Raw genomic sequence first — 57080 nt, forward strand, 5'->3', positions numbered from 1 at the left:
CGAGGAGGAGCGCGACGTGCGGCGCGTCTCCGACGGATGGGACTGCTCGGGGCTGCTGCGCATCGACGAGGTCTCCCGGGCGACCGGATACGACGCCCCGGAGGGCGAGTACGAGACGCTGGGCGGCCTCGTCCTGACCAAGCTCGGCCGCATCCCGGTGACGGGCGACGAAGTGGTGCTGCCGAATCCCCGTTCGCAGCAGTGGTCGATGACCGACAGCCACGACGAGGGCGGCTGGATCGCCCGAGTGGAGCGCATGGACGGACGGCGCATCGACCGGGTGCGGCTGATCCCGGTCGACGCAGACGCCCTCGCGACCAAGGAGCACAGCCATGGGTGATGTGTTCGGCGTACTGCTCACCATCGTGCTGCTGGCAGGCAACGCCTTCTTCGTCGCCGCCGAGTTCGCGCTCATCTCCGCCCGCCGCGACCGGCTCGAAGCGCTGGCCGCACAAGGCAAACGCAACGCGAACACCGTCATCCGGGCGGGTGAGAACCTCTCGATCATGCTCGCGGCCGCGCAACTGGGCATCACCATCTGCTCGATCCTGCTCGGCCGCGTCGGCGAACCCGCCGTCGCCCACCTGCTGGAGGGGCCGTTCGAGCTGATCGGCCTGCCCGATCAGCTGCTGCACCCGGTGGCGTTCGCCATCGCGCTGACCATCATCGTCATCCTGCACATCTTGTTCGGCGAGATGATCCCGAAGAACATCGCGCTGGCCGGGCCCGAACGCAGCGCGCTGCTGCTGGTGCCGCTGCACCTGATGTGGCTGCGGCTGGCCCGCCCGCTCATCGCGCTCTACAACCTGGCCGCCAACTTGTCGCTGCGCCTGCTGCGAATCGAGCCGAAGGACGAGCTGGAGGCCACCGTCTCGACGGTCGAGCTGGCCGAAATGATCGGCGAGTCCCGCTCCGAGGGGCTGCTCGACGAGGAAGAGCACCGCCGCCTCACGCAGGCCCTCGGCACCAGCGAGCGGGTGGTGGCCGACGTGATGGTGCCGCTGGACGCGACCCGATCGATCCCGCTGCGCGGCAACGGCACCACGCTCGGCGACATCGAGTTCGCCGTCGCCGAAACCGGGTTCTCGCGCTTCCCCGTACGGGCGAGCGACGGCTCACTGGTCGGCTACCTGCACGTCAAGGACGTCCTGGACAAGGTCGCCGACGAGAGCGCCGGTCCCACAACGCCGATCCCGCGCACCGATATCCGCCCTCTGCCGACAGTGGGCATGGGCACCGCCCTCTACGAGGCGCTGGCGCGATTGCGCCGCACCAACAGCCATCTCGGCCGCGTGGTCGACGCCCGGGGCAACACGACCGGCATCGTCGCCCTGGAGGACTTGGTGGAGGAGTTCGTCGGCACCGTCCGAGACGGGACGCACCGGGTGGGCGAATGACGACCTCGGCACTGCGAGGGGTGGGGTGATGCGGGTGTTGCCCGGCGCGCTGTGGCGAGCATCCGCCGCCGCGCATCGGGCCCGGCTGGACGAGCTGGTCGGGCCTTATCTCGAGCGGCGGGCGCAAGGTTCGTCGCACCCGGTGATCGACTTCTTGTTCACCTACTACGGACACAAACCCGCCCAGTTGCGGCGCTGGCATCCGGGATACGGCATCGGCCTGGCGGATGCGGCCGAATACGACGGCGCTCGGGGATATCATCGCGTCGTCACCGGCAATCCCGCTGCGGACGACGTTTTCACGGCCGACCCCGCTTACCTGGACAAACGCCGCGACACCCTCGCGTTCGTCGCCGACCTGTTACGCGCCACCGCATCCCGGCCCGCGCAGCTGTCCTGCTTCGGCCTGCACGAATGGGCGATGGTGTATCGCACCGATGACATCCGCCACCAGAAGGTGCCGCTGCGACTCGGGCGAGCGGGAACCGACGCCGTGGTCGAATCGATGTCGCTGCGGTGCACCCATTTCGACGCCTACCGCTTCTTCACGCCGGACGCCGTCGGCCGCAACGCCGAACCGCTCACCCGCGCCGACCAGCTCCGCCGCGAACAGCCGGGCTGCCTGCACGCGAACATGGACTTGTACAAGTGGGGCTTCAAGCTGGTCCCGCTGATCTCCTCGGCACTGGTGCTGGACTGTTTCGAGCTGGCCTGCGCCGCTCGCGAACTCGACATGCGCGCCAGCCCTTACGACCTCGCCGAGTTCGGCTACGAACCGGTTCGCATCGAGACCGCGGCGGGACGGGCGGAGTACGTCCGGGCTCAGTCCGCGTTGGCGCAGCGCGCAACCGGATTGCGCCGGACGTTCCTGAGTGTCTGCGACGAACTTCTGGCGTCGGACGTCGATTCCGCCGCGGTCGAGGGCGCCGGATCAGCTCAACCGCGCTGACAGCGGAAAACTTCGCGAATCCGAACCGGAATCGGCGAAACCCACACCGGAGTTGTTGAGCATCACTACCATTCAGTCAGCTCAGCGGCGACTGTCCCAGTCACTCTGGGTAGTCAACTCGAAAGACGAAGTTGGGGGTCGCGATGATGCGCCCATTGGCCAGTCTGTGCCGTGCCAAACCCTTGGCCCTGCTCACGATCGGCATGGTCACGGCCATGCTGCTGCCCGTGAGCGCCTCGGCGGATCCGCACTCGGAAATCCAGAACACACTGCGGGAATTTCTCGATGTCGGGCGCACCTCGGTGCCCCGCGCCGACTGCGGACCGGGCGCCGCACCCGAGAACGGCCTGCAAGGCGACGTCACCGCCGCGGACCGCGACAGTGGGCGCAGTACCCAGGGCTACCGGTGCAATATCTCCCTCGTCGGCGGCTACGCGGGGCGCGGCGCAGGCATCACTTCCACCAGCTTCGAGCACTGCGCCTACCTGGGCTCGTTCTTTCCCGGCGCCCTGATCAGCGAAGGACGCGGCGTCCAAGTGCTCGACGTGTCCGACCCGGCGACCCCGCGCCCGACGGCCACGCTGACCGAACCCGCCATGCTCGCGGGCACCTGGGAGAGCCTCAAGGTCAATACCAAACGGAAGCTGCTGGTCGGGACCGGTGTTCCGCTGCTCGCGGGCGTGGGCTACCTGTCGGTCTACGACGTCTCCGACTGCGCACATCCGAGGCTGCTCAATCCCGGCCCCGGCACGAATCCGGCGATGCCGCTGCCGATCATCACGCACGAGGGCGGCTTCTCGCCGGACGGCAACACCTACTGGGCCTCGGGGATCGCGCCCGGTTTCGTCAGCGCGGTCGACCTGTCCGACCCCGCCGACCCGCGCGTGGTGTGGCAGGGAGTGACCGGCATCGAGGCGCACGGGTTCGGCATCAGCCCCGACGGCAACCGGATGTATCTCTCCGCCCTCGGCGGGTTCACCGTCCTCGACATCAGCGCGGTGCAACGCCGCGATCCGAACCCGCAGGTGCACCACCTCGGCCGGGTGTTCTGGACCGACGGCTGGGCGACGCAGCACAGTGTTCCGGTCAGCTACGACGGCAAGCCCTACCTCTACACCGTCGACGAAGGCGGCTCCGGGGGCGTCAAACTCGTCGACATCTCCGACGACACCGCGCCCAAGGTAGTCAACAAGATCAAGCTCGAGATCAACCTGCCCCAGCACATCGACAGCAATATCGGCTCCGCCATGGGGGGTTCCGCCTTCGCCTACGAAGCGCACTACTGCGCCGCGGACCGGCAGGAGAACCCGACCGCCCTGGCATGCGGATGGGTGTCCTCCGGCATCCGGGTATTCGACGTCCGCGACCCCTACGCCATCCGCGAGATCGCCTACTACAACCCGCCCGCCCGCACCGGGCAGAACCTGAGCCTGTGGAACTCGCCGCACGCGCTCGCCTCCCTCATCGGCGTTCCGCTGATGAGCGCGCCTCCCGCCGTGCGCGCCGCACTGGAAGGACAATTCCACCCGCTGGACGCCACGACCCCGCGCACCGGTCGTCTCGCCTTCGGCGACGTGTCCACCGACTGGTGTTTCTCGCCGCCGGAATGGCGCGGTTCGCAGCTCTACGTCGCGTGCTCGGACAACGGATTCATGGTGCTGCAACTGGACAACGACGTGTATTCGCCTCCGGCGGACCAGCGGTCGATCGTCGGGTCGTAGTGATGCGGCACTGGGCGCGAACCGCGGCCCTGGCTTCGGCGGCCTTCGCGCTGCTCGTGCTCGGCGCCGGGCTGCGGCCACTGATGTTTCCGGAGCATCCCGCCGCGACACCGCTTCTCGACGAGATCGAGATCGGCTTCGTCCAGGATATGACCGTCCATCACCAGCAGGCGCTGCTCATGGCGCAGCGGCTCGACCGCTCGGTCGATCCGGCGATCGCCCGGTTGGCCGAGCAGCTCGACCGCACCCAGCGCATGGAGATCGGCACCATGCTCGGCTGGCTGCGCCTGGCGGACGCGGCCCCGAGCTCCGCGCACCCGATGGCGTGGATGCACACCGCAGCCGCGCATCGGCACCCGGCAGCGGTCGCACCGACCGCCCCCGCACCGGTCATGCCCGGGATGGCGAGTACCGCGGAGCTGGATGCGTTGGCCACCGCACGAGGCCGCGACGCGGAAGTCCTCTTCCTCCAGTTGATGTTTCGTCACCACCGAGGCGGAATCGCGATGGCCGAGGCCGCCGACGATCGTCTCCACTCCGGACCGGTCAAGGAGATCGCGCGTTCCATGATCCACGGGCAAGGCCAGGAAGCGGGGATGATGGGGCTGATGCTCACCCAGCGCGGGGCGGCCCCACTGCCCTGACCGCCGGGTCACGACGCCACATGCAGCCCGAATCCGGTCGCGCCTCGCCTCTCGCGCCCAGGCTCGAGACGCAAACTCCGGTCGTAGTCGCCCCCGCTCTGCGGGCGGTAGCGGATCGGCTCCAGCTCCGCCAGATCCGTCATCCGCTGCCGAAGGTCGTGGGCGACCTCGTCGAAGCGCGCGGAGCCGAGCCTGATCGTGCCGTGCACCAGAAACGGCGGCAGCACGTCCATGCCGGTGTAGTAGAGAATGCCGTGGTGGATGGGGAACAGCAGATCATCGACCGGGCCGTTGATTCCGCGATCGGAGTACGACGGCTGCTTGCCCCCGACCGAGACCACGAGCATCGCACGCCTGCCCGCCAGTACGCCCGCCCCGTATCTGGGCAGCGCCTTGCCTCCGGCGCCATAAGCGAAATCGCAGGTGAGGACGCGGTCCACCCACCCCTTCATGATCGCGGGCATGCCGAACCACCACAGCGGGAAATGCAGGACGACGGCGTCGGCCCACAGCAGCTTCTCCTGCTCGACGCGGATGTCGGGACTCAGCGTCCCGCCGCGGTAGGCCACGCCCGAGGCCAGCATGAAGTTGGGCTCCTCGACCCCGCCGAAATCGTCGGTGTCGGCGGCGGCCTTCCAGCCCATCGCGTAGAGGTCGGTGCTCCGCACCTCGTGTCCGTCCGCCCGCAACTGGCCCACGGCAACGTCTTTCAGCGAGCCGGTGAGTGAGTCCGGCTTCGGGTGGGCGTACACGACCAGTACGTTCATTCCGGCTTTCGTCACGTCTCGGCGCAACAGCATCGAGCGCGCGGGAATTCCGGCCTGCCGCTGACCTGCGCGGACATGACGCGACTCGGCGTGGCCGCGTCGCCTGGCCGGTCGCCCGGCAACAAACCGTTCGTTCCGCGCGGGTATCGTCGGCGCAACGGCCGCAGAGATTGGGCGAGAGATGATTCGGACCGATGCGTTCACGGTGCCCGCGCATGTGCGCGGCTATCCGGGGGTGGCCTTCGGCGGGTACGTGGCAGGGCTGCTGGCCGCGGCGAGTGGCGCCGCGGAGGTGCGCGTCGACTTCCGGCGCAGAATCGCCGTGGACACCCCCGTAATGCTGGCCGCCGACGACTCCGGCGGCGCGAGCCTCACCGACCCGGACGGCGAAGTCCTCGCTGAAGCGTCCGTGTCGACGCTTGCGGTCACGCCGCGGCCCGCGCCTTCCTGGACGCAAGCCCGAGCCGCAGGAGCGACCGCCGATGCGCTGCGCAAGATGAGCCGCTGCTACGGCTGCGGCGCCGCCTGCGCGCCGGGCCGTGGCCTGCGCCTGTCGCCCTGGGCGATGTCCACGCACGACATGGTCGTCGCCGCCTGGACACCCGATCCCGCTCTCGGCGGCCCCGATGGCCTCCTTTCCACCGAGAACGTCTGGGCCGCTCTGGATTGTCCCGGCGGCTGGGCAGCGATGGCTCTGCGTGACATGCAGCCGGGAGCGGTCACCGCCGCCCTCACCGCCACGCAGCTCGAGCCCGTCCGCACCGGCGACCCCTACCTCTCCTACGGCTGGCCCATCTCCGAGAACGGCCGAAAACACACGGTCGGCGTAGCACTGGCCCGAGCCGACGGCACCCTCTGCGCGCTCGCCGAAGCCCTCTGGATCGAACCGCGCCAACCGCTGCCCTTCGAATGGTGACCCACCTCATCCGAACCTGTCGGTGGCTATCGGTACCGTCCCCGCCATGCCCTCGTCGGTACACGAAGTCCTCATCGAATTGGTCCGGCGCAGACCGACTTTGGTCGCCGAACTCCTGATCTCCACACTCGGGCTATCCCTTCCCGAGTTCGATCACGCACGGGTCGATTCGGGCGACCTACCGGACATCGAACCGACCGAGTATCGCGCGGACCTGGTGGTCACGCTCACCGAGGCCGAGGTCCCTGTCCTCGGCATCGTCGTCGAGGTGCAACTGCAACGCGACGACGACAAAGCGTGGAGCTGGCCGGTCTACCTGACGACTCTGCGAGCTCGCCTGCGCTGCCTGGTCCTGCTCGTCGTCGTGTGCCCGAACGGCGCGCCGCAGGCCACTGCCGCCGTCCGATCACTGTCGCGCCCGGATTCACCCTGTCGCCGATGGTTCTCAGCCCGGCCAACGTGCCCGTCGTCAGCGATACCTCCACCGCGCTCGCGCGCCCCGACCTGGCCGCCCTGTCCGCCATTGCCCACCGCAACGACCCGGAACGCGATTCGATTCTCACCGCCCTCGCCGCGACAGCGCACGACTCCGCGGACGGCAAAAGGTACATTGACCTGGTACTGGCCGCACTGCCCAAAGCAGCGGCCCGGCACTTCCTGGAGATGCTGATGACGACAGACACGTCCCCGTACTACAGCCAGTACTTCAAGCAGCTGTACGCCGACGGCATAACCGAAGGAATCGCCCAGGGTAAAGCCGAAGGTAAAGCCGAAGGAGAGGCCAAAGCACTGCTGACCGTCCTCGCGGCCCGCGGATTCGACGTCCCCGCAGCGCTGGCCTCCGACATCAACGCCTGCACCGATGACGCCCGCCTCACCGCCTGGATCACCCGCGCCGCCACGGCCCACACGCTCGAGGAGGTTTTCGGCGATCGGGATCAGTGAGTGTCGACGAACCGGTACCACTGGCCGTCGAAGGCGGCGTATTCGATGCCGTTGGTGGCCGGTGGACCGAGATGGGGCGGGGTGGCCGGGTCGCGGAAGTAGGCGAAGCCTTCCGAATTCGAGTCTCCCGCTTGGGTGTAGAACAGGCAGCCGCCGTCGCGGGGCGTGATGAAGGTGATGGTGTAGACGCCCAGACGGCCGCGGTGGCCGGGGTGGGCGCAGTCGAGGGCCTGGTCTTCGAGGATGCCGCGCGACAGCCGCCAGCCGGTGTCCTCCGGGACGTCGTAGAGCGTCAGCGCCACGAGTACGCCGATGAGCACGGGCGAGGCGAGACTGTGGAACAGCGCGCGGTAGCGCAGCAGGCCGAGCAGTCCGAACAGGACGGCGATCCCGCCGAGCACACCGAGGACCACCCACAGCACGACGAGGGTCGGAAACGTGCCCTCGGCGGCGAGTTGCCAGAACAGCGCCGCGCAGCAGAGCGCGACCAAGGCGGTCAGCAGCCCCATCCACAAGACGAACCAACGAGGAATACGTGACCGTGTGCGCGACGACCCTGCGGAGTTCACGTGTTCAAGATACGAGGGGTCGCGGTTTCGCGCGCGGGATCGGTGACGAAAGCGCCCGGCCCGTGGCCGGTCACGGCGACGCGGCGGTCAGGACAGCGGCGACGAAAGCCGCGGGACCGGTATACGTCCAATTCCGAAGCAGCGCGCCCGAGTTCGTGTGGTCGGCACCGCGCTGCCTGTTGAATTCACGGCGAGCCGATGAGAACTTGCTGTCACGGCACAGTTGGGCCGGTCAGTGTGAAAACAAACATTCCGGAACGTTTGGGCGAATCCGGCCGAAATCGCCGAAATCCCCCGGCCAGTGTGCCTGGCCAGGGGATTCGCTACTACTCGAAGTCGATCGTGCGCCGCACGCTCACAGTGGCGGGAAGCCCGACGATCCGGTGGCCATCCAATTCCAGAACATCGCCGCGCGATTGGCGAGCAATGCCACGATGTCGAGCACAACGCTTCCCATAAATCTTCCTCACAAATCGACGATCTCGTGCGGCACCCAGGGTAACGGACCGATAAACGGGAGTCGAAACTCCTGATCAGCGGGGAATGCGCGAATCCCCCGGCCGACGGACCGGGGGATTCGCGATGCGCGGTGGCTAGACGCAGGCCAGCGCCTTCGCCTCACGGCGACGGCGGTGCAGGATCGGCTCGGTGTAGCCGTTGGGCTGCTTGGTGCCCTCCAAGATCAGCTCCTTGGCCGCCTGGAAGGCGATGCTGCCTGCGAAGTCCGGGGCCATCGCCCGGTAGTTCGGGTCACCGGCATTCTGCCGGTCCACGACCGGGGCCATCCGCTCCAAGCTGGCGACCACCTCGTCGGCGGAGACGATGCCGTGGCGCAGCCAGTTGGCCATCAGCTGGCTGGAGATGCGCAGGGTCGCCCGGTCTTCCATGAGCGCGACGTCTTTGATGTCGGGCACCTTGGAGCAGCCCACGCCCTGGTCGATCCAGCGCACCACGTAGCCGAGGATGGACTGCGAGTTGTTGTCCAGCTCCTGGCGCTTCTCCTCGTCGGTCCAGTTCGGCGCGGCGGCCAGCGGGATCTCGAGGATCTCGTCGACGGTGGCGCGCCGGCCGCCCTTGGCGATCTCCTGCTGCCGCTTGAACACGTCGACCAGGTGGTAGTGCGTCGCGTGCAGGGTGGCGGCGGTCGGCGAGGGGACCCACGCGGTGTTGGCGCCCGCGCGCGGGTGGCCGATCTTCTGGGTGAGCATGTCTGCCATCAGGTCCGGCATGGCCCACATGCCCTTGCCGATCTGCGCCTTGCCGGGCAGACCCGCCGCCAGGCCGGTGTCGACGTTCCAGTCCTCGTAGGACAGGATCCACTGCTGGGACTTCATGTCGGCCTTGCGGACCATCGGCCCGGCCTCCATGGAGGTGTGGATCTCGTCGCCGGTGCGGTCCAGGAAGCCGGTGTTGATGAACACCACGCGCTCGGCGGCGGCCTGGATGCAGGCCTTCAGGTTCACCGTGGTCCGGCGCTCCTCGTCCATGATGCCGACCTTGAGGGTGTTGCGCCCGAGCCCGAGCACGTCCTCGATCCGGCCGAACAGCTCGCTTGTGAACGCGACCTCGTCGGGCCCGTGCATCTTCGGCTTCACGATGTAGACCGAGCCGGTGCGGCTGTTCTTCAGCTTCACCTCCTCGGCAAGGCTGTGCTTGGCGATCAGCGAGGTGATCAGCCCGTCCATGATGCCCTCGGGCACCTCGTTGCCCTCGGCGTCGAGGATCGCGTCGGAGGTCATCAGGTGGCCGACATTACGCACGAACAGCAGCGAGCGGCCGTGCAGCACCAGTTCGCTACCGTCCAGCGCGGTGTACACGCGGTCGGGGTTCATGGTGCGGGTGAAGGTCTTCTCGCCCTTGGTGACCTTCTCCGCGAGTTCGCCCTTCATCAGGCCGAGCCAGTTGTGGTAGCACAGCACCTTGTCCTCGGCGTCGACCGCGGCGACCGAGTCCTCGAAGTCCATGATCGTGGTGACCGCGGACTCGAGCACGACGTCCTTCACGCCGGCGGTGTCGGTGCTGCCGATCGGGGACTGCGGGTCGATCTGGATCTCGATGTGCAGGCCGTTGTGCTTCAGCAGCACCGAGCTCGGCGACTCGGGGTCACCGAGGTAGCCGACCAGCTGGGAAGCGTCGGCCAGACCGATGCTGGTGCCATCCTCCAAACCGACCTCCAGCTCGCCGTCGACGATCTTGTAGGACGTCGAGCCGATGTGCGAGCCGGTGATCAGGGTGACCGAGTCGTCGAGGAAGTTGCGCGCCCACTCGATGACCTTGTCGCCGCGCACCTTGTTGTAGCCGGTGCCCTTCTCCGCGCCGTTGTCCTCGGGGATCGCGTCGGTGCCGTAGAGCGCGTCGTACAGCGAGCCCCAGCGCGCGTTGGCGGCGTTGATCGCGAAGCGGGCGTTCATGACCGGCACGACGAGCTGCGGGCCCGCGGTGACGGCGATCTCGTCGTCCACGTTCTGGGTGGCGATCCGGAAATCGGCGGGCTCGGGGCGCAGGTAGCCGATCTCGGTCAAGAAGTGTTTGTAGGCGGCTTTGTCGTAGTTCGCGCCGGGGTGCTCGGCGTGCCAGGCGTCGACCTTGCCCTGGATCTCGTCGCGTTCGGCCAGCAGAGCGCGGTTGCGCGGAGCGAGATCGTTGATGACCTGCTCGGCGCCGGCCCAGAACGCGGCGGAATCGACGCCGGAACCGGGGAGCGCCTCGTTCTCGACGAACTCGTGGAGAACGCGTGCCACCTGGAGCCCGCCGACCTGAATCCGCTCTGTCATCTACTGCCTCACTTCCGAAAAAGCCGAGTGGGAAAACAGTGCCATGTTACCCGTGGGTAGTGGTGCTACCGCGCGCCGGGTCGTCCGGCCGTCTGCCCATATCCGTCCGCCGCACCGAGGTGAGCTGGTCCTTCACCCGTCGGGTCGTCGAGCCGTCGGCGGTCGGCCGGACCAGCCGCTTGATCGTAACGCCCGCCCGATTTAATGTACTGATCGGAACATTAAAAGACAGGCAGGAGTTCAGGTGCCACTCACCGACAAGGTCGCCGTCGTCACCGGGGGGAGCCGGGGTCTGGGCAAGCAGATGGTTCTCGCGTTCGCCGAGGCGGGCGCGGATGTGGTGATCGCCAGCCGCAAACTGGACGGGTGCGCCGCGCTCGCCGAGGAGGTGACGCGGCGGTTCGGCCACCGCGCGCTGCCGGTGGCCTGCAACGTCAGCGACTGGTCGCAGTGCGACGCCTTGGTGGAGACCGTCTACGACGCGTTCGGCCGGGTCGACGTGCTGGTCAACAACGCGGGCCTCTCGCCGCTGTACCCGAGCTTGGACCAGGTCACCGAGTCGTTGTTCGACAAGGTCATCGGGGTGAACCTCAAGGGCCCGTTCCGGCTGTCGGCCCTGATCGGCAGCCGCATGGCGGCTGACGGCGGCGGCTCGATCATCAACATCTCCTCGATCGAGGCGACCAGGCCGGAGCCGTTCGCGGTCCCCTACTCCGCGGCGAAGGCGGGTCTCAACGCGCTCACCGGCGGGCTTGCCCAGACGTTCGCACCCACCGTGCGGGTCAACACCATCCAGTGCGGCCCATTCGCCACCGACATCGCCACGGCGTGGCCCGACGAACTGCGCGCGGAACTCGCCGAGCACAACGCGTTGCGCCGCGTCGGCGAACCGGAGGAGGTCGTCGGGGCGGCGCTGTTCTTCGCCACCGACGCCTCGGCGTTCTGCACCGGCGCCACCCTCGCGGTCGACGGAGGTTGGCGATGAAGGCGCTGACTTACGAAGGTCCGCAGCATATTTCTTACAGCGATCGACCGGAACCCGCTCTGCCCGGCCCCGACGGCGCGATCGTCCGGGTCACCGCGGCGGGCATCTGCGGCAGCGATCTGCACATCTACGGCGGACACGGATTCGTCGCGGGCGCCGGGTACGGCGTGGGGCACGAAGCGGTCGGCGAGATCGTCGAACTCGGGCCGCACACCCGCGGGTTATCGGTAGGCGACCGCGTGCTGGTCGCGGCCTCGGCAGGCTGCGACAGCTGCCCGCAGTGCCGCGCCGGGAAGGTCACCGCCTGCGCTCGCCACCCGCTGCCGGTCGACGCCTGCTACGGGCTCGGCGGCGCGCTGGCGGGGTGTCAGGCCCAGTCGCTAGCCGTCCCGCACGCCGCGGGCAATCTGGCGAAACTGCCCGACGAGGTGAGCGACACCGCCGCCGTAGTGCTCACCGACAACGCGCCCACCGCGTGGTACGGAGCCCGCCGAGCCCGGATCGCGCCGGGCGACACCGTGGTGGTGATCGGGCTCGGGCCGGTCGGTCTCATGGCGGTCCAGTCGGCCTTCGCGATGGGCGCGGCGCGGGTGCTCGGGGTCGACCTGCTGGCCGAACGCCGCGAGCGCGCCGCCGGCCTGGGCGCCGAGCCGGTCGAGTCGGACGACCCGAAACTCGCGATCCGCGAAACACTGCGCGGCGGAGCGGATGTCGCGATCGAGGCGGTCGGGGCGGACGAGACCATCAAGCTGGCGATCAGCGCGGTCGGACACGGCGGCCGGGTCAGCGTGATCGGCGTGAGCCACAATCGCGCCTATCCGTTCCATCTGATGGCGGCGCAGGTGAAGGACCTCGAGTTCCACATCGGATTGTGTTCGATCCAGTACGAACTGCCCGCGCTGCTGAAACTCACCGCGGGCGGCAGGTTGCGGCCGGAAGCCGTGGTCACTCACCACCTCCCGATGTCCGAAGGGCCCGCCGCGTACCGGATGTTCGCCGAGCGCGCCGACGGGGTGGGCAAAATCGTTCTGGATCCGTCGCGATGACCGCTCCGTCGCGCAGGCGCGGCCGCCCGCCCGCCGCCGAATCGACGGCGAGCGATACCAGGGAGCGGATCGTGGGAGCGGCGATCGACCTGTTCGCCGAACAGGGTTTCCACGGCACCGGCGTAGCCGAGATCGGCGAACGTGCCGACGTGCAACGCGGCGCGCTGTACTACCACATCGGTTCCAAAGAGGAACTGCTGTGGCAGATCCTGCGCGACTATATCCAGTTGATGCTGGCCGATGCCGAACAGATCGCCGACGGGCCCGGCGATCCGGTCACCAAGCTGCGCGAGCTGATCCACAGTCACGTGCGGCTGATCATCCGTCATCAGCGTGAGGTGGCCATCCAGGTGCGCGACGTCGGCGCGCTCACCGGCGAGCGCGCCGCGCAACTGCAGGACCTGCGCGACCGGGTGCAGCACTGCTGGCAGCGGGTCGTCGACGCCGGTCACGCGGCGGGGCTGCTGCGCACCGACGACCACGTGGTCACCAACAGCGTGCTCGGCATGCTGAACATGGTGTCGTTCTGGTACCGCCCGCACGGTGACCGCTCGCCCGGCGAGATCGCCGACATCCTCGCGACCACTTTGCTCGACGGCGTGGTGACCGGCACCGCGCGGGACACGAAAGGCTGACCATGGCTTGGGATTTCGAGACCGACCCGCAGTACCAGCGCAAGCTGGACTGGGCGGCGGAGTTCGTCCGCACCGAGGTGGAGCCGATGGATCTGCTCTACCTCAATCCGTACGACCGCACCGACACCGAGGCCATGGCGCTGCTGCGGCCGCTGCAGGAGCGGGTCAAGGAGCAGGGCCTGTGGGCCTGCCACCTCGGACCGGAACTGGGCGGCCCCGGCTACGGGCAGATGAAGCTCGCACTGCTCAACGAGGTGCTCGGCACCTCGGTGTGGGCGCCGTCGGTATTCGGCTGCCAGGCACCGGATTCCGGCAACGCGGAGATCCTCGCCCACTACGGCACACCGGAGCAGAAGAAGACCTATCTCGAGCCGCTGCTGGCCGGGGAGATCGGCTCCTGCTACGTCATGACCGAGCCGACCGGCGGCTCGGACCCGACACTGTTCCGTACCCGCGCGGTGCGCGACGGCGACGACTGGGTGATCAACGGCGAGAAGTGGTTCAACTCCAACGCCCAATTCGCCGCCTTCCACATCGTCATGGTGGTGACCGACCCGGACGTCGGTCCGTACCAGGGCATGTCGATGTTCATCGTGCCCGCCGACACCCCCGGTCTGGAGATCGTGAAGAACTTCCACGTCGCCGGGTTCAGCGAGCACGAGGGCCATCTGCGGTTCACCGACGTCCGCGTTCCCGCCGACCACCTGCTAGGTGCCGAGGGCCAGGGCTTCGTCGTCGCGCAGACGCGACTGGGCGGCGGCCGCGTGCATCACGCGATGCGCACGGTCGCCATGGTCGGTAAGGCGTTCGACATGATGGCCGAGCGGGCGGTGTCGCGCCCGATGCGCGGCGGCACGCTCGCCGGACTGCAGATGACCCAGGAACGCATTGCCGACAGCTGGATCGAGATGGAGCAGTTCCGGCTGCTGGTGCTGCGCACGGCGTGGCGCATCGACAAGGAGCAGGACTACAAGAAGGTGCGCAAGGACATCGCCGCCATCAAGGTCGCCATGCCCAAGGTCATGCACGACATCGCCCAGCGGGCGCTGCACCTGCACGGCGCGCTCGGCGTCAGCCAAGACCTGCCGTTCGTGGACATGCTCACCTACGCCGAGGTGATGGCGCTGGCCGACGGCCCCACCGAGGTGCACAAGGTCACCCTCGCGAAAGAGGTCCTGAAGGACTACGCCCCCTGCGACCCGGTGTACCCGAGCGGCTACCGGCCCGCGCTGCGCGAAAAGGCGCGCGAACTGGTCGCCCGGCGTCTGGAGCACGTCGTCGGCAACCTCTGAGCGCAGGGAGGCGTGTTTCCGCTCGGGCACTCCCCGATCGGATGACATCGTTCCGATTCGTCGACGCCGCCACCGCTGGCCCCCATAATGCGATGGAGGGCGAAAACACTCTGCACAGTGACCTGCACCGGTCGCGCGACCACGCTGCGAGGAGAAGTCATGGTATCCGCACGCAGGATCGCTCGATCGCCGATCACCTGGGCCGTGGCGGTGCTGCTGGTGGCGGGGCTCGGCGTGGGGCTTGCCGCATTCCAGCCGTGGCGGCTGTTCACCGACACCACCGTCCACGAGGCCGCGCCGTCCGCCGCGCCGGCGCGCCCGGGCGATGCGCCGCCGCAGCCGCGGGTCATCGCGCGGGGCGCGTTCGTCTCCCACGAGCACGCCACCTCGGGTTCGGTCGTGGTGCTGCGGCTGCCCGATGGCGGCACGGTGCTGCGGCTGGAGAATCTCGACACCTCCGATGGCCCTGACCTGCACGTCTGGCTCACCGACGCGCCGGTGCGTGAGGGTCGCGACGGGTGGTTCGTCTTCGACGACGGCGCGCATACCGACCTGGGCGAGCTCAAAGGCAACCAGGGCGACCAGAACTACACCGTTCCCGCCGACGCCGACCTGACACAGCTGACCAGCGTCGCGATCTGGTGCGACCGGTTCGACGTCTCCTTCGGCGCGGCCGAACTGCGACCGGTCTGATCGCGGCGCGGCCGCCCGGCGGCCCCGGCCGCACCGCCGAAAAATGACCCGACAACGGCGGGTGCGCTGTGCCACCATGTGTTTCGACAACGACCACCGCCTCGAGGTGGTCGCCGAGCAGTGGAGAGGAGGGGCGGCAGTGATTCCGGATACGACGAAGCGAATGGATGCCGAGACGGCGCGACCGTCGGCCGTGGGCTACGCGTTCGGCGAACCGATGCGGGCACCGCACGGCAAACCGGGCGACAGCCGCCTCCAGGCCCTCGGCTGATCGCCGCATTCCTCTCCTCCTTCGCTCCATTCCGCACGAAACATGGTGATTCCCATGACGTTCCGCCGTGCCGCCGATCAGGCGGCGATAACCGCCGACAACTGGATACACACCGGGGTCCTCGTCCTGAACGCCTCCTACGAGGCGCTCGACGAGATCAAGGCCGATCGGGCCGTGGTGCTGCTGGTCGCGGGAGCCGCGGAGTCGGTCGCCGACCGCGAGCCGCACTTCCCCATCCGGTCGCGGCACGTGGAACTCGTACTGCCACAGACGATTCGGCTGCTGCGCTACGTGTATCTGGAGCACACCGTGCTGGTACACGACGAGAGCAGGGCCACGCTGGCGGGCGTTCTGCGCCGCGACAGGAACCGCTGCGGTTACTGCGCGGGGTGGGCGCGCACCGTGGACCACATCCGGCCGCGGTCGCGAGGCGGCCCGAACACCTGGAGCAACCTGGTGGCCTGCTGCGCGCCGTGCAACGCGGCCAAGGCGGACCGCACCCCGGAGGAGGCGGGCATGCGCCTGCTCTGGGAGCCGAAGGCCCCCACCCATCAGGTCCGGCAGCAGCGCCGGATCTGGAAGCAACTCGCCGCGACCTGACCACGACCCGAGAAAGGAGAAGATCGCGATGACGCGCACCGAGACCACCGCCGTCGCGGAGCTGACCTTGGCCGACCTGCTCCCGCTCTCGGATTCCCGAGGGTGGCACCGGGCGGCCTGCCGCGGCGACCCCAACCACGAAGCCTGGTTCCCGTACCCCTCGCAGGACTTCGATTACGCGCGGGAGGTCTGCGCGCGCTGCCCCATCCGGGACGCGTGCGGTGACTTCGCCGCGCGCACCGGGCAGTCGGGTGTCTGGGGCGGGCACGAGTTCGACCGCGGACGAGTGATCCGCCACTGAGGTTCCGTCGTCGCGCAGCTTCCGGTGCGACGGCGGGCCGGTGCTGCCAACCGGCTCGCTCCCGGTCAGGGGAGCCTTGCCGAGTTCGTCGGGAGCCGGTGACCATACACTGAGGCGCGTGGGCACTCATCGCAGCGGAACCAGGTCCCGGGGCGTCAGCAAAGGTCCGGTTATCGTGATGGTCGCCGTTGCGTTACTGGCCGCGATCGTCGTCGGCTGGTTTCAGTTGCGCGATCGCGCGGCGAGCCAGGACAGCGCGGCGGCGGCCGAATGCGTAGAGGGGCCCGCGACCCTCTATGTGACGGCCGATCCGAGCATCGCGGCGCAGGTGCGGGCCGTCGCGGACAGCTACAACGCCACCCAACCCAAAGTGCGCGACCACTGCGCTCGGGTCACCGTGACGGCGCAGCCCTCCGAGGCGATCGTCGCCGCGTTCACCAGCGGCAAACCGTGGGATCAGGCGCTCGGGCCGCAACCGGCGCTGTGGATCGCCGATTCGACCCGTTCGATCGAATCCATGCGCGTCCCGGGCCTGATCGAGGGCGCGCCGGTATCGATCGCCGCCAGTCCGATCGTGCTGGCGGTGCCGGAGGAACTGCACCGCGCACTGGAGCAGGCGGAGGCCTCCTGGGCGGATCTGCCCCGGTTGCAACAGGGTTCGCTCGGCGAGATCGGGCTGAGCGGATGGGGCGGGCTGCGGCTGGGCCTGCCCGCGGGTGACGCCACGCTGGCCGCGGCCGCGGCGGTCGGGTCCGCGGTGTCGGGCGCCGAGCCGCTCAGCGAGCAGGCGGCGCAGTCCGGTCAGGTCGTCGCCGCTGTCTCGGGGCTCGCCGCAGACGCACCGCAGGTCTCGGACACCGCCGCCGCGCTGACCGAGATCACGACGCAGGACGCGCCGATGCACGCGATTGTGGCTACCGAACAGCAACTCAGAGGCCTGCCCGGCGTCGTCGCATTCCGCCCCGCCGGATCGGCGCCGGTAGCGGATTATCCGGCCGCCTTGATGTCCGGCGCCTGGGTGGACAAGACGCAGAACCTCATCGCCGGGCGATTCACCGACTACCTGCGCAGGCCCGAGCAGGCCCAGGCCTTCGTCACCGCGGGTTTCGGCGGTGCGCCGCAGACCACGGCCGCCGTCCCGACCCGCGCCGCACTCGACAAGGTACGCGCCACCCTGGCGAATCCCGTTCTCGGCGTGCGGTCCACGGTCCTGGTCGACGTGTCGGCGTCGATGGGGACCGCCGAGGGCGCGACGACGCGACTGGCGAACGTCCTGGCCGCCCTGAACTCGACCATGACGGTCATGCCACCCGATTTCGGCCTCGGGGTATGGACCTTCGGCAAGAACCTCGACGGCAACAACCCGTACCGGGTGGCGGCCGCCACCGCCTCGCTCAGCCCCGACCAGCGGACGAAGATCAGTACCGCGCTGAGCGCAGTGCGGCCCGGTGAGAGCAAATCCGACCAGGCGTACCCGTCCCTGATCGCGGCGTACAAGAGCGCGGCCACCGGGTACACGCCGGGCCGCACCAATTCGGTGCTGCTGATCACCGACGGGCCCGACGACGATTCCACGGTCACCGGCGCCCAGCTGGCCGCCGACATCGCCGCGGCGACCGACCGTGCCCGACCGGTGCGCGTCGACGTCATCGTGCTCGGCGGCAGCGGCACCCAGACACTCCAGGCTGTGGCGCAGCAGACCGGTGGGAGTTACACCCGGCTGGCGAGTACCGACGATATCGCCTTCGGTTCCGCCGTCGTCGAGGCGCTCACCACACCGTAGCCGCCTCCGAGTACCCCGGAGGCACGGCCGGTGCGGACATCAATTCGCGTACGCCTCCAACGGCGGACAAGCGCACACCAGGTTTCGGTCGCCATAGGCGCCGTCGATCCGGCGCACCGGCGGCCACACTTTCGCCCTGGCATGCCCGAGACCGCGGGGATAGACGGCCACTTCCCGGCTGTAGGGATGCTCCCAGTCCCCCACCAGCGACGCCGCGGTGTGCGGCGCACCGCGCAGCGGGTTGTCGGTCGCCGGCCACACGCCCGCGGCGACCTGGTCGATCTCCGCGCGGATCGCGATCATCGCCTCGATGAAATCATCCAGCTCGGCGAGGTTTTCGCTCTCGGTGGGCTCTACCATCAACGTGCCCGCCACCGGGAAGCTCATGGTGGGCGCGTGGAAACCGTAGTCCGCCAGGCGTTTTGCCACATCGTCGACGGTGACGCCGGTCTGTTTGGTGATCTCGCGCAGGTCGAGGATGCACTCGTGCGCCACCATGCCGTGCTCGCCGGTGTAGAGCACCGGGAAGTACTCGTCCAGCCGCCGCGCAATGTAGTTCGCCGAGGCGATCGCCGACAGCGTGGCCCGGCGCAGTCCGTCGGCGCCCATCATGCGGATGTAGGCCCAAGTGATAGGCAGGATCGACGCCGAGCCGTACTTCGCCGCCGACACCGCGTGCGATCCCGATTCCAGCGGGTCGCCGGGCAGGTACCGCGCCAGGTGCGCGCGCACGGCGACCGGGCCGACGCCGGGACCGCCGCCGCCGTGCGGGATGCAGAACGTCTTGTGCAGGTTCAAGTGGCTCACGTCGCCGCCGAACCGGCCCGGCCTGGCGAGGCCGACCAGCGCGTTCAGATTCGCGCCGTCCACGTACACCTGGCCGCCCGCGTCGTGCACCAACGCGCACAATTCGGCGACCTCGTGCTCGTAGACGCCGTGCGTGGAGGGGTAGGTGATCATGATGCAGGCCAGCCGGTCGGCATGGTCGGCGATCTTGGCCCGCAGGTCGTCGAGGTCGACGTCGCCGTTGGCGCGGCACTTCACCACCTCCACGCGCAGCCCTGCCATGGCCGCCGACGCCGCGTTGGTCCCGTGCGCGCTGGACGGGATCAGGCAGGTGTCGCGGTGGGTGTCACCGCGGTCGAGGTGGTAGCGGCGGATCGCCAGCAGCCCGGCGTACTCACCCTGGCTGCCCGCGTTGGGTTGCAGGCTCACCGAGTCGTAGCCGGTGATGTCGGACAACCAGCGTTCCAGGTCCGCGATCACCTTCAGCAGACCTGGGGCGTCTTCGACCGGCGCGTAGGGGTGCACGCGCGCGAAGCCGGGCCAGGTGATGGCCTCCATCTCCGCGGTGGCGTTGAGCTTCATGGTGCAGGAGCCGAGCGGGATCATGCTGCGGTCCAGCGCGATGTCTTTGTCGGACAGCGTGCGCAGGTACCGCAGCATCGCCGTCTCGGTGTGGTACTTCGTGAACGCGGGGTGGGCCAGGAACTCCGAGGTGCGGTTCTCGATCGCCGCGACGGGCGCGGGCGCCCCCGGGTCCGGCGACACCGCGGTGCCGAAGGACTCGAGCACGGCCGCGACATGCGCGTCGGTGGTCGCCTCGTCGCAGGCGATGCCGACGTGGTCGGCGTCGACCAGCCGGAGATTGATGCCGCGCGACTTCGCTTTCGCGACAACGGCTTCCGCGCCACCGGGCACGTGCGCGAGCACCGTGTCGAAGAAGCTGTCGTGCACGACCGCGCCGTCCAGACCGGCCGCGATCGCCGCCGCGTGCCCGTGCACCCTGCGGGCGATGGCCCGCAGACCGTCGGCGCCGTGGTAGGAGGCGTACATCGCGGCCACGACGGCCAGCAGCACCTGCGCGGTACAGATGTTGGAGGTCGCTTTCTCCCGCCGGATGTGCTGCTCGCGGGTCTGCAAGGCGAGGCGGTAGGCGACCGCGCCGTCGGCGTCCACCGAGACGCCGACCAGGCGGCCGGGCAGTTGCCGGACCTGCGCCTGCCGCACCGCGAGGTATCCGGCGTGCGGGCCGCCGAAGCCGAGCGGGACGCCGAAGCGCTGGGTGGTGCCGAAGCAGACGTCGGCGCCCTGCTCACCGGGCGGGGTGATCAGCGTCATCGCCAGCAGGTCGGCGCCGATCGCCACCAGCGCGCCGCGATCGTGCGCCGCCGCGATGAGGCCGGTCCGGTCGAGAATCCGGCCGGAGGCCCCCGGCGTCTGTGCCAGGACACCGAAGAACTCCCCGTCGGGCAGTTCGCCCGTGGACAGATCCGCCTCGACGATCTCCAGGCCCAGCGGCTCGGCCCTGGTGTAGAGCACTGTTCTGGTCTGCGGGAACAGGTCGGTGTCGATCAGTAGCCGGGCGGAAGAGGACCGGCCCGCGCGACGCAGCAGCGTCATCGCCTCGGCGGCGGCGGTGGCCTCGTCCAGCATGGACGCGTTGGCGACGTCCATGCCCGTCAGCTCCGACACCATGGTCTGGAAGTTGAGCAGGGCCTCGAGCCTGCCCTGGCTGATTTCGGGTTGGTAGGGGGTGTAGGCGGTGTACCAGGCCGGGTTCTCCAGGAGGTTGCGCACCAGCACCGGCGGGGTCAGCGTGTCGTAGTAGCCCAGGCCGATCATCGAGGTGGCCACGGTGTTCGACGTCGCGAGCGCCGCGAGTTCGGCGAGCACCTCGTGCTCGGAGCCCGCCGCGGGCAGTCCGGCAAGGCCGTCGCTGTCCAGGATGCTCGCCGGGAGCGCCTCGACGGCCAGCTCGTCGAGCGACGGCACGCCGACGACGTCCAGGATCCGGGCTAGTTCGTCCCGGTCGGGTCCGATATGGCGGTCGGCGAATGAGCGAGTCACAACAGCTCCCAAGGTCGGGCGGGTCGACCGGGCGGTCGACGGGTACCTGCCCTCCCCCTCTGTCGTGGCGCCTGAGAGATTCGGGTGCCGCGACCGGTGGCCGAGCCCCTTTCCCCATGGGCGGGCGGCTCGAAGCCACCGCTTTCCAGAGGCGCCGAAGCCCGCACGGTCCCTGTTGCCTGAGAGATTGACGGGGAGGTGCTGCTCCTTCGGCGCTCGGACTCGTTTCGAGACCGAGACTCTCCCGCACGGCGGCGACGCACCGTCAGTTTATGCCGCCGCCACGCCGGGGCGCGCCACCGGACCCCGCCTGGGCCGTGTCGTCCTGGTCACTCGCCAGACCGAGGGAGAATGACCGTCAGACGGCCAGGCCCGCGCGCAACCTCGTCGCGGCGAGCACGATCGACTCCGCTTGGATGCCCACCAGACGAGCCAGCGGTACCGCGACACCTGGCGCGTTCTGCTCCACGTCGGCGCACCACTGGTCGAATATCGCGGCGAACCGGTCGCGCTCGGCGGCCAGCACCGGTGCGGCGTCGCGAGCGTATTCGTCCTCGAGCAGACGCAGCAGCATGCCGCCCAGCCGCAGGCGCAGCATCGCGGTCCAGTCGTAGCGCCCGACGAATATCTCGCCCCTGGTCGCGATGCGGTTGCGTTCCGGTGCGGCCTGTCTGCTCACCGCGAGACCGGGCAGCCCCGCGACCAGCGCACGGACCGACCGCTCGAACGGGCTACGGCCGCTCAACCGGCCGTCGACGCGGGCGAGCACCTCGGAGGCCACCTCGGCCATGGCCCGGTAGTCGGCGGCGGTGGCGTCGAGCAACTCGCCCAGTACGCGGTCGCCCGCCGAGGCGTCGCCGATGCGCGCGTCGACCCAGAGCGGCAATTCGCACACCAGGATCGCCGTGCCGTAACGCGCCGCGTAGTCGCGGCAGCCACCCCCGCCCAGCGCGGCGACCGAGTCCAAACCCTGCGCGGCGAGCAGGTCGGCCATCGCCGCGAAGGATGGCAGTTCGAAGACTCCGGGGGCCAGCGTGCGGGCGCCGGGTGAGTCGGGTTCGCCGTGGTAGATCGGCACGTCGGCGGCGGCGAGGCGAGCGGTCAGCGCCGACCAGTACTCCGGGTCGCCGCCGGATGTGTAGAAGAACCCGCCGCCGAATTCGGCGTTGTGCAGCGAGGCGATCAGTACGGGCCGCGTGCGGTCGATCAGCGACATCATCGCTCTCGTCTCCGGGAGCGGGATGCCCACGCGGCGGCCACGCCACACGGTCGGGAAGCACCATTCCGGTTGCTCGGCCGCGGGTGGGCGGTAGAAGCCGCGTGCGACGCCGGTCCTGGTGTGCGGACCGGCGAACCACCCTTCGTTCAACCGGGTTCCGTCCGGGTCGACGCACAGCACGAAATGCCACGTCGCGCCCACGGTCGCCGTCTCGTCCACGACCATCCGGCCGAGCAGGTGGCGGATCGTGGCCATGCCGATGGGCTCGTTCGGATGCGGATTGCCGAAGACCAAGATGTGCCGGTCACCCGATCCGACCGTCACCTCGCGGATCGGGTCGCCCCCGCGGGAGCGTCCGAGTTCGGTGATGGAGATCCGGTCGGGATGGCCGGCGGCCAGTGCGTCGGCGAATCCGTTCAGTTCGTCGACGGTCGGGAACGCGTCGATCCGGCCGATCGGCCCGACGAGCCCGGTGATGTCGCCCAGTCGCACGGCGGCCCCCCTCTCGCTGCCGCCACGGCCCGGTCACCCCGCCGGACGGCGCTCTCACACACGCACGGCCGGGAGGCTGCCCCGCTCTACCCGGCCGTGTGTGCGCATCACCTGTTTCTTTCCGCGCCGAACGGCGCGGGGTCTAGCCGGTCTTGCGGTTCATCCGCGCCTTGCGGCGGAACGACAGCTCGTCCTCGGGACGTTCGGTGATCGCCGACGCGCGCTCCGCGGGGAAATTCGCGATGGCGCCGGTCAGTTCGCGCATGGCGCCGCTGACGGCTATCCCGAAGACCCCCTGCCCGCCCTGCAGTAAATCGACGACCTCTTCGGCCGAGGTGCACTCGTAGACCGAGGTGCCGTCGGAGAAAAGCGTGATCCCCGCCAGGTCCTGCACGCCACGGCTACGCAGATGATCCACGGCTATCCGGATGTTCTGCAGCGAGATGCCCGCGTCGAGCAACCGCTTGACGATCTTCAGGACCAGAATGTCCTTGAACGAGTACAGCCGCTGACTTCCCGACCCCGCCGCGCTCCGGATGGAAGGCACCACCAGACCGGTGCGCGCCCAGTAGTCGAGCTGCCGGTAGGTGATTCCGGCCACCTGGCATGCACTGGGAACGCGATAGCCGACCAGATCGTCAGGTACCGAGTCGTCGGGGAACAGGCCTGGCTGTACCACATCCTGCGATTGCTCTGCCACTGACCACTCCCTTGCCTCGCCGACGCATTCCCAGCCTCATCAATGACCCGGCTCCGTCACCGACCGAATCGGTGCGGATTCGGCCGAAACGGTCGTGGCCCAACTGTCGAGATTACTCCCCACGATTGTCCAGGGAGCGACGTCATCGAGCCAAACGCGACGCGCGGTAAAAGTCTCGACCTCTACTTCAGCTGTCGGTCGCCTTGAAGTCGTCGGGGGACACCGACTCGAGGAACTCCTTGAACTTCTCCACCTCGTCCTCACGCTCGTCCGGCATCACCAGCCCGGCCTCCTCCAGAACCGACTCCTCGGCATGGATCGGGCAACCCACCCGCAAGGCGATCGCAACCGAATCCGACGGCCGCGCCGAGATCCGCAGATCGTTCTCGAAGACCAGATCCGCGTAGAAGGTGCCCTCCTGCAGATCCACGATCCTGACCTCCTTGAGGGTGTGCCCCAGTTCGGTGATCAGGATCTTGATCAAGTCGTGCGTCAGCGGGCGGATCGGCGTCACCCCCTCCTGCTCGAGGACGATCGCAGTCGCCTCGGCTTGCCCGATCCAGATCGGCAGATACCGGTCGCCCGCCACTTCGCGGAGCAACAGCACGGGCTGGTTCTGTGGCTGCTCGACACGGATGCCGATCACGCGCATTTCGCTCATCGCACTGCCTCCCATACTCGCCGCCGGCCCGGCATGACCGCTGCAGAGCTCGCCGTACCACGAGTCTAGGCGAACCCGCACCGGTCCAGCGATCCGTCTGCACAGCCGAAATCACAGTGCCGGTCCGGCGAAACCTCCGAGCCCGGGGCGCGCCGGGGATCAGCCCCCGAGCGACCCCCGGACCGAGGACTTCACCAGACAGGTGTGCAGGGTCAGCGACAGCGCGGCCAGTTCGCGCACCGTCTCCTCCGCGCGGGCGCGCGCACCCGCGTCACGGCTCTTCGCGATCGGGGCGACGATCTGCGCCACGAGCGCGGCTTCGCGGTCGGCGGCGAGTTTGAAGGCACGCAGATGCCGTGCCTCCAAACCGAATTCGGCCATCGCCCGCGCGGTCTTGGCAAGCGTGACCGCATCGGCGTCGAAGTAACCCGCCGGACCGGGCGTGATCAGGTTCGCCCGGATGAGATCGATGAGGAACCTCTCATCGATCCCGGCCTGGTCGAGCAGATCAGCCCGGGTCACCCGGATTTCGTGATCGAACCGCAGATCTTCCGGGGAGACCTCGCTCGGCACGACGCCGAGCCGCCGAGGCGGGGGCACCGGGCGCCCGCCACGGTCGGAACCCGGTACGGCCTGTTCGGCATCGGGTGCGCCGGGTCCGGGCTCCGGCGCCCCGGACCGGACGGAGTGCGCTCGGGCGCGGGCTTCCCGCACGCCGAGCGTCGCCGCACCGCTGTCGATGGCCTCGAGCTGTTCCTTGATCACCTTCAACGGCAGGTACTGATCGCGTTGCGCGGTCAGCACGAACCGGAGCCGTTCGACATCCGCCACGGAGAATCTGCGGTAGCCCGAAGGCGTCCGCTCCGGCCGGATCAAGCCCTCCGCTTCCAGGAAGCGGATCTTGGAGATGGTGACGTCGGGAAAGTCGGGGCGCAGCAGGTCGAGCACGGAGCCGATCGACATCCCTCCGCGTGCCCACTGCGCCGCACCGGTCACAGCGCCAGGTCCTTCATGATCACGAGCCTTTCATGAGGTATACGACCCAGCGCCGACGTTGTCATAGACTCCCCGCGCCCGCCGACGAGTCGGTCACCTGGGCGCGCGGTCCGGTGAGGAACACCAGCCGGAACTTGCCGATCTGCACCTCGTCACCGTTCTGCAGTTCCGAGGAGTCCACCGGCTCCCGGTTCACGTACGTGCCGTTCAGGCTGCCCACGTCGACGACCTGGAACGAGTCGTCGTCCTGACGGAACTCGGCGTGCCGACGGCTGACGGTGACGTCGTCGAGAAAGATGTCACTGTCGGGGTGACGGCCGGCCGACGTGGTCGGCTGATCCAGCAGGAACCGCGAGCCCGCGTTCGGGCCGCGCTTGACGACCAGGAGGGCCGCGCCAACGGGCAGACCCTCGACCCCTTGGACCGGCTGCTCGCCGGTCTGCTCTCCGGAGCGCGACGCGTCGACCTCGTTCAGGAAATCCGCGCGGAAGACCGACGTCGTCTCGGCCGCGGTCTCCCCGTAACCCGGGTCTTTGTTCTCGCTCACCGTTTCTCTCCTCCTCGAACCTGATTATCCCATGCAAGCAGGTGATACCTCTGGCACCACGACCTGCCGTCGAGTCTCTCGGATTCCCGGCGGGGGCGCCGGGGCATCTGTTGGCATTGACCGTACCCTGCCGGGCCGCACCCGTGCAGGTAGAACTGGGAAGGCTGCTTCAGCCCCCGATAACTCCTTGATAACCTGCGGCATCCAGCAGTTCACCGAGTGTCGCGTCGAGGCTCGCCGCATCGCGAACCTCCAACTCGAACAACCACCCCTCACCGTAGGGGTCGGCGTTCAACGTCTCCGGCTCCGAGGTCAGCTTGTCGTTCACCGCAACGACTTTCGCGCTCAGAGGGGCGTAGATGTCCGACACGCTCTTGGTCGACTCCACCTCCGCGATGCTGTCCGCGGCGGCCACGTCCGCGTCCGTCTCGGGCAGCTGCACGAACACAACGTCACCGAGTTGAGACTGGGCGTAGTCGGTGATGCCCACCCGCACCCGGGTCGGGGCGATCCGGCGTACCCACTCGTGCTCCTCGGTGTAGAGCAGATCCTCGGGGGTCTGGGTCACGGGCCGTCCTTTCTTTTGAACGTTGCACGCAAACTCTATCGGCTACGCCGTTCGGTGCCCCACAGCCGGTATCGCTCTTGCGACCGCGATGGCTCTAGCGGTGTAGAGCACGCCGGTCCACACATAGACCGCCGTGCCCCAGATCAACAGCGCCCCGCCGAAGGCGCGCCCGAAACCGGCGGCCGCCCAGTCCATCTGCCCGGCCAGCAGCCAGGGCAGGGCGGACATCAGCGCGAAGGTGGCCGCCTTGCCCAGGTAGATCACCTCCGGCGGAGGCAGGTCGCGGCGTTTGTACACCGGCAGCGTCGCGGTGAGTACGAGGTCGCGCCCCACCAGGATCGCCGCCACCCACCACGGCATCAGACCGCGGATCACGAAGGCCGCCAGCGTGGTGACCAGATAGAGCCGGTCGACGAACGGGTCCAGCAGCTCCCCCAGCCGCGAGGACTGGTCCAGCAGCCGGGCCAGCTTGCCGTCCAGGAAGTCGGTCAGGCCGCTGGCGACCAACAACGCGAACGCCCAGCCATCGGCCCGCTCGATCAGCAGCAACCACAGGAACAGTGGCACGCCCAGCAGGCGCAGCACGCTCAGCGCGTTCGGCACGGTCAGGATGCGGTCGGCGAAGACGCCCCGCACTCCGCCGGCGCGTTCCTCCGGTTGCGCTGTGCCCGATTCGGTTGTCACGACCCGTGCATACCCCATCGACCCGGTTCCCCGCCATCTCCACGCGCCGAATTTCCGGCTATCGGCGCGCCGGGCCCGTGCGAGGATGGTTTCCGCCACAACGCGGCGGTGACAGAATGATCGGAAAATTTTCTCATCGTGCGGGCCGCTGTGTGGCGCCCGCAACTCGCTGACCTCGTTCCGCAGGCGTGGGCGGCTGCGCACCAGGCAGGGCACCGGCCAGCCGAACCCCTACCTGGATCCCGCTGGCCCACGACATCGGCCGCCGGTTCGAGGCGAAGGTCGACGGCGACACCCACGGATTGATCATGGACGTGTTCGACATCCCGGCCACCGCGCACTACATCGGTGGATGCGTGATCGGCGACAGCCCGCAGACCGGCGTGGTCGACCCGTACCAGCGGGTCTACGGTCATCCCGGCCTGCATGCGGCGGACGGGTCGGCGGTGACCGCCGACCTCGGCGTGAACCCGTCGTTGACGATCACCGCGCAGGCCGAGCGCGCGATGGCGTTCTGGCCCAACCGTGACGAGCCCGAGACCAGGCCGGAGCTGGGGTCGCCCTACCGGCGCATCGCCGGCGTCCCCCGCGCGTCCCGCGGTCCCCGCGTCGGGACCGGGCCGCGCTGCGGCTGCCGATCGAGCCCGTGCCGCCCCGCGCGCCGGTGCGGTGCGGCGACACCACGCGGCGGTGGCGGTCCGCACCGGCTAGCGTGATCCGTTGTGTCAGACAGTGGTATCGACCTGCGCTCCTACGTGCCCGCCGAGGAGGTCCACGCGCGGGGCCGCGCGCTGCGTCAGCGGGTTCCGGTCATCGCCAGGGACAGGGAGGCGACCAGCGTGCGGCGGCCGGGCGTGCTCGACTTCGTCGAGGCGAGCAACGCCGGGCGGCTGCCGCACCTGATACCGCTGCGCATCGGGCGGATGATCAGCTCGCCGTTCACCTTCTACCGGGGCGCGGCGGGTTTGATGGCGGCCGATCTGGCGGGTGGCCCGGACAGTGGGCTCCCGGCCCAGCTGTGCGGTGACGCGCACGCGGCGAACTTCGGCCTGTACGGCACGGCGCGCGGCGAGATCATCATGGACATCAACGACTTCGACGAGACCGTCGAAGGACCCTGGGAATGGGATCTGGAGCGCCTCGCGGCCAGCCTGGTACTGGCCGGGCGCGAGGCGGGCGCCGACGAGGACGAGTGCCGCACCGCGGCGCGCGATGCCGCCCGCTCCTACCGCCTGGCCGTGGACGAGCTGGCCGCGATGCCGTTCATGACGTCCTGGTGCGCGCTTCCGGACGAGTCGGTGATCACCCAGGCCAAGGCCGACGCGCTGCTCGACGATTTCCAGAAGGCCGCCAAGAAGGCGCGCAAGAACACCAGCGCCAAAGTGGTGGCCAAGTGGACCGCGCACCTGGAAGATCACCAGACCGGCATCCGCAAGCACCGCTTCGTCAGCGATCCCCCGATTCTCACCAGGGTGGACGAGCGCGTCGCCGAGGCGGTGATCGGCGGGCTGGAGCGCTACGCCGACACCCTGCCCGAGTCGCGGCGCAACCTGCTGGCTCGATTCGCCGTGTCCGACATCGCTTTCCGGATCGTCGGGACCGGAAGCGTCGGCCTGCGCACCTATCTCGCGCTGCTGCACGGCAACGACGGCGAAGCGCTTGTCCTGCAGGTGAAGCAGGCCCCTTCCGCGGCACTCGCCCCGTTCCTGCCGACGCCCCCGGTGCGGCACGAGGGTGAGCGAATCGTGCGGGGAGCCAGGCTGGTTCAGTCCGAATCGGACATCCTGCTCGGATGGACGTCTCTCGATCCGGACGGAGGCGGCGCCGAAATGCCGTTTATCGTACGGCAATTCCGCAATCTCAAGGGCAGCATCGATCCCGCCGAGCTGCCCGCGAGCGACCTCGACGACTACGGACGGCTGGCGGGCGCGTTGCTGGCCAGGGCTCACTCCCGCTCGCTGGATCCGCGTCTGCTGTCGGGATATCTGGACGGCGACGAGCGCTTCGACGACGCGGTGGCCGCCTTCGCCGTGCGCTATGCCGACCGCACCGAAGCCGATCACGCCGAGTTGCTCGCGGCCGTGCGGGCGGGCCGGATCCCGGCCGAAGAACCGGCGTAGAGCCCGCGCGACGGGAGCGGCGCCGACAGCCGACACGCCATGCGTCGGCGTGCGCGCGGCGAACCCGTTGCGCCACCTCGTATCCTGTCCTCTGTCGAGTGTCGACGTGAAGGGCGGTCGCCAATGCTCGTGCGAGTCCAGAACGCCGCAGGCACCAATGCCGAGCGCGCGCTGATCGATTGGTTGCGCACCTGGAAGGACCCCGACAGTCCGCATGGTGTCGCGACGATCACCTGCAGCCTGTTCCACAAGAATCGGCTGCACCAGTTCGACGCTGTGATCTGGACGCCGACCAGCTGCGTGGTGATCGAGGCCGACGCGCTCGTCTCCCGCCAGGACGGTGTGCTGGAGGTCCCGCTGAACGGGCCGTGGTCGATCGACGGCGAGCCGGTCGCGACGGAGAGCCGCGATCGCCGCACACCGGTGGACAAGTCCCGCGAGCACACCTTCGCGTTGCAGGAGTGGCTGGCCGCCCGTGGTCTCGGGCAGCGCGTCGTCCACGGCGTCGCGCTGTTGGTCACGATGCCGGGCGCTCAGCTCCAGCTCGAACAGCGATGGGCCGATCCGAGCTTCGACGTGATCCTCGGCGACGATCCCGGCCGCTTGCGGCACTACTTCGAAGCCCTCGCCGCGCAGGAGAAGCACCTCTGGACGGCCAACGACGTCGCCGTCGCGTTCCGCGGACTCGGCATCCTGCCCTATCTCCCCGCCCCGCAGGACCTGCTCAACGAGGGCTTCCTCGGCCCGATCGACATCACGCTCTGGCACGGCGGTCCCAACCAGGCGCAGGCCGAGGCGTACGCGGAGGAGCTCGCGCAGGCCGAACGGGAGGCGCAGGCGTCCGCCTTCGCCATCCGGGCGCCGTGGTACAGCCCGTGGAAGCTGTATCCCCGAGAGGCCGGTGACCTCGACTTCGGCCGGGCGGTGATGCGTACTGTCCTGGCGATCGGGATGGTGGTCGGCTTCGTCTGGATCGTGTGGTTCGTGGTCACCGCGATCACCGCGTACGGTCCGGGCTGACCGGCCGCGGTGTAGCGCGGACGGCCTGGCCTGCGCGGGCGCAACCTGACCAGTGCCCGCGGCAGAAGCCCGCGGTCCCCGACCAGGGCGTCTGTTACGAGGGCGCCGAGATCGGCTGGTTCCGGTCGAAGACGCTCGCGTCGTCGAGCATGGCGGCGCGCAGCATCGACTCCGGCACACCCATGGCCTCGACCAGCGTCAGAGCGTGCGGCCGTAGCCGGTCGACCAGCTCGTTGACGCCACGGCGGATCGCTTTCGCCCGCTCCACCGACATGAACCGGTGCATGATGAACCAGGCCTGGTTCTCCTCGATGGTGGTGTAGACGAACAGGTCGCACATCCACTCGGCGAGTTCGCGCGCGTCCGGATCCTCGATATCGGCGATGCCCTCGATGAACGCCTCGAGCACGAGGCGCTCGATATGCGCCGACCCCGCGGCCAGGATGTGGTCCTGGGCGTTGTTGAACGCCTCGAACGGACCGGTCTCCTCGGCCCTCGCGCGCAGCCGGTGCGCCGCCGTGCGGACCAAGTAGTCCTCGCGGTCGGCGAACAACTGCAGCTGCACCGACCGGCGCGACAGATCGCCTTCATCGATGGACTCGCCGCTGCGGTCGCGCAGCGTCTGGATCAGCTGACGCACGCCGGATCGCTTGCGCACCACGTCACCGGCCATGGTCGCGGCGAAGCGCACCCAGCCCAGCGCGTCCAGGTCGCGCACCTCATCGGCATAGGCGGTGAGCAATTCCTTGGCCACCAACTGGGTGAGCACGACGTTGTCGCCCTCGAAGGTGGTGAACACGTCGGTGTCGGCCTTCAAGGTGACCAGCCGGTTCTCCGTGAGATACCCCGCGCCGCCGCATGCTTCGCGGCATTCCTGGATGGCGCGAGTGGCGTGCCTGGTCTGCGCGACCTTCAGGCCGGCGGCGCGCTTCTCCAGCGCGCGTTGCGCGCCCGCCTCGAGATTCTGGCCGGTCTGCACCAGGTGCATCCGGCGCACCAGGTCGTTCTGCGCGAAGGCGAGTGCGTAGGACTTCGCGACCAACGGCAGCAGCCTGCGCTGATGGCTGCGGTAGTCCAGCAGCACCGTCTCCACCCCGGTGTCCGGGTCGGAGAACTGGCGGCGCTGCAGCGCGTAGCGCACCGCGATGCTCAGCGCGACCCGCGCGCCGGCCGCGGCCGCGCCACCGACGCTGACCCGGCCGCGCACGAGGGTGCCGAGAGTGGTGAAGAACCGACGGCTCGGGTTCTCGATCTCGGAGCTGTAGGTGCCGTCCGGCGCGACGTCGGCATAGCGGTTGAGCAGGTTCTCCCGTGGCACTCGCACGTGATCGAAGACGATGCGCCCGTTGTCCACGCCGGGCAGGCCGCCTTTGAGACCGTCGTCATAGGTGGTCACGCCGGGCAGGTCGGCGCCGTTCTCGTCGCGGATCGGCACCAGCAGGCAGTGCACGCCTTTGTTCTCGCCACGGGTGATCAACTGCGCGAACACCGCGGCCATCCTGGCGTGTTCGGCCGCGCCGCCGATGTAGTCCTTGCGGGACGACGGAGTGGGCGAGTGCACGACGAATTCCTGGGTCTGCGGATCGTAGGTCGCCGTCGTCTCCAGGTTCGCGACGTCGCTGCCGTGCCCGGACTCGGTCATGGCGAAGCATCCGAGCAGGTCCAAGGAGATCAGGCGCTCGATGTACTCCCGGTGCCGTTCGGTGCCGAGGTTCTCCACGGCCCCGCCGAACAGCCCCCACTGCACGCCGGCCTTCACCCACAGCGACAGATCGGCGTAGGCCAGCATCTCCATGCCGACCACCGCCGCTCCCGGCTCGCTGGTGCCGCCGTTCTCCCGGCGGAAGCCGCGCTCGGCGAACCCCATCGTGGAAACGGCCTTCATCTGGTCGAGCACCCGGGCCCGAGCGGCCTTGAAGTCGAGGTAGGGGTCGCCGGTGAACTCCTCCCCGGCCAGCAAGATCCGGGCTTCCTCCCGGACGGCCGCCCAAGGTCCGTCGAGTGCCGCGCGTAGGTGGTCCGCCGTCGTTGCCGTGCCGCTAGTCATAACTCGACGATAGCCCCGTACACCGGCGGCAAACCGTGATGCGCGACAAGTCCGCGGGAGGGTCTTGCTAGACCGTTGAACAACTGTTTAATATACTGAACATGTGTTTAATCAACAGCCCGTTCCGCAAGGATCCACCGAGGACCTGACCACCGCGGCCCGCATTCGCGATACCGCGATCGAGGTCTTCGGCGAACACGGATTCCAAGTCGGAGTCCGCAAGATCGCCGCCGCCGCCGGCGTCTCCCCCGGGTTGGTCAACCATCACTTCGGTTCCAAGGACGGCCTGCGCGCCGCCTGCGACGAGCGGGTCCTGCAGTTGATCCGCGACGAGAAGGTCAAGGCGATCACCGCGTCGTCCATGAAGGCGGGGATGCTCGAGTCTCTGGCCGAACTCGAGTCGTACGCACCGCTGGTCGCCTATATGGTGCGCAGCCTTCAGGCGGGGGGACCGATGGCGGAATCATTGTTCGAGCACATGGTCGCCGACGCCGAGGGGTACCTCGAGCGGGCGGTTCAGGCGGGCGCCATCAAGCCGAGTCGCGACCCCGCGGCGCGCGCGCGTTACCTGATGATGCTGAACGTCGGCGCGACCATGCTGTACATGCAGATGCGCCAGCACCGCGACGAAAAGATCGACTATCGCAAGGCGATTCGCGAGCTCAGCGATGAACTCACCCCACCGGCCCTGGAGTTCTACACCCAGGGTCTGCTCACCGATCCCACGATCTTGGACACTTTCACCAAGGAGAAGTGATGTCCGACATCATCGAAGTCCGCGGCCTCCGCAAGACTTTCGGTCACGTCACCGCGCTGGACGGCCTCGACCTCACGGTCGCCGAAGGCGAGATCCACGGCTTCCTCGGCCCCAACGGCGCGGGCAAGTCCACCACCATCCGGGTGCTGCTGGGCATCCTGCGCGCCACCGGAGGACAGGCCCGGCTGTTCGGCCGCGATCCTTGGGCCGACGCGGTCGCCCTGCACCGCGAATTAGCCTATGTGCCGGGCGATGTCACGCTGTGGCCCTCGCTCTCCGGCGGCGAGACCATCGACCTGCTCGGCCGGATGCGGGGCGGCATCGACGAGAAACGGCGGGACGAGCTGATCGAGCGCTTCGACCTCGACCCCCGCAAGAAGGCGCGCACCTACTCCAAGGGCAACCGCCAGAAGGTCGCGCTGGTCGCCGCACTGGCCTCGGACGCGCGGCTGCTGCTGCTGGACGAGCCGACCTCGGGCCTGGACCCGCTGATGGAACAGGTCTTCCGGGAGTGCGTGCACGAGGCGCAGCAGCGCGGCGCGACCGTCCTGCTGTCCAGCCACATCCTGTCCGAGGTCGAAGTGCTGTGTGAGCGGGTGACCATCATCCGGGCCGGCCGCACGGTGGAGAGCGGTTCGCTGTCGGAGCTGCGCCATCTGTCCCGCACGTCGATCACCGCCGAATTGACCGGCGACGCGGGCGATCTGAGTCGCATCCCTGGTGTGGCGGACATCGAGTTCGATGACCACACGCTGCGCTGCCAGGTCGACAACGAACACCTCGGCGAGCTGATCCGGGTGCTCGGCGATGCCGGCGTGCGCAGCCTGACCAGCACCCCGCCGACGTTGGAGGAGCTGTTCCTGCGGCATTACCACGTCGACGGCCACAGCACCGAGACCGCGACGGCCACCGGGGAGCAGGTGCGAGCATGACCACCGCCATCGCGGGCCGCGCCGCCGCCGCGCCGGTATTCGGCGTATCCGGCGACTTCGCGGGCACCGGGCGATTGCTACGGCTGTACCTGCGGCGCGATCGGGTCGTGCTGCCGCTGTGGACGCTGCTCATCGGCCTGATGCCCGCCTTGCAGGTCGTCAGTGTGAAAGATCTGTACGACAACCAGGCCGCCCTGGACAGTTTCGCGCGCACCACGGCGGACAGTCCCGCGCTGATCGCCATGTACGGACCGGTCTTCAGCTCCGCGCTCGGATCGATCGGCACCTGGAAAGCCGGCGCGATGTACACCATGATCGCCATCGCCACGGTGCTCACGGTAATCCGGCACACCAGGGTGGAAGAGGAGACCGGGCGCGCCGAACTGGTGGGCGCCACCAGCATCGGACGCTACGCAGGTCTCACCGCCACGCTGATCATGACCTACTCCGGGGCGCTGCTGGCCGGGATCGTTTGCGCTGTGTCGCTGTCCGCCGCCGACCTGCCCGGCGCGGGATCGGTGTCCTTCGGCGCCGCCCTCGCGGCTTCCGGCATCGTCTGGGCGGCCGTCGCGGGAGTCGCCGCCCAGGTGAGCGCCGGTGCGCGAGTGGCTCGCGGCGTGGCGTTCAGCGCCCTCGGCGCGGCCTTCGCCCTGCGGGCCGTCGGCGACGCCGGAAACGGCGTGCTCTCCTGGTTCTCGCCGATCGGTTGGTCGCTGCAGATCCGTCCGTACGCCGACGAACGGTGGTGGGTGCTGATCGCCTCGGCCGCCGTCGCGGTGCTGGGCACCGCTGTCGCGTACGCGTTGCTCGGCAACCGCGACATCGGTTCGGGGCTCATCGCGGAGCGCCCCGGGCCACCCGCCGCCGCGCCCGGCCTGTCCGGCCCGTTCGGTCTGGCCTGGCGGTTGCAGCGTGGCACCCTGCTGGCCTGGACGGTGGGCTTCGCCCTGTACGGCCTGCTGATCGGCGGCGCGGTGAGCAGCGTCGGCGACATGCTCGACGGCAGCGCGTCCATTCGTGACATGGTCACCCGGATGGGTGGCTCCCAGCAGCTGCAGGATTCCTTCGTCACCTACGCGATCACGATGCTGGCCGCGGCCGCGGCCGCCTACTCGGTCTCCGCCGCCCTGCGGCTGCACGACGAGGAGTCCAGCGCGCGGGTGGAGGCCACGTTGTCCGGCGCCGTCGGCCGCGGTCGCTACGCGCTGAGCCACATCGGCTTCGCGCTGCTGGGTCCCGCGGCGGCGCTGCTGGTCTCCGGTGTGGCGATCGGCATCGTGTACGGCGCCTCGGACGGCGATCTCGGTACGAAGTTGCCCCAGTCGATCGGCGCCGCGGCTGTGCAGGTGCCCGCGGTCTGGGTCGTCACGGGCATCGCGGTGGCGCTCTACGGTCTGGCGCCGCGGTTCGCTCCGGTCGCGTGGGGTGTGCTCAGCACCATGGTGGTGATCTTCTTCGTCGGTTCGCTGGACGGGCTGCCGCAGTGGATGGTCGATCTGGTGCCGTTCGTCCATCCGCCGAAGGTGCCCGGCGCCGAGTTCCATGCCCAGCCGGTGCTGTGGCTGCTCGCGGTCGCCGCGCTCCTGCTCGGTATCGGCGTCGCGGCGTTCCGCAGACGTGACCTGCGCTGACGACGCCCTCCCGGCCCGCGCGAAGCTTCTTCGCGCGGGCCGCTTCCCGTCAGGGGGCAGTTCGGCTCGCGGCGCGGCAGGATCGGCCAATACGGTCACCGGGACCCGATTTGCCGCGCCGTGCGCCATCGCAGGCGAACCCATCGACGAGGACCATGCCGAGAATCACCCAGTTCATCGCCGCGCTCACCACCTGTCTGATCGGCGCGGCACTCGCCGCGCCCGGTGCGGCTGCCCAGCCGGACCGCACCGAACAGCCACCGCGGTACGCCCCGACCATGTTGATCCTGGATGCCTCCGGCTCGATGCTGCGGCCGGATCCTGCGGGCACCATGATGGACGCCGCCAAGAACGCCGTCCGCGCCTTCGTCGGGTCCGCCCCCGCCGAGTCGAAGGTCGGGCTCGTGGCATACGGCACGAGCACCGGGAGCGCGGAGTCGGACAAGGCCGCCGGATGCCGGGACGTCCACCTGCTGCGGAGGGCCGACCCGCTCGACAAGGTCGCGCTGACCGCCGCCGTCGACGGCATCCGGGCGCGTGGCTGGACGCCCATGGGCCCCGCGCTGCGTACGGCCGCCGACGCCCTGCCCGGCTCCGGTCCGCGCTCGATCGTGCTGGTCTCCGACGGCGAGGACACCTGCGCCCCACCTGACGCGTGCGAAGTGGCGCGGGAAGTGAAGCAGCGCGGGATCGATCTGGTCGTGCACGCGATCGGGTTCGCGGTGGACGCCGCCGCCCGATCCCAGCTGACCTGCATGGCGCAGGCCACCGGCGGCACCTACACCGATGCCGCCGACGGGCGGGCACTGGAGCGGGTCCTGCCGCGCGTGAGCGCCGCGGCCCTGCGCAACTACCGCGCCGCGGGAACGCCCATCACGGGCACGAGCAGTCACGAGACCGCACCGATCGCCGCGCCCGGCCAGTACCTCGACACCATCGGACAGCGCGAGAAGCGGTACTGGTCGGTGGACGTGCCCGCGGGCGCGACCGCCTATTTCAGTGGCACGGTGTCGTTTCCCCGTCTCCGGGACGTCTCCGCCACCGACGACATGAACACACTGCAACTACGCGTCTACGGCGCGAACGGTCAGGACTGCCACGTCTTCGAATCCGAGCTGACCACCAAATCCAGTGACGGCGTGGCGCTCACCATCGCCAAAGCCTTCGACGGCGCGACCAAGGAGCGCGGCGGCAGCGACGACTGCCGCGGCGGCGGCCGCTATTCCTTCGGGCTGACCTGGGACAAGGTCTCCGCCGGAGTACCGGAGCGTTTGCCGATCGAACTGCTGGTGGGCATCGAGCCTGCCGCGGCCGCCACGGGCACAGCCCCCACGACGACGCCGACCGCGTTCACCGAGCCGACCGGATCGGACACTCCCGTGTCCGGCGGCGGATCGTTCAACGTGGCCGCGCCGCTGACGGGTAGCGGCCGCTACAGCGACACCCTGCGGCAAGGCGAGTTCGTGTTCTACCGTGTCCGGCTGGACTGGGGTCAGGGCCTGGCCTACCGGGTGCGCTTCGTCGGCAACGGCGGGCGCGGGCTGGGCAACTTGTCCAATATCAACACCACGCTCTACAACCCGATCCGCCAGGAGATCGGCTCCGACTTCGCCGCCTACACCGGCACCAACCAGGTGTTGCCGAACCAGGACCCGATGGCGACGGTTCCGATCCGCTACGCCAACCGGACCGCGGGCGACAGCAAGGCGCGCAGGCAGGCGGTGCCGGGCTGGTACTACATCGCGGTGAAGCTCGGCTCCACCTTCGAGGAGGGCGACGCGGCGCCGGTGCCGATCCGGCTGGATCTGAGCGTCACCGGCCATCGGGAACCAGGGCCGACGTACTCCTCCGGCGTCGCCGATGGCGTCTTCGGGGAGAAAGCCGATACGCAGCGGGCCGCGCAGCGCACGGAGGCAGCGGGCGCGGACTCCGGGCCGAGAAGCCGATGGCCTCTGTTCGCGGGACTCGGCGCGACCGCCGTCGTCGTGGTCGGCGTCATCGCGGGTGTGGTGGCGCTGCGCAGACGCGATTAGTGTGCTGAGTTGTCGATTCGCGTTTCTACTATCGGCTGTGGCGGTGCCCAGCCCGAATTCATACAGGCCTGCCCTGCCTCAGCCGATCCGACAAGTCAGCCCCGTCCGGGTGTCTGCCGCCCGGTGCGGGCTCGGAAATACTCACCAGGAGACACCCTCAATGAGCACACGGCATCGCTGGATCACCGTCGACGGCATCGAAACTTTCTATCGAGAAGCGGGCCCCGCCGACGGCCCGATCGTCCTACTGCCCCACGGCTACCCCTCGTCGTCATTCGAATTCCGCGACCTGATGCCCGCACTCGCCGATCGTTGGCGGACGATCGCACCGGATCTGCCCGGTTTCGGCTACAGCGATGCCCCGGCGAACTTCGCCTATACCTTCGACGGCTACTCGGTGTACCTACGCCGCTTCGTCGAGACGCTCGACCTCACCGAATACGTGATCTACCTCCACGACTACGGCTCCCAGTTCGGACTGCGTCTGGCGATCGACGCACCCGAACGAGTCCGCGGCCTCATCGTTCAGAACGGCGATATCTACGAAGACGAACACGGACCGAAATACGCACCTCTCAAGCAGTTCTGGAACAATCCCACCGAGCAGGGCCGGACCGACCTCGCGGCAGCGGTCAGCGAAGCGGGCTTCCGGGGCGAGTTCCTCGGAGAGTTACCCGACCATCTCGCCGATCGGGTGAGCCCGGACCTCTGGAAACTCGCGTGGTCGGTGACGAGCCCACCGCAACGGCAGGCCAACCTCGTGAATCTCCTCGCCGACCAACGCCATACCGTCGCTTGGTTCCCTATCCAACAGGCCTACCTGCGCGAGCATCGCCCACCGACCTTGATCATCTGGGGCCGCAACGACGGCTACATGCCCGAACCAGCTGCCCGCGCCTATCACCGCGACCACCCCGATGCCGAACTCCACGTCTTCGACGGTGGCCATTGGCTGCTCGAAACGCACCTCGACGAGGTCGTCCCACTGATCCGCGAATTCCTCGGCCGGTTGTAGGTGATGTTGTCAGGCGAATCTCGCTAGATAACCAGCAGCCCACAAGGTGTACTGGCGGTGCATGCCGCGTAGTGTCCGAAGTAGGCCGGTACGCACGTGCGCGATCGCGCGCGTAGAAAAACGAGGGGCATCGCCGCGTTCACGATCATTGATGACACCGGTTGACATTTTCACTCCCGCCGGCTGTCCGAGTTGGGAATCTACGCACTCTTCCACGAATCCGGCCTTGTGGCCGTAGCAGCAGTGACCCGACATCCCGGCCGGAAGTCAAGCAACCACCCGTACCAACACTCATCAGCCGGATATCGTTGTGATGATTCGTTTCTCGAACCAGTGATGAGCGTATGGCTCGTCATTGAAGGCGGCGGTTTCCGTGAAGCCGTAGGAGCGGTAGAGGTTGATGGCGGGAGTCAAGGCCTTATTGGTGTCCAGGAGGAGCGTGCTGTGCCCGAGCCGGGCGGCCCGCGCTTCGAGTTCGGCGAGAAATCTGCGGGCGAGGCCGAGATTGCGAACATGGGGAGCTACCCACATTCGTTTGATTTCCGGTGGCGTGCAGGGCGGCAGTTTCAGTCCGGCACAACCGACGGGTTGGCCGTGGAGGCGAGCGATCAAGAGCAGGCCGTGCGGAGCCGCTAGTTCATTCGCGTCGGGCAGCAGGCTTTTGGCAGGATCGAATCCGGTATCGAAGAGTTCCCGCATTTCGGCGTAGTAGGACTGCAAGCAGTATTCGGCGTCGGGGTGATCGGGAGCGACGGTGTCGAGGGTGACCATGGTAGCGGTCAGCAGTCGGCCCACTTCCTCCATTGCCGTCACAAGTCGGTCACGCTGGGCGGGGTTGAGCGGCTCGAGCAGACGGCCCGCCAGCTCGTCGCTGCGTTGATCGAGAAGATCACGTTCGATCCGGCCGATGGGGGTAAGTCGCACAGTGCGGACTCGTCGGTCATCGGCTTGCGGTTCGACGGTGATCAGGCCATCGGCCTGCATGGAGCGCAGTAGCCGGCTCATGTAGCCGGAGTCCAGGCCGAGCCGTTGCCGCAACCAACGCACGTCACGCCCTGGTTCGTCGATCTCCCAGAGCAGTCTCGCCTCTCCGATGGGTCGGTCCATACCCAGGTAATCGTCTTGGAGTACGCCGACCCGCTCGGTGACGATGCGGTTGAACTGACGCACCTGGTCGATCTGCCCCTTGTTCATTTATCTGACTTTAGTCAGATACTTCAGTCCTTGCCAAGTGGCCTCCAGCTGACTCCCCTGCTGCAGATGACAAGGTGCAGATCGGGTGTGCATCGATAGAAGAGCACGGGTCTGTCCCTCGGGTTTCGATGGCCCGATACCGCTAGAGCCGGTTGAAGCAGCCCGCGTCCACGGCAGGTGCGTCGCAGGCGGCGCGCAGCCGGTGATCCGTGACGGTGGCGGCATGCCGCGGATCGGACTGTGGGTGTCGGACGGCATCTGTCGTGGATTGTGGCTTGCCGACAACGCCCGGCGGCACCGTCGATGCGTCACCGGGTGTGCTCGATCCCCAGCTTCCCGGCCAACCGGGTGAGGTAGGCCCGCACGTCCTCCACCGGACGGTCGGGCAACCCGAAAACCGCTTCGGTGACGCCGGATTCGGCCCAGCGCGTCAATTGCTCGGCGTCGTAGCGACCGGCCAGCGCGACGACGTCGGGCCTGCCTGCGCGGTCGTGCTCGTCCCAGATCCGCCGCAACGAAGCGATTTTCTCGTCCAGGCCGTCCTCGGTCGGCGTGGTGATCCAGCCATCGGCGTGTTTCGCCAGCCAGGTGAAGTTCTTCTCGGTGCCCGCCGCACCGAGCAGGACCGGAATGCGCTTCTGCACCGGCTTCGGCCAGGACCAGCTCGCGCCGAAGGTGACGAACTCGCCGTCGAAGCCGGCCTCCTCCTCGGTCCACAGCACCCGCATGGCCTCCAGATGCTCGCGCAGCACGGTCCTGCGCTTGCCCGCGGGAACACCGTGATGGGCGAGTTCGTCGGTATTCCAGCCGAATCCGACGCCGAGGCTGACCCGGCCGCCGGACAGGTGGTCCAGCGAGGCGATGGTCTTGGCCAGCGTGATCGGATGGTGTTCCGCGGGCAGCGCCACCGCGGTGGACAGCCCGATGCGCTCGGTCACCGACGCGGCGGTTCCGAGCGCGACCCACGGGTCGAGGGTGCGCAGATAGCGATCGTCGGGCAGGCTCGCGTCGCCGGTGCGCGGGTGCGCCGCCGCACGGACCACCGGGATATGTGTGTGCTCGGGCACATAGAACGTGTCGAACCCGGCACGCTCCGCGGCCAGCGCCGCATCCGCGGGGGTGATCCCCCGATCGCTGGTGAACAACACGATTCCGTACCGCACCGTACGCGCTCCCATCGCTGAAACTAGAACAAGTTCTACCACGATTCGGCGTTCCGACCAAGGGCGCAGCGCGACCGGCCCGCCCGCCCGCGACCCGCACGGATGCCAAGGGCACGCCGGATGACTAGGTTCGCCTCCATGAGTCCTGACGCATCTTCCGTAGGCGATGTGACCACCGGACGGGTGGATCACCTCGGCTGGCGTCGCGGGCTTCGCCTGCGGCGCGCCCGGCCGATTCCCGTCGTCAGCCAGGCCGTGGGTTTGCTGGTCGCGGACCGGCAGGCGACCGCGGACACCATCGTCACCGCGCCGACGCCGTTGCAGCCGATCGATCTCACCGACGACGCCCGGGTCACCGAAGTCCTCGATCTCGCCGTCCGGGTCGGCGAGGTGGTGCTGTCCTCCGGCACCGGCGTGGTGGACACGACCAACGCGGTGCGCTTCATCGCCGCCACCTACGGGCTGTCGCGCTGCAGCATCGACGTCACCTACGACGCCATTCGTATCTGGGCCGACCGCGGGCCCGCGCTGCCACCGGCCAGCACCATGCGGATCGTGCACTACCGCGCCCTGGATTTCACCCGGCTCGCCGCCGTGGACCGCCTGACCCGCCGCATCCGCAACGAAGTGGTCCCGCCGGGCGAGGCTCGCGCCGCGCTCGACGCGATCACGCAGGCGCCGCACCCCTACCACCGGTGGACCGCCACCGCCGCGTGGTCGCTGATGGCGGCGGCGATCGCCGCGCTGCTCGGCGGCGGTGCCGTGGTGGCCGCGGTCAGCTTCGCGACCACCGCGGCGATCGACCGCACCAATCGCGTCCTCAATCGCTATGGTCTGCCGTTCTTCTTCCAGCACATGGTCGGCGGCGCCATCGCGGCGATCCCGGCCATCGTGCTGGCGGGCCTGGCCGCGCGCCTGCGGATCGATGTCGACCCGACCCTGATCATCGCGGCGGGGATCACCGTGCTGCTCAGTGGGTTACAGCTGGTCGGCTCGGTGCAGGACGCGATAACCGGCGCACCCATCACCGCGACGGCCCGCATGCTCGAGGTGATGATGATGACCGGCGGCATCATCGCGGGCATCGCGCTCACCCTGCGCATCGCCGACCTGCTCGACGCCACCGTGCCGCCGGTGTACCTGACTTCCGCCGGCGACATCACCGACCTGCCGGTGAAGATCGTGGCCGGCGCGGTGGCGGCGTTGGCGTTCGCGCTCGCCTGCTACGCCGAACGCCGGGCCCTCGCCGCGGCCGCGGGCAGTGGCGCGGCAGGCACCATCTGTTTCCTGCTCATCCAGCAGGCCGGGTTCGGTCCGGTGATGTCCTCCGGCGTCGCCGCGACGCTCGTCGGCCTGGCGGGTGGTCTGATGGCCCGCCGTGCGCTGACTCCCCCGCTGGTCGTCGCGGTCGCGGGCATCACGCCGCTGCTGCCGGGCCTCAAGGTCTATCGAGGGCTCTACGCACTGCTCAACGACGAACTGCTGATCGGAGCAAACCAGCTGCTGTCGGCCTTCGGCATCGGCTGCGCGCTGGCGGCAGGCGTCACCCTCGGCGAGTGGTTCGACCGCACCGTGCGCAGACCGCGGATTTTGCGCCGGTTCGGCTCGGTGCGGCGCCCGATCGTGCGGCGTCGCCGCCGGTCGGCGCCCGTGCACTGAACCGCGAGGTGCATGCGCGGCCAACGCCCGCCCGGTAACCTCATATCGAACTGGTCAGGGTGGCCTCCTTCGGCGGCGGCCCCGGTGTGAGGTGAGGTGTTTCGGATATGTCGGAAGCAGTGCCGTTCTCGACGCAGATCCGCACCGCCACCGCGCAACAGCATGCGGAGGCGGAGAACTCCCGCTTCATGAGCGACATGCTCGGCGGATCGCTCGGCGTCGATTCGTATCACCGCTACACCGGCCAGCTCTGGTTCATCTATCGCGCGCTCGAGGGCCGGTGGGCGACGCTGGCCGACGACCCGGTGGCCGGACCGTTCATCCGGCCCGAGCTCGCCCGCACCGCGGAACTGGAGCGCGACCTCGCACATCTCATGGGCTCCGACTGGCGTGCCGGCCTGGAACCCCTGCCCGCGACCGCGGCCTACGCCGAACGCATCGATGAGTGCGCGCGCAATTGGCCCGCCGGGTACATCGCCCACCACTACACCCGGTACCTGGGCGATCTGTCCGGCGGACAGGTCATCCGCGGCACTGCGGAGAAGTTGTGGGACCTGCCGCATCGCGGCGACGGCGTCCGTTTCTACGTCTTCGACGGCGTCGGCAATCCCGCGGCGTTCAAGCGGGAGTACCGCAGTCTGCTCGATGGCCTGCCGCTCGACGATCTGGAGCGCCGCCGCGTGCTCGATGAGGGGCGGCGTGCCTTCGCGATGAACACCGCGCTCTTCGAGGAGCTCGCCGAGGAATTCCCCGCCGCGCAGTAGCCGGCCGAACGCATCGTGCTGGGCGGAGCGGCATTTCGGCCGTCGTGCGCGAACGACGCGGACGTGCGACAGTCATGGCATGAGAGCGCGCCGTCGCATCGCCGTGGTCCTTGCCGGTCTTGTAGGCGTCGGTCTGGTGGGGGGTTGTGGCACGACGTCCGATCCCGGCGCCGGTCCCGGCTCGTCGACTGCGGCCCGGATAGTGCCGTTGATCTCGACGAACGACTTGCGTCCCACACAGTCGGACGAAGTGCACCTGTTCGGATTCAACGATCTGCACGGGAATCTGCAGCCGCCGGGGGGGTCCACCGGAAAGATCGCGGGGCACGACGCGGGCGGCGCCGCCTATCTCGCCACTCATCTGGCGCGGCTGAAGGCCGCGTATCCCTCCAGCGCCGTGCTGGCGGCCGGAGACAACATCGGGGCCAGCCCCTTGGTCTCCGGGCTGTTCCACGACGAGCCGACGATCACCTTCCTGAACAACGTCGCGGTGGCGGCGTCGGCGGTCGGCAATCACGAATTCGACGATGGGGTACTGGAATTGGCGCGCTTGCAGCGGGGCGGCTGCGCGGTGGACGGATGCTCTCCCGGCGCGCCGTTCACGGGCGCGCGGTTCCCCTATCTGGCCGCCAACGTCGCGGACGCCCACGGCGACCTTCCGCCCGCGCTGCGGCCGTGGACGTTGCTCGAAGTGGGCGGGCACAAGATCGGCGTCATCGGGACGGTGACGCCGGACACTGCCCAGATCGTCCTGCCCGAGGGGATCCGGGGCTACTACTTCGGTGACCAAGCCGCCGCGATCAACCGTCATGTGCCGGAGATGAAAGCGGCGGGCGCCGAGGCGATCGTGGCGCTGGTGCACGACGGAGGCGCGCAGCGGCCCGAGAGCGACGCACCCCTGGACTACAACGGATGCGCGAACGTCACCCCGAACGTGACCGGGCTGGCCGAGCGGATCGACCCCGCCGTCCGCGCGGTGTTCACCGCCCACAGCCACCAGCCCTACGTATGCACCGTCGGCGGCAAGGTGATCACCCAGGCGGCCTCGTACGGCCGGCTCATCACCGATGTCACGCTGCGTTTCGGCGGCGACGGCGTGCAGGCGTCGGCGGTCAACCGAGTCGTGACCCGCGAGGTGACGCCCGATGGCCCCACGACCGCGCTGATCGATTTCTACGCCGAGCAAGCACGGCCCCGCGCGGGCCGCGTCGTGGGCGCGACCGCGGATGCTCTCCCGCACAACCCGCGCCCGGCGGGCACCTCGCCGCTGGGCGACGTGATCGCGGATTCGATGCTGTCGGCCACCGCGGGGCCCGCCGCCGCCGTGGCCGCCTTCATGAATCCCGGCGGTGTCCGCGCCGATCTGAAGCAAGGACCGATCACCTACGGCGACATCTTCACCGTCCAGCCGTTCGGCAACCAGGTCGTCACGCTCACCCTGACCGGCAGTCAGATCCTGCGTTTGCTGGAACAACAGTGGGACGACTCCGGCAATCCGACGGTGCTGTCTCCCGCCGGCATCACCTACGCGTACTCCGACATCGCACCCAAGGGCGCGAAGGTGGTCCCGGACAGTGTCCGGATCGCCGGCGCGACGCTGAACCCGGTCGCCACCTATCGCATCACGACCAACAGCTTCCTCGTTTCCGGAGGCGACGGGTTCACCGTCTTCACCGAGGGCACCGAAACCACGGTGGGTCCGACCGATCTGGACGCCTTCGAGACGTTCCTGCGCGGCAAGCCGCCGCTGCGTACACCGCCCGCCCGCGTGGAGAAGAAATAGCCGGATGGAAGTAGCCGTACCGGACGCTGCCAGATTGCTGGACACTCGACCAGAATGCCGGTAACTGGAAATTCCTGTAACACATACCGTTTGACCTGCACCGACAGGTGATCAGTCCCACAAGCCGAACGGGTCATGATCGCTTGCCGGTGCCGCGCACGGTCGATTACTGTTCAGTAATAAGTCAGGACGAAGGTGTTCCTACTTTCGGCCCGACGTCTGTCGCTGGGGGCCGAATCAACGCTGTCCGCATTCATTGCCGCATGCCGGATGACTTGTGCGACAACATGGTTCGAGTGAACAGCAGGAGAGTGCGATGGCCACTTACATCGTGACGGGCGGAACCGGATTCTTGGGGCGGCGGGTCGTTCAAGACCTTCTGGATCGCGACGCCGAGGCGATCGTCCACGTGCTGGTGCGCGAGACGTCCCTGGCGAAATTCACCGATATCGCGGCGGGCTGGCGCGGCGCCGAACGAGTCTTCGCGCTGATCGGCGATCTCACCGTCGACGGGCTGGGACTGGCGTGCGAGGCGCCGCGGGCCGACCACGTCATACATCTGGGCGCCGTCTACGACATGACCGCCGACGAGGACACCGCGCACGCGGCCAACGTCACCGGCACGCGCTCGGTGCTGGCCTTGGCCCGCGAGCTGGGCGCGGTGCTGCATCACGTCTCCTCCGTGGCGGTCGCGGGCGACCACAAAGGCAAGTTCTTCGAGGAGGATTTCGACCTCGGCCAGCAACTGACCTCGCCATATCACCGCACCAAGTTCGCCGCCGAGAAGCTCGTGCGCGAATCGCCCGGCGTGCGCTGGCGGGTCTACCGGCCCGCGATCATCGTCGGCGATTCCCGCACCGGTGAGATGGACAAGATCGACGGCCCGTACTACTTCTTCAGCGCGATCGCGAAGCTGAGCGCGCTACCGTCCGATCTGCCGTTGCCGCTGCCCGACCTCGGTGCGACGAATATCGTGCCGGTCGACTATGTCTCGGCCGCGATGGTGGAACTGATCCGCCGCCCCGGCCTGGACGGACGCACCTTCCACCTGGTCAACCCGGAGCCGCAGCCGTTCGGTGAGGTGTACGGCGCGCTCGCCGCCGCGGCGGGGGCCCCGACCGGCGTGGGCACGGTTCCCGGCAGCGGACTGGCGCTCAGCGGCCTCGCGCAGATCCCGGGTATCGCTTCCGTGCGCGATTTCCTGCTCGAGCAGGTGGGCATCCCCGCCGAAGTCGCTCCGCACACCTCGTTCTCCGCGGAGTTCATCAGCGACTCCACTCGCGCCCAGCTGCGCAGCTCCGGTCTGACCGTGCCGCCGTTCGACAGCTACGCCGAGCGGCTGTGGCAGTACTGGCGCGACCACCTCGACCCGCAGCGTGGACGCGTGTCCATCACCGGTGACCCGCTCGCCGGGCGGATCGTGCTGATCACGGGCGCGTCCTCCGGTATCGGGCTGGCCACCGCGCACGCCGTCGCGCGGCGCGGAGCCACGGTCGTGATGGTCGCCCGCGGTCACGACGACCTGGCGGCCGCCGCCGACGCCGTGCGCGCCGAAGGCGGTGTCGCGCATACCTATCCGTGCGACATCACCGACTCCGAAGCCGTCGAGAAGCTCGTGCAGTGCGTCCTCGACGACCACGGTCACGTCGACTACCTGGTGAACAACGCGGGCCGCTCGATCCGCCGCTCCGTGCTCAACTCCACCGACCGGATGCACGATTTCGAGCGCACCATGGCGGTGAACTACTTCGGCGCCGTGCGGCTCATCCTCGGACTGCTGCCGTCCATGCGGGCACGCCGGTTCGGGCACGTGGTCAACATCTCCTCGATCGCGGTGCAGACCAAGGTGCCCCGGTTCGCCGCGTACGTGGCGAGCAAGTCGGCGCTGGACAACTTCAGTGAGATCGCGGCGGTCGAGAACCGGGATGCCGGTGTCACGTTCACCTCGGTGCGGATGCCGCTGGTGCGGACCCCGATGATCGCGCCGACCGATCTGTACCGGTCGCTGCCGGTGCCGGATCCGGAACAGGCCGCGGCGATCGTGGTTCGTGCGCTGGAGGACCGGCCGCACCGCATCGACACCCCGGTCGGCACCTTCGCCCAGGCGGTCGAGTTGCTGATGCCGTCGGTGAAGCGCCAGATCATGCACCAGGGCTTCCGCATGTTCGGGGAATCCAGCGCCGCTCAGGGCGACTCGGACCGCCGTTCCGGCGCCGATTCGCCGACCGCTGCCGCTCCGGCGCCCAGCCGTGGCCCACTGTCCGCTCTCGCCCCGGTGGTCATGCCGCTCATGGCGTTGCCCGCACCCGCGGCGCGCCTGGCCCGCGTGGTCCCCGGCTTGCAGTGGTAGCTGCGCGACCCACGACCGACGGTGGGGCCGCCCTCGGACGGCCCCACCGCGCGGATTCCCGGTTCCGCGACGTCACACCCGGTCCACCGCGAACTCGACGGCCGGCCACATAGCCCACCGGTAGTCGGTGTGCGCAGCCGGACGGATCCCGCCCTCGCACACCGGATCACCGCTCGCGCAGTAGTTTCCGGTCCGCCAGGCGTAGTGCTGCGGCACATTCCAGCCGATCAGCCGGATGGGATCGCCGAACAGCAGCACCGCGGCCACCCGGGATTGCAGCTGCGCGGGCAGCGAATGGATGCCACCGAGCGCGGTCACCACGCCGGTGCCGAGCACCCCGTGCGTCACGACCGCGCCTTGCGAGAAGCCGACCAGCACGAACCGCTGCCCCGGGCACCTCGCCGCTTGCCACATGATGTGGGCGGTCATGTCCTGGGTGCCGCGGCTGATCGAGGACGGGTCGAGCAGGTCGGCGGGATAGTCCACCCGGTAAGCCTGCGAATCGGCTGGAAGTGCCTGCCACAGTGCGTCATAGAACGGGTCGCCCACCACCGAACCCAGATATCCGGGTTCGTGGGTGCCTCTCGCGACGACGACGTCGACCGACGCGCACGACGTCGCCCATGCGTGCAATCCCGTCGCGGCCCCGAATCCCGCGACGAGCAGCAGCACAGCGAATGCCCTTACTACACGCCACTTCTCGAAGTGAATTACCTTCCGGTTGGCCATCGTACTCACCTACTCACGCCGTTGTGAGACAGCCGATCGACACTTGTCAGTGACAATTACTCGGCTATATCCGCGAAGGTAAGAACGGCGGAAGGGGCCGTCAAGGAACTCCACCCGACCGATACGGAGTCAGCGCCGAATCGTGTTCTACGGATTCCTACGGCACGAGAACCGCTGCGCCCGTGAATCGTCCGTGCGCGAGATCGGTCAACGCTCGATCGGCCCTGTCCAGGGAGTACCCGTGCGTGGTCAGATGTATCCGGTGTTCGCTGGCGAAAGCCAGGAATTCGCGGGCGTCAGCGCGGGTATTCGCGGTGACGGAGCGAATTTCGCGCTCTTGGAACAGATGCCGCTGATAGTTCAGCGCGGGAATGTCGGTGAGATGGATACCGGCGATGGCCAGGATCCCGCCGCGATCCAGTGCCGCCAGCGCGGCCGGCGCCAACTCGCCGACCGGCGCGAACAGGATCGCCGAATCCAGCAGCACCGGAGGCGGTTCCGCCGCGCCCCGCACCGACGCGGCCCCCAGCGCGGTCGCGAGCTCCCGGGCAGCGGGATCGCGTGTCATCACGTGCACCTCCGCTCCTCGGGCGGCGGCTACCTGAGCGGCGATGTGGGCGCTGCCGCCGAAGCCGTAGATGCCCAGCCGCCCGCCCGGCGGCACGGCGGCCCGCAGCAGCGCGCGGTACCCGATGATGCCCGCGCACAGCAGTGGGGCGGTGTCCGCATCGGAGTATCCGGAGGGCAGCCTCAGCGCGTAATCCCATGGCACACAAGCTAATTCGGCATAACCGCCGTCGGCGTCCCAGCCCGTGTAAGCGGAATGCGGACAGAGGTTCTCCGCCCCGCGCAGGCAGAACTTGCATTCCCCGCAGGTGTGCCGCAGCCAGGCGATTCCCACCCGATCCCCCACCGCGAAGCCCTTTCCCTGCGCGTCTCGCCCGACCACGACGACCTCGCCGACCACCTCGTGCCCCGGCACCACCCCGGTGCGGCGCACCGGAAGATCGCCTTCGGCCACATGCAAGTCGGTCCGGCACACGCCGCAGGCCAGCACACGCACCATCAGATCGCCGGGTCCGGGTACCGGGACAGGCGTGCGCTCCGCGTCCAGCGGGCCGGTTTCGATCGGGCCGGGCCTGCGCACCCGCCAGCTACGCATGAAGGTGTTACCGCCGTGGAACTCGCTCATCATCGCCTCACCTCACCTCGCCTCACCTCGCATCGCTCGGATCGACCCGGATCACCCATCCCGACCTGGCGGAATACGCCGGAATCACCCTACTCGGCGAAACCCGCCACACCGGACGACGACACCTGATACGTTTCTGTATCGAGTACATTCCTGTATTCGATGCCGGGTCGAGGCCGAACCGAGGAGGTGCCCGATGACGTCCGATGCCGCGCAGGCCGCGCCCGCCCGGGTCACCCGCCGCCGCGCCGAAACCAGGAACCGGCTGCTCGTCGCCGCGTACGAGGCGTTCGCCGAGGAGGGCTTCGGGCGCGCCACCGTGGAGCGGGTGTGCGAGCGCGCCGGATTCACCCGTGGGGCGTTCTACTCGAATTTCAGCTCACTGGACGAACTGTTCCTGGCCATGTGGGAGCAGCGCTCGACGACGATGCTCACCGAGGCGAGCGCCATCCTCGACGAGATCGCGGCCGAGGGCACCGACGACGTGCGCACCGCGGTCGAGCGCCTGGAACGAGCTGTCCCGGTGGACGAGAGCTGGTACCGGATCACCGCCGAATTCACCGCGCACGCCCTGCGCACTCCCGCGCTGCGCAGGGTGATGGCCGCCCGCGAGGAGGCCATCGTCGCCGCGCTCATGCCCACGATCGTCGCCGCGCTCGCGCGCGGCGGCCGCACCGTGCCGGATCCGGAGGCGTTCGGCCAAGCACTCATCGCCGTCCATGACGGCACCAGCGTGCAGGTGCTGATGGAGCCGGACAGCCACGTCGTGCGCGAGCGCCGCACCGAACTCTTCCACCACGTCGTGCTGGCCTACAGCACCGCAACCGAAGGATCGACATGTCTCACCACAGTCCCGAAGTGACGCCGGAGGCGGACGTCCTCGTCGTCGGCGCCGGGCTGGCCGGCCTGGTCGCCGCGCACGAATTGGTCAAGGCGGGCCGCACAGTGCACATACTCGACCAGGAGAACCGCAACAACCTCGGCGGCCAGGCGTTCTGGTCGCTCGGCGGGCTGTTCTTCGTCGACAGCCCCGAACAGCGGCGCCTCGGCATCAAGGACTCCTACGATCTCGCCTTGCAGGACTGGCTCGGCTCGGCCGGGTTCGACCGCGACGACGAGGACAAGTGGGCCCGCCAGTGGGCGCAGGCGTACGTGCGGTTCGCGGCCACCGAGAAGCGGGAGTACCTGCGCGAACTCGGCCTGCGCGTGACGCCGCTGGTCGGCTGGGCCGAACGCGGCGGCGACCGCGCCGACGGACACGGCAACTCGGTGCCGCGCTTCCACCTCACCTGGGGCACCGGCCCCGAGGTGGTCCGGGTCTTCGCCGAGCCGGTGCTCGAGGGCGAGCGGCGTGGCTTGGTTCGTTTCAGCTTCCGCCATCAGGTGGACGAATTGGTCGTGGAGGACGGCGCCGTCGTCGGCGTGCGCGGCACGGTGCTCGAGGACACCGATCTGGATCGCGGCCGCGCTTCGTCCCGGACCGGAGTCGGTGAGTTCGAATTCCGCGCCGAGGCCGTCATCGTGGCCTCCGGCGGAATCGGCCACAATCACGAACTGATCCGGCGCAACTGGCCCACCGAGCGGCTCGGCCCCTGCCCGCAGACCATGATCTCCGGCGTGCCCGCACACGTCGACGGCCGGATGCTCGGTATCACCGAGACCGCGGGCGGCGCCATCGTCAACCGGGACCGCATGTGGCACTACACCGAGGGCATCGTCAACTGGGACCCGATCTGGCCCGACCACGCCATCCGCATCATCCCCGGACCGTCCTCGCTGTGGTTCGACGCGAACGGGAAGCGTCTGCCCGCGCCGTGCTTCCCCGGATTCGACACCAACACGACGATGAAGGAGATCTTGAAGACCGGCTACGACTATTCGTGGTTCGTGCTCACCCAGTCGATCATCGAGAAGGAGTTCGCGCTGTCGGGCTCCGAGCAGAACCCGGACATCACCGGCAAGGATCTCAAACTCACTCTGAAAAGCCGCGTGGCCAAGGGCGCCCCTGGCCCGGTGGAAGCCTTCAAACAGCACGGTGTCGATTTCGTCGTTGCGGATACGCTGCGGGAACTTGTCGCGGGCATGAACAAGATCGCTCGCGGTCCTGAGCTGGACTACGACGACCTGGAACGCCAGATCGTGGCGCGCGACCGGGAAGTGGCGAACAAGTACAGCAAGGACAGCCAGCTGATGGCGATGGCCAACGCACGCCGGTACATCGGCGACAATGCCGGCCGGGTCGCCAAACCCCACCGCATCCTCGACCCGGCCGCGGGTCCGCTGATCGCCGTTCGGCTCAACATCCTCACCCGGAAAACGCTGGGCGGCTTGCAGACCGACCTGAATTCCCAGGTGATCAGGCCGGACGGTACGCCGTTCCCGGGTCTGTACGCCGCGGGCGAGGTCGCCGGTTTCGGCGGCGGCGGCGTGCACGGGTACAACGCGCTGGAGGGCACCTTCCTCGGCGGGTGCATCTTCTCCGGCCGGGCCGCGGGTCGTGCGCTGGCCACGAAACTCGCCTGAGCGCTACGCCCCGCAGCGGGAGGCGACCCTGGCAGGTCCCGTCGAGGTGGCCAGGGATGGCGCCGACGACGCGAACGACGGCGCGCCGGCGTAGAGCCGGGCACCCGCCGAGTAGCGCCCCGGTTCCCCCGTGACACCGGGGATCTCGGCCTCGTTGCCGAAGACGTCGGTCACCCGAGCCGTGAACGGGCCGAGCCCCGCTCCGGAAATCGTCCAGTAGTTGTCGGCCCGGCGGGTGAGCGGTCGCCACGGTCCGCCCGCCGCCGGGCGAACGGCCGCCTCGCGCAAGGGGTTTCCGGTGCCGCCGAACAGGATGCCGAACCAGGTCCTGGTCGAGTCCGGTCTCACCTCGTAGGTCAGTTCCCCAGCAGGCTGCGGGTCGCGAACCAGCCGGTAGCGGACTTGCGTCACGCCGGCGGCGGGATCGGCGATCTGCTCGAACGCCGCCGCGCTCAAATCCAGTTGTCCCGCGGCGCATGCCGCGCAGCGATCGACCACCAGTGCCCGGACCGACCCGTATGGACTCTGGATGTCCAGATACGCCCCGCAGAGATCGGCGCGCCCGTAGTCGGAGGTGGAGAGCCCGGCATAGTAGCCGTCCGGCGGCAGCTCGCGGAAGGAACACGACACCTGCTCGCCGAACACGTAGTAGCGCGCCTCGACGGCCACGTCCGGGCCGATCGGGGCGAAAGTCACGGCGGACACCGGAAAACGCGAAGGCGCGGACGCCTCGTTCGGCGAGTTCTCGGCAACGCAGGTCGGCGCCGACGGCCGCACCAGCCAGACGACCACCGCGACGGTGGCCAGCACGCCTGCCGCAAACCACAGCCATTCGGAACGCAATGGCCGCTCTTGAATGGGTACCCGGTGCATCGCTTCCCCGACTCCGGCTCACCTGCTCGCGAACTGTTCATCCTGACTGCACCAGGAAAGCAGCCCGACCGCTCGTGCACCTGGCGAACGAAAATTCTTCACTGTGAAAGATTCCCAGTTCAGCAACAACCCGGCTATTGCAGCTGTCGCGGGCGCAGCGGCGCCGGCCGATCGGAAATGATCCGGCGCTTTCGGCGAACGACGCCGGGCCTGCGCGGTGCCGCTAGCGTCGGCGCGCGTGCCGGGGAAAGAGGTCTTGCCCCGCCTCGTGGGCCACGTCGACCAGCGCGCGGGCCAATCGCGCGGTATCCGGCACCGCTCGGTCGGCGCCGATCCGGATCGACAGCGACACCGCGGCCACCGCCGCGCCGCGACCACGGATCGGCACCGCCACGCACGTGATGCCGGACACGGTCTCCTCGTTGTCGACCGCGACACCCCGCCGGTTTCGGATGCGGCCGAGTTCGCGATGCAGTTCGGCGCGGTCGGCGAGCGTGCGCGCGGTCAGCTGCGGCAGGCGATCCCGGAAGGATGCCTCCACGATGCTCGGCTCCAACGTGGCCAGCAGCGATTTGCCGAGAGCCGTGCTGTGCGCGGGCATCCGGCCGCCCAACCGTGTGGGCACGGTCGCGGCGAACCGGCCGCCGACCTTGTCGAGATACAGCACGTCGCGCCCGTCCAGGACGCCGACGTGGCCGACCATGCCGGTCTGCTGGCACAGATCGTGCAGCAGCGGACTCACCGCGTCCCGGATCTCGTTGTGGTCGGCGGCGAGTCCGCCCAACTCCAGCGTGCGAAGGCCGAGCCGGTAGCCGCCGGGCGCGTGCGCGAGCCAGCGCAGCCGGATCAACTGGTCGAGGATGCGGTGCACGGTGGACCGTGGCAGCCCGGTGCGTTCGGCGAGTTCGACAAGAGTGAGCGTCGGCGTCGCGGCGTCGAATGCCTCCAGTATCAGCGTCATCCGCTCGATCATCGACACCGGTGGCCGGCCCGGCCGTGCTGCCTGCCCGGAACCGGGCCATAACTCCCCGGGTTCGGGATCGGTCATCACCTCGACCGTCATTGCCAACCTCCACGCGTGTTCGCGTAGAGCTTAGGAGTATTACCACCAGACATGGGTGATTCGAGCATCCTTTCGGCGCGGCGGCGCCGACCGGGCGCGGCGCGGCGCGGACGAGCGCCTCCCGCGCCGATCACCTGTGCACACGTGGCCGCGCCGGTGCAGCCGCTACGCGGGCCCGTGTGCGGCATCCGCGAGGCTGAACAGCCACTCACGGGTGTACCGTTCGGCCAGTAGCGGCAAGTAGTTCGTGACGGTGGCGTGGTCGGCGAAACGGTCGTACGACGAGTACAGATGATCCTCGATCGCGGCTTCGCTGACGCCGTCGAATTCGTCCTCCAAGCGCTGTGCGGCCGCTTTCAAGGCGATTTCCTGGTCGAGAAGGCTTTCGTGGTCCGAGTGGTGGGTGGCTGGACGGTCGGTCATCGCGAATTCCCCTGGTCGTGACGAGATCGGTGCCTGGGACGCCGTCGTAGCAGCGATAGCGCCCGTCACGCGGGTACCCGGTCGTGCCGGTTCGACACCCCATCCGCCATCCGGTTCCGCAGACGAGGCCTGAATCGAGCTTCCACGCCGACACCCGCGGTCGTTCTCACAGCCGGCCGTAGCCTACCGGTGCGCCGCTCCCACACCGGCGAAGTAGAACACGTTCTTGTCCGAATGGCCCGCGCGTGCCAGGCTCTACAGATGGATCTCGACGCCATCGAAGCCGTCCGCCGACTGAAGTACCGCTACTTCCGGACCCTCGACCTCAAAGAGTGGGACGAGTTCGCCGACACCCTCGCCGTCGACGCGAAAGGACGCTACGGCACCCATGCCATGGGTGAGCCGCTGCACCTCGACGGCCGCGACGCCATCACCGCGTTCATGCGGGAGAACCTCGGTCCCTCGGTCGTCACGGTCCACATCGCCAACCATCCGGAGATCGGCGTCGACGGCGAAACGGCCACGGGATCCTGGGCCTTCGAGGACACCGTGATCGCCACCGAGTACGGAGTGCTGATCCGAGGGGCCGGCTACTACACCGACACCTACCGCCGCGACGCCGACGGCGAGTGGCGCATCGCCTCCACCGGTTACCGGAGAATCTACGAATCCATGCAGTCGCTGGCGGACACGCCCAGCTTCCAGCTGCTGTCCAACATGTGGGCGCCGAAGCCCTGACCGCCGGGCGTAAATCGGTCCACTATTCGCCCGGTGGCGCTGGACGGTCCACCCGCGCCCGGCGGATGCTGCGGATATGCCCTCCCTAGCGCCCGGCGAGTTCGCCCCCGAAACCACCTACCTGAACACCGCCTCCTATGGCCTGCCGTCCACCCGCGCCCTGACCGCGGTGCGCGACGCGAGCGCGACCTGGGCGACCGGCCGGGGTGGGCCGACAGCCTCGCTGGATCAACTGGTCCCCGGCCTGCGCGCGGGTTTCGCCCGGCTGCTCGACGGCGCGGCGGCCGACGACATAGCGCTCGGCAGTGGTGTCGCGGGCCTCATCGCCCCCGTGGCCGCCGCGCTGCCCGCGGGTGCGGAGGTGCTGCTGCCGGAAGGCGAATTCGCTTCGGTTTCCATGCCTTTCGTCTATCGGGGTGATCTCGTCGTGCGCTTCGTCCCCTTGGCGGAGCTGGCCGCACAGGTGCGGCCGGAGACCGCGCTGGTGGCCGTGAGCGTGGTGCAGTCCGCAGACGGCCGCGTCACCGATCTGGCCGAGCTGCGCGCTGCCACCCGGGCCGCCGGCGCGCGCCTGCTCGTGGACGCCACCCAGGCCGCCGGCTGGTTGCCCTTGCGCTTCGCCGACGCGGACTACTGGGTCTGCGCCAGCTTCAAATGGCTGATCGGCGCGCGCAGCGTCGCGTTCCTGGCCACGACGCCCGAACTCGTCCCGCAGCTGCGTCCGATCGGGTCCAGCTGGTACGCCGCCGAGGACCGCTGGGCCGAGCTCTACCATCCGACCGCACTGCCCGCGACGGCGCGGCGGTTCGACACGACACCCGATTGGCTCGGCGTCGTGGCGGCGGCGGCCGGGCTGTCCCTGATCGAGGAACTCACCGTCGACAAGATCGGCGCGCACAACGTCGAACTCGCCGACCGGTTCCGCGCGGGGCTGCGACAGCTGGGTTTCGAGCCCGTCACGGAACGTTCCCCGATCGTTTCCGTCCCCGGCGCGGGAAACATGGCGGCCCGGCTCGAACAGGCCGATGTGATCGTCTCGGCGCGTGGGGGCGGTCTGCGATTCGCCTTCCACCTCTACAACAGCGACGACGACGTCGAACGCGCGCTGTCCGCGCTGCGGGCCGGATAGTACGGCGCGCAGCGGGGCAGCGCGACCCCCGGCGTTCGGTCAGTGACCAGAGCGCTGTGCCGGCGCGGTGATCAGCGGGAGATCGAGCGCGGTGAGGATGCCTGCGGGGGCGGCGACCACCGCGGGGACGGCGTTGACGATGCGCATGCCGGTCGCCAGCAGGGTCGCGTGGTTGTGATCGCCGTTGCCGCTCGAGGTCACCAGGTCCATCGCGTAGCTGGGCTCGCCGGTGATCTCCACGCGGTAGGAGCCCTCGGGGTGCGCGGGCTGCGGCCAGTCGGGGCACAGATCCGGCCGCAGCCGGGTCACGTGCTCGAGCACGGTGACGGGCACGTCACCGACCATGCCACGAACCTCGAATCGCAACGCGGCCGCGGTTCCCTCGGCGATGTGTCCCGTCGCGATGTCGAACGACTCAGGAGCCGGAATCCGTTCGTAGGTCTCGGTGACTGCGGCGAGGGTGACCCCGATCCCGGCCGCGAGTTGACGGACCGTGCCGCCCCAGGCCAGCGACAGCACCCCGGGTTGCAACAGCATGGGAATCTCGTCGACGGGCTTGCCGAAGCCCATGATGTCGACCATCACCGCACGATTGTCGTAGCTGGCGTAATCGACGATCTCGAGGCAGCGCACCTGGTCGACACGCAGGCAGGTCCCCGCGAGCGCGAGCGGCAGCAGATCGTTGGCGAAGCCGGGATCGATGCCGTTCACCCACAGCGACGAGTTCCCTTGCGCGGCGGCCTCCCGCACCGGCTGAAGCAGCTCGTCGGGCAGCACGCCTTGGGGGTACTGGAAGAACACCGGCGCGCACGCGACGACGTTGATTCCGGCGGCCAGGATGCGCTGGAGGTCCTGCACGGCCTCCACCAGCCGGTTGTCGGTCATGGAGCAGTAGACGACGCAGTCCGGACGCGACGCGAGCAATGACTCGGCGTCG

51 protein-coding genes, 1 pseudogene and 1 riboswitch (2 of these 53 running past the window's edge) are annotated in these 57080 nt (G+C 68.8%); of the genes and pseudogenes, 32 read left to right on the top strand and 20 right to left on the bottom strand.

What is annotated here, in order from left to right; all coding sequences use genetic code 11:
- The 5 genes from GVY39_RS19305 to GVY39_RS19325 form a co-directional block, all read left to right on the top strand.
- Positions 1–340 carry the 3' portion of a hemolysin family protein gene (locus GVY39_RS19305; protein ID WP_159926347.1) on the top strand. 1043 nt of this gene lie to the left of the window's left edge, so the window shows 340 of its 1383 coding nt (coding positions 1044–1383); the start codon falls outside the window, past its left edge; it ends in the stop codon at positions 338–340.
- Positions 333–1397: a hemolysin family protein gene (locus tag GVY39_RS19310; RefSeq protein WP_159926337.1), complete on the top strand. Its 1065-nt coding sequence runs from the start codon at positions 333–335 to the stop codon at positions 1395–1397. Before GVY39_RS19305 ends, GVY39_RS19310 begins: the two co-directional genes overlap by 8 nt.
- A 28-nt stretch (positions 1398–1425) precedes the next feature.
- Entirely contained in the window at positions 1426–2346 is a 921-nt protein-coding gene (locus GVY39_RS19315) for a 3-methyladenine DNA glycosylase (protein ID WP_159926326.1), read from the top strand.
- Between the two features lie 143 nt (positions 2347–2489).
- Complete coding sequence (locus GVY39_RS19320; protein WP_321212610.1) at positions 2490–4067, top strand: hypothetical protein; 1578 nt, start codon at positions 2490–2492, stop codon at positions 4065–4067.
- A gap of 2 nt (positions 4068–4069) precedes the next feature.
- Positions 4070–4711: a DUF305 domain-containing protein gene (locus tag GVY39_RS19325; protein WP_159926324.1), complete on the top strand. Its 642-nt coding sequence runs from the start codon at positions 4070–4072 to the stop codon at positions 4709–4711.
- Positions 4712–4719: 8 nt separating this feature from the next.
- On the opposite strand, the gene GVY39_RS19330 is transcribed toward GVY39_RS19325, so the two are convergent.
- Positions 4720–5478: an NAD(P)H-dependent oxidoreductase gene (locus tag GVY39_RS19330; RefSeq protein ID WP_159926322.1), complete on the bottom strand. Its 759-nt coding sequence runs from the start codon at positions 5476–5478 to the stop codon at positions 4720–4722.
- Positions 5479–5659: 181 nt separating this feature from the next.
- Here GVY39_RS19330 and GVY39_RS19335 point away from each other — a divergent pair, with 181 nt between their 5' ends.
- Positions 5660–6394: a PaaI family thioesterase gene (locus tag GVY39_RS19335; protein ID WP_159926320.1), complete on the top strand. Its 735-nt coding sequence runs from the start codon at positions 5660–5662 to the stop codon at positions 6392–6394.
- Between the two features lie 438 nt (positions 6395–6832).
- Positions 6833–7339, top strand: a complete 507-nt coding sequence (locus GVY39_RS34470) for a hypothetical protein (protein WP_236565530.1) — start codon at positions 6833–6835, stop codon at positions 7337–7339.
- Here the strand turns inward: GVY39_RS34470 and GVY39_RS19345 are convergent.
- Both GVY39_RS19345 and GVY39_RS19350 read right to left on the bottom strand, forming a co-directional pair.
- Positions 7333–7848, bottom strand: coding sequence for a hypothetical protein (locus GVY39_RS19345; protein ID WP_159926318.1), 516 nt, complete (start codon positions 7846–7848; stop codon positions 7333–7335). The genes GVY39_RS34470 and GVY39_RS19345 overlap by 7 nt on opposite strands.
- A 653-nt stretch (positions 7849–8501) precedes the next feature.
- Positions 8502–10682, bottom strand: coding sequence for a malate synthase G (locus tag GVY39_RS19350; protein WP_159926316.1), 2181 nt, complete (start codon positions 10680–10682; stop codon positions 8502–8504).
- Positions 10683–10926: 244 nt separating this feature from the next.
- On the opposite strand from GVY39_RS19350, the gene GVY39_RS19355 reads away from it, so the two are divergent.
- The 9 genes from GVY39_RS19355 (at position 10927) to GVY39_RS19395 (ending at position 18288) form a co-directional block, all read left to right on the top strand.
- Entirely contained in the window at positions 10927–11667 is a 741-nt protein-coding gene (locus tag GVY39_RS19355) for an SDR family NAD(P)-dependent oxidoreductase (protein WP_159926314.1), read from the top strand.
- Positions 11664–12713, top strand: a complete 1050-nt coding sequence (locus tag GVY39_RS19360; protein WP_159926312.1) for an alcohol dehydrogenase catalytic domain-containing protein — start codon at positions 11664–11666, stop codon at positions 12711–12713. Before GVY39_RS19355 ends, GVY39_RS19360 begins: the two co-directional genes overlap by 4 nt.
- Positions 12710–13348 carry a TetR/AcrR family transcriptional regulator gene (locus tag GVY39_RS19365; RefSeq protein ID WP_159926310.1) on the top strand — a complete coding sequence of 213 codons (639 nt, stop codon included), beginning with the start codon at positions 12710–12712 and terminating at the stop codon, positions 13346–13348. Before GVY39_RS19360 ends, GVY39_RS19365 begins: the two co-directional genes overlap by 4 nt.
- A 2-nt stretch (positions 13349–13350) precedes the next feature.
- Entirely contained in the window at positions 13351–14640 is a 1290-nt protein-coding gene (locus GVY39_RS19370; RefSeq protein WP_159926308.1) for an acyl-CoA dehydrogenase family protein, read from the top strand.
- Positions 14641–14799: 159 nt separating this feature from the next.
- Positions 14800–15333, top strand: coding sequence for a DM13 domain-containing protein (locus GVY39_RS19375; protein ID WP_159926306.1), 534 nt, complete (start codon positions 14800–14802; stop codon positions 15331–15333).
- 43 nt (positions 15334–15376) lie between these two features.
- On the top strand, positions 15377–15604 hold the full coding sequence (locus GVY39_RS19380; protein WP_159926304.1) for a hypothetical protein: 228 nt from the start codon (positions 15377–15379) through the stop codon (positions 15602–15604).
- Positions 15605–15658: 54 nt separating this feature from the next.
- Complete coding sequence (locus tag GVY39_RS19385) at positions 15659–16204, top strand: HNH endonuclease (protein ID WP_159926302.1); 546 nt, start codon at positions 15659–15661, stop codon at positions 16202–16204.
- 28 nt (positions 16205–16232) lie between these two features.
- Positions 16233–16505 carry a WhiB family transcriptional regulator gene (locus GVY39_RS19390; protein ID WP_063019924.1) on the top strand — a complete coding sequence of 91 codons (273 nt, stop codon included), beginning with the start codon at positions 16233–16235 and terminating at the stop codon, positions 16503–16505.
- Positions 16506–16683: 178 nt separating this feature from the next.
- On the top strand, positions 16684–18288 hold the full coding sequence (locus GVY39_RS19395) for a VWA domain-containing protein (protein WP_159926542.1): 1605 nt from the start codon (positions 16684–16686) through the stop codon (positions 18286–18288).
- A gap of 39 nt (positions 18289–18327) precedes the next feature.
- On the opposite strand, the gene gcvP is transcribed toward GVY39_RS19395, so the two are convergent.
- The 8 genes from gcvP to GVY39_RS19435 form a co-directional block, all read right to left on the bottom strand.
- Positions 18328–21138: an aminomethyl-transferring glycine dehydrogenase gene (gene gcvP, locus GVY39_RS19400; RefSeq protein WP_201295268.1), complete on the bottom strand. Its 2811-nt coding sequence runs from the start codon at positions 21136–21138 to the stop codon at positions 18328–18330.
- Between the two features lie 156 nt (positions 21139–21294).
- Positions 21295–21395, bottom strand: a riboswitch (glycine riboswitch).
- Between the two features lie 101 nt (positions 21396–21496).
- Positions 21497–22849, bottom strand: a complete 1353-nt coding sequence (locus GVY39_RS19405; protein WP_159926298.1) for a M14 family zinc carboxypeptidase — start codon at positions 22847–22849, stop codon at positions 21497–21499.
- A 142-nt stretch (positions 22850–22991) separates the two neighbouring features.
- Positions 22992–23549, bottom strand: coding sequence for a MerR family transcriptional regulator (locus tag GVY39_RS19410; protein ID WP_039797830.1), 558 nt, complete (start codon positions 23547–23549; stop codon positions 22992–22994).
- A 187-nt stretch (positions 23550–23736) separates the two neighbouring features.
- Positions 23737–24210, bottom strand: coding sequence for a bifunctional nuclease family protein (locus GVY39_RS19415; RefSeq protein ID WP_040866482.1), 474 nt, complete (start codon positions 24208–24210; stop codon positions 23737–23739).
- A gap of 159 nt (positions 24211–24369) precedes the next feature.
- The gene (locus tag GVY39_RS19420) at positions 24370–25173 is read right to left on the bottom strand and encodes a MerR family transcriptional regulator (RefSeq protein WP_159926540.1); all 804 of its coding nucleotides are present in this window, start codon (positions 25171–25173) and stop codon (positions 24370–24372) included.
- A 94-nt stretch (positions 25174–25267) separates the two neighbouring features.
- A complete protein-coding gene (locus GVY39_RS19425) occupies positions 25268–25753 on the bottom strand; it encodes an FHA domain-containing protein (RefSeq protein WP_159926296.1) in 486 nt (161 codons plus the stop codon).
- 169 nt (positions 25754–25922) lie between these two features.
- Complete coding sequence (gcvH, locus tag GVY39_RS19430) at positions 25923–26321, bottom strand: glycine cleavage system protein GcvH (protein ID WP_159926294.1); 399 nt, start codon at positions 26319–26321, stop codon at positions 25923–25925.
- A 42-nt stretch (positions 26322–26363) separates the two neighbouring features.
- Positions 26364–26957, bottom strand: a complete 594-nt coding sequence (locus tag GVY39_RS19435) for a CDP-alcohol phosphatidyltransferase family protein (RefSeq protein WP_236565544.1) — start codon at positions 26955–26957, stop codon at positions 26364–26366.
- A gap of 211 nt (positions 26958–27168) precedes the next feature.
- Between GVY39_RS19435 and GVY39_RS19440 the strand changes: the two are divergent.
- The 3 genes and pseudogenes from GVY39_RS19440 to GVY39_RS19450 all read left to right on the top strand — a co-directional run.
- Positions 27169–27654: pseudogene (locus GVY39_RS19440) on the top strand (GMC oxidoreductase); the annotation flags it as partial.
- Positions 27655–27727: 73 nt separating this feature from the next.
- Entirely contained in the window at positions 27728–29125 is a 1398-nt protein-coding gene (locus GVY39_RS19445; RefSeq protein WP_159926290.1) for a DUF2252 domain-containing protein, read from the top strand.
- A gap of 123 nt (positions 29126–29248) precedes the next feature.
- Positions 29249–30145, top strand: a complete 897-nt coding sequence (locus GVY39_RS19450) for a nuclease-related domain-containing protein (RefSeq protein WP_159926288.1) — start codon at positions 29249–29251, stop codon at positions 30143–30145.
- 94 nt (positions 30146–30239) lie between these two features.
- Here the strand turns inward: GVY39_RS19450 and GVY39_RS19455 are convergent, their stop codons facing one another.
- The gene (locus GVY39_RS19455; RefSeq protein ID WP_159926286.1) at positions 30240–32192 is read right to left on the bottom strand and encodes an acyl-CoA dehydrogenase; all 1953 of its coding nucleotides are present in this window, start codon (positions 32190–32192) and stop codon (positions 30240–30242) included.
- 103 nt (positions 32193–32295) lie between these two features.
- Here GVY39_RS19455 and GVY39_RS19460 point away from each other — a divergent pair, with 103 nt between their 5' ends.
- From GVY39_RS19460 to GVY39_RS19480, 5 genes are all read left to right on the top strand, one after another.
- Positions 32296–32949, top strand: a complete 654-nt coding sequence (locus GVY39_RS19460; RefSeq protein ID WP_159926284.1) for a TetR/AcrR family transcriptional regulator — start codon at positions 32296–32298, stop codon at positions 32947–32949.
- Positions 32949–33881: an ABC transporter ATP-binding protein gene (locus GVY39_RS19465; protein WP_159926282.1), complete on the top strand. Its 933-nt coding sequence runs from the start codon at positions 32949–32951 to the stop codon at positions 33879–33881. The genes GVY39_RS19460 and GVY39_RS19465 overlap by 1 nt, the downstream gene beginning before the upstream one ends.
- The gene (locus tag GVY39_RS19470) at positions 33878–35512 is read left to right on the top strand and encodes an ABC transporter permease (protein ID WP_159926280.1); all 1635 of its coding nucleotides are present in this window, start codon (positions 33878–33880) and stop codon (positions 35510–35512) included. Before GVY39_RS19465 ends, GVY39_RS19470 begins: the two co-directional genes overlap by 4 nt.
- A 155-nt stretch (positions 35513–35667) precedes the next feature.
- Positions 35668–37545 (top strand): VWA domain-containing protein, encoded by a 1878-nt coding sequence (locus GVY39_RS19475; protein WP_159926278.1) that lies wholly within the window; start codon positions 35668–35670, stop codon positions 37543–37545.
- 160 nt (positions 37546–37705) lie between these two features.
- Complete coding sequence (locus GVY39_RS19480) at positions 37706–38560, top strand: alpha/beta fold hydrolase (protein WP_159926276.1); 855 nt, start codon at positions 37706–37708, stop codon at positions 38558–38560.
- A gap of 294 nt (positions 38561–38854) precedes the next feature.
- Here GVY39_RS19480 and GVY39_RS19485 read toward each other — a convergent pair whose 3' ends face one another.
- Both GVY39_RS19485 and GVY39_RS19490 read right to left on the bottom strand, forming a co-directional pair.
- Positions 38855–39754 carry a helix-turn-helix domain-containing GNAT family N-acetyltransferase gene (locus GVY39_RS19485; protein WP_159926274.1) on the bottom strand — a complete coding sequence of 300 codons (900 nt, stop codon included), beginning with the start codon at positions 39752–39754 and terminating at the stop codon, positions 38855–38857.
- A 308-nt stretch (positions 39755–40062) separates the two neighbouring features.
- Positions 40063–40917 carry an LLM class F420-dependent oxidoreductase gene (locus GVY39_RS19490; protein WP_159926538.1) on the bottom strand — a complete coding sequence of 285 codons (855 nt, stop codon included), beginning with the start codon at positions 40915–40917 and terminating at the stop codon, positions 40063–40065.
- A 138-nt stretch (positions 40918–41055) separates the two neighbouring features.
- Here GVY39_RS19490 and GVY39_RS19495 point away from each other — a divergent pair, with 138 nt between their 5' ends.
- From GVY39_RS19495 to GVY39_RS19510, 4 genes are all read left to right on the top strand, one after another.
- A complete protein-coding gene (locus GVY39_RS19495; RefSeq protein WP_195071424.1) occupies positions 41056–42576 on the top strand; it encodes a threonine/serine exporter ThrE family protein in 1521 nt (506 codons plus the stop codon).
- A gap of 107 nt (positions 42577–42683) precedes the next feature.
- On the top strand, positions 42684–43340 hold the full coding sequence (locus GVY39_RS19500) for a heme oxygenase (biliverdin-producing) (protein ID WP_159926272.1): 657 nt from the start codon (positions 42684–42686) through the stop codon (positions 43338–43340).
- 79 nt (positions 43341–43419) lie between these two features.
- Entirely contained in the window at positions 43420–45123 is a 1704-nt protein-coding gene (locus GVY39_RS19505; protein ID WP_159926270.1) for a bifunctional UDP-sugar hydrolase/5'-nucleotidase, read from the top strand.
- Between the two features lie 316 nt (positions 45124–45439).
- Complete coding sequence (locus GVY39_RS19510; RefSeq protein WP_159926268.1) at positions 45440–47473, top strand: SDR family oxidoreductase; 2034 nt, start codon at positions 45440–45442, stop codon at positions 47471–47473.
- A 72-nt stretch (positions 47474–47545) separates the two neighbouring features.
- Here GVY39_RS19510 and GVY39_RS19515 read toward each other — a convergent pair whose 3' ends face one another.
- Positions 47546–48202, bottom strand: a complete 657-nt coding sequence (locus tag GVY39_RS19515; RefSeq protein WP_159926266.1) for a cutinase family protein — start codon at positions 48200–48202, stop codon at positions 47546–47548.
- A gap of 157 nt (positions 48203–48359) precedes the next feature.
- On the bottom strand, positions 48360–49364 hold the full coding sequence (locus GVY39_RS19520) for a zinc-binding alcohol dehydrogenase family protein (protein WP_159926534.1): 1005 nt from the start codon (positions 49362–49364) through the stop codon (positions 48360–48362).
- Between the two features lie 226 nt (positions 49365–49590).
- On the opposite strand from GVY39_RS19520, the gene GVY39_RS19525 reads away from it, so the two are divergent.
- Positions 49591–50256, top strand: a complete 666-nt coding sequence (locus tag GVY39_RS19525) for a TetR/AcrR family transcriptional regulator (protein WP_159926264.1) — start codon at positions 49591–49593, stop codon at positions 50254–50256.
- The gene (locus tag GVY39_RS19530; RefSeq protein ID WP_201295267.1) at positions 50232–51917 is read left to right on the top strand and encodes an FAD-binding dehydrogenase; all 1686 of its coding nucleotides are present in this window, start codon (positions 50232–50234) and stop codon (positions 51915–51917) included. Before GVY39_RS19525 ends, GVY39_RS19530 begins: the two co-directional genes overlap by 25 nt.
- 3 nt (positions 51918–51920) lie before the next feature.
- Here the strand turns inward: GVY39_RS19530 and GVY39_RS19535 are convergent, their stop codons facing one another.
- The 3 genes from GVY39_RS19535 to GVY39_RS19545 all read right to left on the bottom strand — a co-directional run bounded on the left by GVY39_RS19535 (position 51921) and on the right by GVY39_RS19545 (position 54276).
- Entirely contained in the window at positions 51921–52760 is an 840-nt protein-coding gene (locus tag GVY39_RS19535) for an expansin EXLX1 family cellulose-binding protein (protein ID WP_159926262.1), read from the bottom strand.
- Positions 52761–53013: 253 nt separating this feature from the next.
- Positions 53014–53853, bottom strand: coding sequence for an IclR family transcriptional regulator (locus GVY39_RS19540; RefSeq protein WP_159926260.1), 840 nt, complete (start codon positions 53851–53853; stop codon positions 53014–53016).
- Positions 53854–54018: 165 nt separating this feature from the next.
- On the bottom strand, positions 54019–54276 hold the full coding sequence (locus tag GVY39_RS19545; RefSeq protein ID WP_159926258.1) for a three-helix bundle dimerization domain-containing protein: 258 nt from the start codon (positions 54274–54276) through the stop codon (positions 54019–54021).
- Between the two features lie 261 nt (positions 54277–54537).
- On the opposite strand from GVY39_RS19545, the gene GVY39_RS19550 reads away from it, so the two are divergent.
- On the top strand, positions 54538–55014 hold the full coding sequence (locus tag GVY39_RS19550; RefSeq protein WP_159926256.1) for a nuclear transport factor 2 family protein: 477 nt from the start codon (positions 54538–54540) through the stop codon (positions 55012–55014).
- 76 nt (positions 55015–55090) lie between these two features.
- A complete protein-coding gene (locus GVY39_RS19555) occupies positions 55091–56143 on the top strand; it encodes an aminotransferase class V-fold PLP-dependent enzyme (protein ID WP_159926254.1) in 1053 nt (350 codons plus the stop codon).
- A gap of 39 nt (positions 56144–56182) precedes the next feature.
- Here the strand turns inward: GVY39_RS19555 and GVY39_RS19560 are convergent, their stop codons facing one another.
- Positions 56183–57080, bottom strand: the 3' portion of a protein-coding gene (locus GVY39_RS19560) for a diacylglycerol kinase (RefSeq protein WP_159926252.1). It continues 179 nt past the right edge of the window; only the last 898 of its 1077 coding nucleotides appear in the window; its start codon lies beyond the right edge, outside the window; it ends in the stop codon at positions 56183–56185.

The sequence above is a fragment of the Nocardia sp. CY15 genome (assembly GCF_009829295.1).
Classification (GTDB): Bacteria; Actinomycetota; Actinomycetes; order Mycobacteriales; family Mycobacteriaceae; genus Nocardia; species Nocardia sputi.

Bases quoted from the DNA above. Each gene is read 5' to 3' on its own strand.
- GVY39_RS19415 (WP_040866482.1), bottom strand. From the start codon at position 24,210: ATGAGCGAAATGCGCGTGATCGGCATCCGTGTCGAGCAGCCACAGAAC.
- GVY39_RS19350 (WP_159926316.1), bottom strand. From the start codon at position 10,682: ATGACAGAGCGGATTCAGGTCGGCGGGCTCCAGGTGGCACGCGTTCTC.
- GVY39_RS19510 (WP_159926268.1), top strand. From the start codon at position 45,440: ATGGCCACTTACATCGTGACGGGCGGAACCGGATTCTTGGGGCGGCGG.
- GVY39_RS19550 (WP_159926256.1), top strand. From the start codon at position 54,538: ATGGATCTCGACGCCATCGAAGCCGTCCGCCGACTGAAGTACCGCTAC.
- GVY39_RS19365 (WP_159926310.1), top strand. From the start codon at position 12,710: ATGACCGCTCCGTCGCGCAGGCGCGGCCGCCCGCCCGCCGCCGAATCG.
- GVY39_RS19330 (WP_159926322.1), bottom strand. From the start codon at position 5,478: ATGAACGTACTGGTCGTGTACGCCCACCCGAAGCCGGACTCACTCACC.
- GVY39_RS19470 (WP_159926280.1), top strand. From the start codon at position 33,878: ATGACCACCGCCATCGCGGGCCGCGCCGCCGCCGCGCCGGTATTCGGC.
- GVY39_RS19480 (WP_159926276.1), top strand. From the start codon at position 37,706: ATGAGCACACGGCATCGCTGGATCACCGTCGACGGCATCGAAACTTTC.
- GVY39_RS19325 (WP_159926324.1), top strand. From the start codon at position 4,070: ATGCGGCACTGGGCGCGAACCGCGGCCCTGGCTTCGGCGGCCTTCGCG.
- GVY39_RS19505 (WP_159926270.1), top strand. From the start codon at position 43,420: ATGAGAGCGCGCCGTCGCATCGCCGTGGTCCTTGCCGGTCTTGTAGGC.
- GVY39_RS19320 (WP_321212610.1), top strand. From the start codon at position 2,490: ATGATGCGCCCATTGGCCAGTCTGTGCCGTGCCAAACCCTTGGCCCTG.
- GVY39_RS19520 (WP_159926534.1), bottom strand. From the start codon at position 49,364: ATGCGTAGCTGGCGGGTGCGCAGGCCCGGCCCGATCGAAACCGGCCCG.
- GVY39_RS19385 (WP_159926302.1), top strand. From the start codon at position 15,659: ATGACGTTCCGCCGTGCCGCCGATCAGGCGGCGATAACCGCCGACAAC.
- GVY39_RS19380 (WP_159926304.1), top strand. From the start codon at position 15,377: ATGACCCGACAACGGCGGGTGCGCTGTGCCACCATGTGTTTCGACAAC.
- GVY39_RS19395 (WP_159926542.1), top strand. From the start codon at position 16,684: ATGGTCGCCGTTGCGTTACTGGCCGCGATCGTCGTCGGCTGGTTTCAG.
- GVY39_RS19465 (WP_159926282.1), top strand. From the start codon at position 32,949: ATGTCCGACATCATCGAAGTCCGCGGCCTCCGCAAGACTTTCGGTCAC.
- GVY39_RS19485 (WP_159926274.1), bottom strand. From the start codon at position 39,754: ATGAACAAGGGGCAGATCGACCAGGTGCGTCAGTTCAACCGCATCGTC.
- GVY39_RS19450 (WP_159926288.1), top strand. From the start codon at position 29,249: ATGCTCGTGCGAGTCCAGAACGCCGCAGGCACCAATGCCGAGCGCGCG.
- GVY39_RS19375 (WP_159926306.1), top strand. From the start codon at position 14,800: ATGGTATCCGCACGCAGGATCGCTCGATCGCCGATCACCTGGGCCGTG.
- GVY39_RS34470 (WP_236565530.1), top strand. From the start codon at position 6,833: ATGGTTCTCAGCCCGGCCAACGTGCCCGTCGTCAGCGATACCTCCACC.
- GVY39_RS19420 (WP_159926540.1), bottom strand. From the start codon at position 25,173: ATGTCGATCGGCTCCGTGCTCGACCTGCTGCGCCCCGACTTTCCCGAC.
- GVY39_RS19315 (WP_159926326.1), top strand. From the start codon at position 1,426: ATGCGGGTGTTGCCCGGCGCGCTGTGGCGAGCATCCGCCGCCGCGCAT.
- GVY39_RS19515 (WP_159926266.1), bottom strand. From the start codon at position 48,202: ATGGCCAACCGGAAGGTAATTCACTTCGAGAAGTGGCGTGTAGTAAGG.
- GVY39_RS19345 (WP_159926318.1), bottom strand. From the start codon at position 7,848: ATGGGGCTGCTGACCGCCTTGGTCGCGCTCTGCTGCGCGGCGCTGTTC.
- GVY39_RS19310 (WP_159926337.1), top strand. From the start codon at position 333: ATGGGTGATGTGTTCGGCGTACTGCTCACCATCGTGCTGCTGGCAGGC.
- GVY39_RS19530 (WP_201295267.1), top strand. From the start codon at position 50,232: ATGTCTCACCACAGTCCCGAAGTGACGCCGGAGGCGGACGTCCTCGTC.
- GVY39_RS19455 (WP_159926286.1), bottom strand. From the start codon at position 32,192: ATGACTAGCGGCACGGCAACGACGGCGGACCACCTACGCGCGGCACTC.
- GVY39_RS19370 (WP_159926308.1), top strand. From the start codon at position 13,351: ATGGCTTGGGATTTCGAGACCGACCCGCAGTACCAGCGCAAGCTGGAC.
- GVY39_RS19390 (WP_063019924.1), top strand. From the start codon at position 16,233: ATGACGCGCACCGAGACCACCGCCGTCGCGGAGCTGACCTTGGCCGAC.
- GVY39_RS19500 (WP_159926272.1), top strand. From the start codon at position 42,684: ATGTCGGAAGCAGTGCCGTTCTCGACGCAGATCCGCACCGCCACCGCG.
- GVY39_RS19495 (WP_195071424.1), top strand. From the start codon at position 41,056: ATGAGTCCTGACGCATCTTCCGTAGGCGATGTGACCACCGGACGGGTG.
- GVY39_RS19545 (WP_159926258.1), bottom strand. From the start codon at position 54,276: ATGACCGACCGTCCAGCCACCCACCACTCGGACCACGAAAGCCTTCTC.
- GVY39_RS19540 (WP_159926260.1), bottom strand. From the start codon at position 53,853: ATGACGGTCGAGGTGATGACCGATCCCGAACCCGGGGAGTTATGGCCC.
- GVY39_RS19335 (WP_159926320.1), top strand. From the start codon at position 5,660: ATGATTCGGACCGATGCGTTCACGGTGCCCGCGCATGTGCGCGGCTAT.
- GVY39_RS19475 (WP_159926278.1), top strand. From the start codon at position 35,668: ATGCCGAGAATCACCCAGTTCATCGCCGCGCTCACCACCTGTCTGATC.
- GVY39_RS19525 (WP_159926264.1), top strand. From the start codon at position 49,591: ATGACGTCCGATGCCGCGCAGGCCGCGCCCGCCCGGGTCACCCGCCGC.
- GVY39_RS19360 (WP_159926312.1), top strand. From the start codon at position 11,664: ATGAAGGCGCTGACTTACGAAGGTCCGCAGCATATTTCTTACAGCGAT.
- GVY39_RS19555 (WP_159926254.1), top strand. From the start codon at position 55,091: ATGCCCTCCCTAGCGCCCGGCGAGTTCGCCCCCGAAACCACCTACCTG.